Raw genomic sequence first — 56,155 nt, forward strand, 5'->3', positions numbered from 1 at the left:
ACCTGAATCTGCGGCCGCACTGAACGCATGCCCGGCCGTCAGTCCTCGGACTTCGCGGTGCCCAGGCCCGAGGCGATCAGGTCCATGACGGTTGAATCCGCCAGCGTGGTGACATCGCCGATGCTGCGGTGCTCGGCCACGTCCCGCAGCAGCCGTCGCATGATCTTGCCCGACCGGGTCTTGGGCAGTTCGGCGACGACCAGGATCTGACGTGGCTTGGCGATCGCGCCGATCTCCCTCGCGACGTGGTTGCGCAGCTGCGCGACGATCTCGTCGCCGCCGGACGGGTCATCGCCGGCAGGCGCCGCGTCGCCGCGCAGGATCACGAACGCGACGATGCCCTGTCCGGTGGTGGGATCCGTTGCGCCGACCACGGCCGCCTCGGCGACGGAAGGGTGCGATACCAGAGCTGATTCGACCTCGGTCGTCGAGATCCGATGGCCCGAGACGTTCATGACGTCGTCGACCCGGCCCAGCAACCACAGGTCGCCGTCGGAGTCCTTCTTCGCGCCGTCGCCTGCGAAGTAGTAGCCCTGGTCCGCGAAGCGGGACCAGTACGTCTCGGCGAACCGCTCGGGGTCGCCGTAGATGCCGCGCGTCATCGCCGGCCATGGCTCGGTCAGCACCAGCAGCCCGCCGCCGCCGTTCGGCACCGGGTTGCCGTCGTTGTCGACGACCTCGGCGCCGATGCCGGGCAGCGCCTTGGTGGCCGAGCCCGGCTTGGTCTCGGTGACGCCCGGCAGCGGGCTGATCATGATCGCCCCGGTCTCGGTCTGCCACCAGGTGTCGACGACCGGGGTGCGGTCGCCGCCGATGTTGCGGCGGTACCAGACCCAGGCCTCGGGGTTGATCGGCTCCCCGACCGAGCCGAGCAGTCGCAGCGAGCTCAGGTCGTGCGCCGCGGGGATGTCCTCGCCCCACTTCATGAACGTGCGGATCGTCGTCGGCGCGGTGTACAGGATCGTGATCTTGTACTTCTCGATCATCTCGAACCAGCGGTGCTCGTTCGGGGTGTTCGGCGTGCCCTCGTACATGAACGACGTGGCCCGATTGGCGAGCGGGCCGTAGACGATGTAGCTGTGCCCGGTGATCCAGCCGATGTCGGCCCCGCACCAGTAGAGGTCCTCGTCGGGCTTGAGGTCGAACACCGCGTGGTGCGTGTACGCCACCTGGGTCAGGTAGCCGCCCGACGTGTGCAGGATGCCCTTCGGCTTGCCCGTGGTGCCCGAGGTGTACATGACGAACAGCGGGTGCTCGGCGTCGAACATCTCCGGCGCGTGCTCCGGGGACGCCGTGGCCACCGCCTCGTGCCACCACACGTCGCGAGCGTCGTCCCACGCGATCTCGTGCCCGGTGCGCTTGACGACCAGCACCTTGCGGACATCGGGGCACTTCTGCAGCGCCTCGTCGACCACCGGCTTCAGGCCCGACGGCGCCCCGCGGCGGTAACCGCCATCGGCGGTGATCACCACGTGCGCGTCGCAGTCGATGATGCGATCCGACAACGCCGAGGCGGAGAAGCCGCCGAACACCACCGTGTGCGGGGCACCCAGCCGCGCGCAGGCCAGCATCGCGACCACCGTCTCCGGGATCATCGGCATGTAGATCGCGACCCGGTCGCCCGAGCGCACCCCGAGGTCGATCAGCGTGTTCGCGGCGCGGCACACCTCGTCCTTCAACTCGGCGTAGGTGATCCGGCGGGTCTCCCCCGGCTCACCCTCCCAGTGGATCGCCACCTGCTCGCCGTGCCCGTCCTCGACATGACGGTCGACGCAGTTCTGCGCGACGTTGAGCTTCCCGCCGACGAACCACTTCGCGAACGGCGCGCCCGACCAGTCCAGCACGTCGGACCACTTCTCGGCCCAGTGCAACCGCTCGGCCGCACTCGCCCAGAACGCCAACCGGTCGGAGTCGGCGTCGCCGTAGGCCTCGGCCCCGACGTTGGCCGAGGCGGTGAACTCGGGGGGCGGGGAGAAGCGGCGGTCTTCGTGGGACAGGTTCGAGAGAGTCTCGCTCATGCGACCAACCTATTTCCGTAGGGCCCGGACGGGAAGCAAAACCATCCGATCAGCGAGGCAGGACGGGGAAGACCGGCCGCTTGAACGTCGAGTTCGCCACACCCGCGAGCGATGCGTACCAGGCGAGCGCGGCGGTCGCCAGCCCGAGCCAGCCACCGACCTTGATGATGCCCTCCGAACCACCGAAGTTGCCGATGGTGAGGAACAGGAAGGTCGCCGACAGGACCACGAACACGCTCAGCACCGCGATCGAGGTGCGCAGCGCCGCGATCGTCATGTAGATGGTGAAGATCGTCCACACGAGCAGGAACGTACCGACGGCGTGGTTGATGTCGGTCGCCGTCGCCTTCGCGGCGATGAAGGCAGGGACGCCCTTCGTGATGAGGTACCAGAACGACAGCCAGAACGCGCCGTAGGAAGTGAAGGCGACCGCCCCGAAGGTGTTGCCCTTGGCGAACTCCCACATGCCGGCGAGCACCTGCGCGATGCCGCCGTAGAAGAAGGCCAGGCCGAGCACGCCGGCCTCGACGGTGGCCGGGAGCAGCCGGGCGTTGACCACGGACAGGAAGAACGTGGTGGCAGCGAACCCGGCCAGGCCGAGCGGGCCGGGATCGGCGATCGAGGCAAGTCCGCCCGCAGCGGCCGGGGTCGGGCGCGGTGTGCTCTGCATGTCCTGGGCCATCTCGGTTCCTTTCGGTCGGAGGGGGTCGACCGCCTCGCATCGGCGGGCGTGCCCAGAACCGTGCCAGTGACGCCGGTCACGGGTGAAGGGTGCGCGGTCCCGATGCGCCCGACACAACTGATCGTTCGACGTGTGGTCGCCGGCCGCCCGGCGAGCGGTCGGTTCAGCCGGTCGAGCGGTCGGCCGCGCGCAACTCGTCGGCGAGGAACTCCGGCCCGTGCAGGCGGACCATGACCCGGGCGGTGTCGGGCGGGATGCCGCGCCGGGTCGCGAGGGAGACCGCGATCATGACGCCGAACGAGATCGGCACGGCCCACGCGCCGGGTTGCGCGAGCAGGGCCGCCCACCACCCCCCGGCCGGATCGCCGATCACCGTCACGAGCACGGCCGCCGTGGCCAGGACGCCACCGGTCACCAGGCCGGCGACCGTGCCCGCCACGGTCAGGCGCGTCCACCAGATCCCGAGCACCAGGAGCGGGCAGAAGGTCGCGGCCGCGACGGCGAACGCCAACCCGACCATGGCGGCGAGGCCCACCTGGCCACCCGGCAGGCTCAACAGGTACGGCACCGCGATCGCCGCAACCGCCGCGACGCGGAAGGTACGGATGCGCCGGGCCCGTCCGTCGCCGAACGGCCGGGCGACCCGGCGACGCAGAACGTCCTGGGTGAGGACGCCGGCGACCGACACCGTCAGGCCGGACGCCGTGGACAGGAACGCGGCGAACGCCCCGGCGGTCACGAGCGCGCCGAGCCACACCCCGGGTGCGCCACCGAGCATGCGCTCGGGAAGGGCGAGCACCGTGGCGTCGGTGTTGCCGGTGACGAGCAGGTCGGGAACGTAGGCGCGCCCCAGCGCACCGAAGATCGTCGGCACGAGGTAGAACGCGGACAGCAGCACCAGCACGTTCAGCGTGGTGCGGCGGGCGTCCCGGCCGTCCGAGTTCGTGTAGAAGCGCACGAGGACGTGCGGCAGTCCCATCGTGCCGAGGCAGATCGCGAGGATCAGCGAGAGGCTGGCGTAGAGCGGGTGGGCGGTGCCGGAGCCGAGCGGGCGCAGCCACGAGTCGCTGCGCTGGCTGGGCAGCCCGGAACGCACCGGGACCGCATCTCCGGGCCGGAGCGTGAGCCGGGAGTGCGCGCCCAGGCGGTGCTCACCGCGGAGCAGCCGCACCGGGCCGTCGGCCGCGCGGCCGTCGACGCTCCCGCGCACGTCGAGCACCTCCTCGCGCGGAACCCGTACGGTGATCGCGGCACCGACGTCGACCGTGGTGGTGTGCCGGACGCTGGGCAGGCCGGCCCCGACGCCGTCGTGGCGGTGTTGCCAGACCCCGACGAGCACGAGCGCCGGCAGCAGCAGCGCGATGAACTTGAGCCAGAACTGCAACGCCTGGGCGAACGTGATCGAGCGCATGCCGCCCACGGCCACCGCCGCGATCACGACCAGCGCGACCAGCAGGCCACCTACCCATCCGGGTGCGCCGGTCTGGGTGCGCAGGGTGAGCGCGGCGCCCTGCAGTTGGGGCACCAGGTAGAGCCATCCGATCAGCACGACCAGGATGCTGGCGACGCGGCGCACCACGGGCGACCCCAGCCGGATCTGCGCGAAGTCGGGCAGCGTGTACGCGCCGCTGCGTCGCAGCGGTGCCGCGACGAGGGCGAGCAGGACGAGATAGCCGGCGGTGTAGCAGACGGGGTACCAGAGCATGTCGAACCCGTACGCGAGCACGAGCCCGGCCACGCCGAGGTAGGAGGCCGCGGAGAGGTACTCGCCGCCGATCGCCGCGGCGTTCCACCGCGGTGACACCGACCGGGCGGCGACGTAGAAGTCGCTCGTCGTCCGGGCCCGGCGCAGGCCGAGCGAGCCGGCCACCAGCGTCGCACCGACAACCAGCGTGACCGCGACGACGCTGGCCGGTCCGTGCGTCACCGGCGGCGCACGAGCGCGGCGAAGGCCCGCTCGTTGCGCTCGGCCGTGCGGACGGCGTACCAGCCCAGACCGATCAGGACCGGATACACCAGCGCGCCGAGCACGAGCCACGGCAACGGGATGCCGAGCAGGCGGATGCGGTCCAACCCGGGCGCGAGGGCGCCGGCGAGGGCCGTACCGACCAGGAGCGCCGCGACCACGACGCAGACCGTGAGCGCCAGGCGAGCCTGGCTGCGCACCAGCGAGGACATGTACACCGCACCCAGCTCGGTCTGCTCGTCGATCTCGCGCGTGGGTGCACGCAGTGGCGCTCGGCGCGGCGCGACGGTGCGCGGGTGCGTGACGCGCACCCGTTGCGGGGGCGACCCGTCCCCGCTCATGCGCGCACCAGCCGATCGCGCAGTTCGCGGGCGTGCCGGCGGCTGACCGCGAGCTCGACGGCGCCCACGCGCACCGAGTAGCGGCCGTCCGTCACGTGCACCTCGTCGATGTGGGCGAGGGCCACCAGCGTGGAGCGGTGGATACGCACGAAGCCGATGTCGGCCCAACGCTCCTCGAGTTCGGCGAGTGTGCTGCGCAGCAGGTGGCTCTCGCCCGCGGTGTGCAACCGGGCGTAGTCGCCGTGCGCCTCGACGAAGCGGATCTGCGACCGGCGCACGAAGCGGATGACACCAGCCAGCTCGACCGGGATCGTCTCGTCGTCGTCGGGAGGACCGTCGCCGCTGCCGGAGGTGATCACGCGCCGCACGGCCTCGGCGAGCCGGTCGGCCCGCACCGGCTTCATCACGTAGTCGACCGCCTGCAGTTCGAAGGCGTCGACCGCCCGATCGTCGTACGCCGTCACGAACACCACCTGCGGCCGCTCGGCGAAGCGGCTGAGCACCCGCGCCAGCTCGACCCCGTCCAGGCCGGGCATCTTGATGTCGCAGAAGACCACGTCGACGGCGGACTCCGCGAGCACCCGGAGCGCCTGGCCGGAACTGGCCGCAGTGTGTACCTCGGCCACCCGCGGGTCGTCGCGCAGGAGGAACGCGAGTTCCTCGCGCGCCGGGGTCTCGTCGTCGACGACGAGCACGCGCACCACGGTGCCCGGCTGGTCGACGCGGTCTCCGTTGACCCCCATGCCGGGCAACCTACCCCGCGTCGGATCGCGCAGCGATCATCCGGCGCCGCCCGGAGGTCAGCCGGACGTCGGACTGGCGTGCACGCCCGGCGCGAACTTCGGGACGCGGAAGCTCACCTTCGTTCCGGCGCGAGGAGCGGTGTCGACGACGAGGCCGAAGCTGTCGCCGTACACCTGGCGCAGGCGGGCGTCGACGTTGCCGAGGCCCACCGAGTCCCCCGCGCCGCCGCGCTCGAGCGCCGCGCGGACGACCTCGGGGTCGGCGCCGGCCCCGTCGTCCTCGATCGAGATGAGCGCGTCCGGGCCGTCGTCGACCGCGACGATGGACACCTGAACCGGGTCGGCGTGGCCCTCGAGCCCGTGCCGTACGGCGTTCTCGACGAGAGGCTGGACGACGAGGAAGGGCACCGCGATCGGCAGCACCTCGGGAGCTACCCGCAGCGACACCCGCAGCCGCTCGCCGAAGCGCGCCTGCTCGAGCACGAGGTACCGCTCGGTGTTGCGCAGTTCGTCGGAGAGCGTGGCGTACTCACCCCCGCGGCGCAGCGCGTAGCGGGTGAAGTCGGCGAACTCGAGCAGCAACTCCCGGGCCCGATCCGGGTCGGTCCGGGTGAAGGACGCGACCGCGGTCAGCGAGTTGTAGATGAAGTGCGGGCTTATCTGGGCCCGCAGCGCGCGGAGCTCGACCTCGATGAGCCGACTTCGCTGGGCGTCGGCGCTGGCGAGCTCGATCTGCCCGGACACCCAGCGTGCGACCTCCTCGACCGCGCGCACAAGCATGGCCGACGTGCCGCGGGCGTAGGCCACGAGCGCACCCACGACCGCGTCCCCGTCGACCACCGGGCTCGCCACCGCCACCCGCACCTCGCAGTCCGGCCGCCCGCACGACACCTCACGCGGAGGCAGAACCACCGTCAGGCCGGTGTCGAGCACGCCGCGCGCGTGCTCGATCGCGAGTTCGGCATGGTGATGGGCGTCGCCGTCGGTGGCCAGGGTGCGGGTGCGGTCGGTCAGCGCGACCCCGATCGTGCCGAGCAGCGCGCGCAGGTGGCGCACCGCCCGATCGGCGCCCTGTGTGCTCAGTCCCTCGCGCAGGCTCGGCGCGGCGAGACTCGCCGTGTGCAGGGCGTCGAAGGTCGCCTGGTCGGCGGAGGTGCCGAGATCGCGCCGGCGGGCGAAGGTGACGACGGCGAGCGGGACGCCGAGCGCCACCAGCAGGAGCACCAGGGCGGCCACGGCCGGCACGAGCGAACTAACCGACGACCGGATGGGTGGCCGCGAACAGTGCCCGCAGGCCGCGCATCGCCTCGACCGCCTTCTCGCGGTCCATGCGCTGCACGGCGTAGATCGCGAGGCTCTCCTCGGCCGGCAGCCGCAGCCGGGCGAAGCGCACCGACGACGGGAACTCGACGGCGACGACGGCCTCCCACGGGATCGTGCGCCAGTTGCCCACGTAGCCGCGCAGGTGGACCCCGGTGAGGTCGGCCCGCAGCCGGGGTCGGGCCGGCAGGCGCAGGCCGCCCGCGACGACCAGGCCGATGACGATGGTGAACAGCTGGTCCTTCTGACCGAAGTAGGCGCCGGCGTTCTCGCGCTTCATCAGCAGGGCCACGACGACGAAGACGCAGACGGCGACGATCGCGCTCGCGTTCGCGATGTACCCGGTGCGGATCGGCCGGGCCGTCACCGGCTGGGGGGACGTCACAGCCGGCACGCCGTGATCGCGGTGACCAGGATGCCGCGCGCGCCGAGCTGCCAGAGCTCGTCCATCACCGCGTTGGTGTCGCGACGCTTGACCATCGAGCGCACCGCGCACCAGCCCCGCTCGTGCAGCGGCGACACGGTCGGCGATTCGATGCCCGGCGTGACGGCCACGGCCTGCTCGACCAGGGCGTCGGGGATGTCGTAGTCCATGAGCACGTACTGCCGGGCGATGATCACGCCCTGCAGCCGGCGCACGAGCTGCTCGACGGCCGCCGACTGATCCATGCCCTGACGCTGGATGAGCACGGCCTGGCTGGTGAGCAGCGGGTCGCCGAAGATGGCCAGCCCGGCGTTGCGCAGCGTGGTGCCGGTCGAGACGACGTCGGCGATGGCGTCGGCGACGCCGAGCCGCACCGAGGTCTCGACCGCCCCGTCGAGGCGGATGACTTCGGCGCTGACACCGTGCTCGGACAGGTAGGACGTCACCACGCCGGGATACGCCGTCGCGATGCGCTTGCCGGCCAGGTCGGCGACCGATTCGGCCGTGCCGGGCATGGCGGCGAAGCGGAACGTCGAACCGGCGAAGCCGAGCGGCAGGATCGACTCGGCCTTGGCACCGGAGTCGAGCAACAGGTCCTCGCCGGTGATGCCGACGTCGAGCTGGCCCGAGCCCACGTACACCGCGATGTCGCGCGGGCGGAGGAAGAAGAACTCGGTGTCGTTGTCGGCGTCGAGCAGGACGAGTTCGCGGCTGTCACTGCGCTGCCGGTACCCGGCCTCGACGAGCATCTGGCTTGCCGGATCGGACAGGGAGCCCTTGTTGGGTACGGCGATACGGAGCATGACCACCCGTCGGGTGCGGAGTTCGGTACGGACGTCTGTTCACGGTAAACCAGCGCACCTGGCCGTTACTGGGCGGTGGTCCGCGAAGGGGCACCGCGCACACCCGGGCCGGGCGCGGGGCGCGGCGGCAAAGCGACATTCGTGGGGTACCGGTCCGAAACACCCGGCGGTGTGTGGTCCGTGCTAGACAAGGCCCCGTCGTCGTGACCACACTCGGCCATCATGACCTGGGTACTGCACGGTCTGCACGCCGGTGTGATCGTCGCGGGGTTCGTCGCCGTGCTCCTGCTCCTGCGCGGCTCGCTCACCGATTCGCACCGGGTCGCCGACCTGCGCGCGACCGCCGCGGCGGGCCGGCTCGTCGAGGAGGCCGAGCGGCGCGCGTCGCGGCTGCTGCACCCCCGCCCACCCCGCCCCGAGACCGCGCTCGTCGTCGTGTCCTTCGCCGGGCTGGCCGCTGCCACCGTGCACGCGATCGTCGGGCCCGGGCACTTCAGCGAGGGTCTGCGCTTCGGCCTGTTCTTCGCCGCACTCACCGTCGTGCAGGTCGCGTCCTCGGTGCAGGTGCTGCGCCGCCCGGGGCGCCCGCTCGTGGTCGCGATCGCGCTGCTCGACGCCGGGGTCGTGCTCGTGTGGCTCGCGACGCGGACGGTGGGCCTGCCGTTCGGGCTGGCCGAGGTCGAGGCGGTCGGGCCGCTCGACGTCATCGCCACCGCGGCCGAACTGGTGGCGCTGGCGGCGGCGGCCCGCTGGCTGCTCGCCCACCGCGAACCACACCCGATCCGGATCGTGCTGCGGTCCGCCGACCTCGGCCGCTGAGGAGCTCACAGTGTGGTGGCGGATCGGACTCAGCGCGAACGGGGTGCTGGCCGTCGCCTACCTGATGATCGCCTGGGCGATCGTCAAGCCGCTTGTCCAACATCGTCAGCTGCGGTCGAACCCGTTGGGGGCGGCGACGGCGGCGATCTTCCTCACCTGCGCCGTGCACCACGGCGGGCACGTCGTGCACATGTTGCTCCCGCTCGTCGGCATCGAGTCGCCCCAGGGATACGCGATGCGGGCGGCCTACGACTGGGAGGCGGCGATCTGGGACATCGTCGGCGCCCTGGTCGGCATCTACTACTGGACGCTGCGCCGCACCTACGGGCCGCTGATGCGCGGCGCGCAGCTGTTCGAGGACATGCGGCAGCGCGAGCAGGAGGCGCTCGAGCTCAACGACGGGGTGCTGCAGGGGCTCGTGGTGGCCAAGATGGCCCTCGACCTCGACCAGCCGGAGAAGGCCCGCTCCGCGCTCGAGGCATCCATCGAGGTCGCGAGCCGGATGATCAGCGACCTGCTCGGCCCGGCCTCGGCCCGGGAGTCCGGTGACCTCCTGCGCACCCGCGCCGCCGCCGTCAGCAAGGAACCTCCGACGTGACGGCCGCGCCCGAATCCGCACCGATCACCCTCGTGGTCGTCGACGACACCCCCGACGTGCGCCTGCTGCTGAAGCTCGCCTTCGGCCAGTACGACGACTTCGAGGTGGTCGGCGAGGCCGGTGACGGCCGCGCCGGTGTCGAGCTCGTGACCCGGCTCCAGCCGGACGCCGTGCTGCTCGACCTTGCGATGCCGGTGATGGACGGGCTCGAGGCGCTGCCGCTCATGCGGGCGGCGGCACCGCACGCTCGCATCGTCGTGCTGTCGGGGTTCGAGAGCAGCCAGATGGCGACGACCGCGCTCGGGGCCGGAGCGTCCGCCTACATCCAGAAAGGCGCGGCACCGGACGAGATCGTGGCCCAGGTCGCGCGCTCGGTCGGGGTCACGCCCAAGCCCCGCAGGCGGAAGCTCGCCTCGGTGCCGAGCGACCCGGGGGTCGCCCAGGTGCTCGACTACGCGATCGTCACCCTCACCCCCGAAGGAAACATCGCGTCGTGGAATGCCGGCGCAGAACGGCTGAAGGGATACACGTCCGACGAGGCGATCGGGCAGCACTTCGCCATGCTCTACACCGAGGCCGACCGCGCCAACGACGTGCCGGCGCACGTCCTGAGAGTGGCCGGCGCGGACGGGCGCTTCGAGCAGGACGGCTGGCGGATGCGCAAGGACGGCACGACGTTCTGGGCCAACGTCGTCGTCACGGCCTTGCACGACCCGGCCGGGCGGCTGACCGGGTACACGAAGGTCACCCGCGACCACACCGAAGAGCACCGGCTCCAGCAGGCCCAGGCGTCCTCGTTCGCGGCCGTCTCGCACGACCTGCGCGCGCCGATCGGGCTCATCAAGGCCTATGCCGCGCTGCTGCCCAACGTCAGCCCCGCGGAGCGGGTCGAGTTCGCCGACCGCATCGAGTCGATCGCCGATCGCGTGCGGCAGATGGTGGAGGGCCTGTTCGACTACGCCAAGCTCCGCGCGGGCGGCATGCCCATCAACCGCGAGCCGGTGCGCCTGTCGGAACTCGCGACCGAATGCGTGCGCGATCACGCGCTCCACTTCGGCGAGCACGAGATCCTGGTCGAGGACTCGCCGGCGGTCGCTCTCGCCGACCGGGCGGCGATGCAGACGGTGTTGGAGAACCTGATCAGCAACGCGGCGAAGTACTCCCCCGCCGACACCTGCATCACGATCACCTTCGCCATAGCCGGCGATCGCGTGCGCATGCGCGTGAGCGACCAGGGTCGCGGCATCGATCCGGCCGACCTGCCTACGATCTTCACCGAGTTCGTGCGCGGCCGGCTCGCGCAGAACGACGGCGGCACCGGGTTGGGACTCGCGAGCGTGCGCCAGTTGCTGACGCTGCAGAGCGGTCAGGTCTGGTTGGACAGCGAACTCGGCCGCGGCACGACCGTCACCGTGGAGCTGCCCCGCGCGCCGACCCCGACCGTGATCTAGAGGTAGCGGTACACGTCGTCGAGGTCGATGCCCTTGCCCAGCATGATGACCTGGACGCGGTAGAGCAGCTGGCTGATCTCCTCGGCGGTGCGATCGGCCGATTCGTGCTCGGCCGCCATCCACACCTCGGCCGCCTCCTCGACGACCTTCTTGCCCTGCTCGTGGACGCCGGCGTCGAGCGCGAGAACGGTGCCCGATCCGTCCGGGCGCTCGCGCTGCCGGTCGCTGAGCTCGGCGAAGAGCTGGTCGAAGGTCTTCATGGTGACCGCGAGCCTACCGACCGTCATGCACGGCGCAGCCGCCAGGACTTGAGATGGCTGTACCCGCGCACCGAGGCCGGTCGCAGCGTGCGCAACGAGTACCGCGCGTCGCCGTCGAGCCGCCCGGCCAGACCCTCGTCGATGAGCACCGACCCGGTGCGGGCGAGGGAGGTCAGCCGGCTCGCGATGTTCACCGTCTGCCCGAAGACGTCGCCGAGCCGGGTGACGACCGGACCGTAGGCGACCCCGGCCCGGAACGGCGGCAGGGAGGCGTCGGCCTCGGCCGCCTCGAGCAGGGCGAGCGCGATCTCGGCGGCCTCCCCGGGGCTGTGCGCGATGAACAGCACCTCGTCGCCGATCGTCTTCACGACCTGGCCCCGGTGGGCGCCGACCACCTCGGTGGCCACGGACTCGAAGCGGCCGAGCACGTCGCGCAGCTCGGCCTCGGAGGAGCGCCGGGTGAACGCGGTGAACTCGGCCATGTCGGCGAAGCCCACGGCCATGGCCGTTTGACTGCCCGGCTCGGTCGTGGCGTTGGCGACGATGCGGGCGAAGTAGGCCGCGAGCTGACGACTCCACACGTAGCTGTGCAGATCGGTCACGACCGGCTTGAGCCGATCCATGAGGTCCAGCGCCGGCTGCCCGTCCGGATCGGCGAGCAGCTCGGGCGACTTGGCGATGATCTCGGTGACGAGCTGGCCCTGCCACGACGCGAGGCGGGCGAAGGTCTGCCCGAGGATGCGCGTCATCGACTGCATCAGCTCGTCGTCGATGTCGCCGACGCGTCGCAGTTCCTCCACGTTGCGCAGCGCGACGACGTCGGCCTCGGTGAACACGCGCTGGCCGTCCTCGACGGTTGCGAAGCCGAGCGCCCGCCACAGGGCCCGGGCCTCGTCGAGCGAGATGCCGGCCTGCTCCGCGACCTCGGCGCTCGTGTAGACGGCGTCGCCGCCGAGCAGGTTGGCCCGGACGGCCTCGACGAGGCGGGGCAGGTCGGCGCCGGGCGCGTCGTCGGCCATCTAGCTGGTGTGCACGATCAGGACGTCGGTACCGGAGTGCCGCGCGATGTCGAGCGGCACCGAGCCGAGGATCCGGCCGGCGAGCGTGTTCAGCCCGACGTTGCCGACCACGAGCAGGTCGGCCTTCTTGTTCTTGGCGACGTTGCGCAGCACGTCCACGGGACGGCCCTGCACCGAGAGGGTCTCGATCGACGATGCCCCGGCCCGCACCGCGCGATCGCGGGCGCGGCTCACGGTGTCGTCGGCCGGCGCCGACCCGACGACCTGGTAGGCCTCGTCGCCGAGGGCGTCCTGGGCCGCGGTGTCGGCCTTGCCCGGCGCGTAGGCGCAGACGATCACGAGCGTCGCCCCGGCGTCGGCGGCGAGTGCCGCGGCGCGGTCCACGGCGCGGAACGATGTGTCGGAGCCGTCGGTACCTACGAGAACGGTCTGATAAGCAGCCATGCCTCGACCATAGCTGCGACCGGGGTGGCTCCGCGCCGGTGTCAGCGTGACCAGGCGGACAACGTGACGGCCGTCGCCACCGCGGCGGTGGCGGCCTCGTGCCCTTTGTCCTCGGACGATCCCGGCAACCCGCTGCGAGCGATCGCCTGCTCGTCGTTGTCGCAGGTGAGAACCCCGAATCCGACCGGGATGCCGGTGCGCTCGGAGACGAGGGTGAGGCCGGTGGTGGCCGCCTCGCAGACGTAGTCGAAGTGGGGGGTGCCGCCGCGGATCACGACGCCGAGGGTGACGATGGCGTCGAAGCCGGCGGTCGCGAGCCGCGCGGCCGCCACGGTCAGCTCGAAGACCCCCGGCACGCGCAGCTCGGTGACATCGGTGACGCCGGCGTCGGCCAGGCCGCGACGCGCGCCGTCGAGCAGACCATCCATCACGGTCTGGTGCCACTGGCTCGCGATGATCGCCACCTTGAGGCCCGCAGCGTCCACCTCGAGCTTCGGCGCCCCTTCGCCACTCATCGGCCTACGCTCGCTGCGGCCGCCGAAGGACTTCTGTGCCCATGGTTCGCTCCGCATGCGTCGCTCATGCTTTTTCCTGCCCGTCGCTGAAGTCGAGCTCGTGGCCCATCCGGTCGCGCTTGGTCTGCAGGTAGCGCAGGTTCTCGGGGTTGGCGTGGACGGGCAGCGGCTCGCGGCCGGTGACGCGCAGGCCGTAGCCCTCGAGGCCGGCCCGCTTGGCCGGGTTGTTGGTCAGCAGGCGCATCGAGTGGATGCCGAGGTCGACCAGGATCTGGGCGCCGGTGCCGTAGTCGCGGGCGTCGGCGGGCAGGCCGAGCTCGAGGTTGGCGTCGAGGGTGTCGGCGCCGGCGTCCTGCAGCTGGTAGGCCTGCAGCTTGTGCAGCAGGCCGATGCCGCGGCCCTCGTGACCGCGCACGTAGAGCACGACCCCGCGCCCCTCTCGGGCGATGGCGGCGAGGGCGGCGTCGAGCTGGGGTCCGCAGTCGCAGCGCAGCGAGCCGAAGACGTCGCCGGTCAGGCACTCGGAGTGCACCCGCACCAGCACGTCCTCGCCGTCGCCGATGTCGCCGAAGACGAACGCGACGTGCTCGCGCTGGTCGTAGCTCGACGAGTAGCCGACCGCGGTGTACTCGCCGTAGCGCAGCGGCACCCGGGCCGACGCCACCCGCTCGACGAGCTTCTCGAAGCGGCGGCGGTAGGCGATGAGGTCGGCGATCGAGATGAGCGCGAGATCGTGCTCGTCGGCGAAGACGCGCAGCTCGTCGGCGCGGGCCATGCCGGCCGGGTCCTTCTCGCTCACGACCTCGCACAGCACGCCGGCCGGGTGGAGCCCGGCGAGCACGGCGAGGTCGACGGCCGCCTCGGTGTGGCCCGGGCGGCGCAGCACCCCGCCGTCCTTGGCCCGCAGCGGCACGACGTGCCCGGGGCGGGCGAAGTCGGCGGCGTTGGAGTCGGGGTCGGCGAGCAGCCGGATGGTGTGCGCGCGGTCGCTGGCCGAGATGCCGGTCGACACACCCTCGCGGGCGTCGACGGTGACGGTGTACGCGGTGCCCCGGCGGTCCTGGTTGGTGTGGAACATCGGCGGCAGGTCGAGCCGGTCGGCGTCGTGCTCGGTGACCGGGACGCAGATGTAGCCCGAGGTGTAGCGCACCATGAAGGCCACCAGCTCGGGGGTCGCGAGCTCGGCGGCGAAGATGAGGTCGCCCTCGTTCTCGCGGTCCTCGTCGTCGATGACGACGACCGCCTTGCCCGACTTGACGTCGGCGATGGCGCGTTCGACGGAATCCAGCCGCAGGGTCACGGTGTCTCGCTCGTTTCCAGGAGTCGGGCCACGTACTTCGCGAGTACGTCCACCTCCAGATTGACAGGGTCGCCCGGCAACTTCTCGCCCAGGGTCGTGGCCCGGAGCGTCTCGGGGATCAGGCCGACCTCGAACCAGTCCGGTCCGACGTCGCTCACGGTCAGGGACACGCCGTCGACGGCGATGGAGCCCTTCTCGGCGACGAAGCGGGCGAGGTCGACGGGCACGGCGAAGCGCACCGTCTCCCACTCCCCCGTCGGCGTGCGGGAGACGACCACCCCGGTGCCGTCGACGTGACCCTGGACGACGTGCCCGTCGAGCCGGGAGTCGGCCCGGGTGGCGCGTTCGAGGTTCACCGCGTCACCGGCGGCGAGGTTGCCGATGACCGAGCGCTTGAGCGTCTCGCCCATGACGTCGAAGTCGATGACGAGCGTTCCGAACGAGGCGATCGCGACGGTCTCGCCGAGTGGCTCGGAACCCACGACCGTGAGGCAGACGCCGTTCACCGCGATGGACGCGCCGTGGCGCAGGTCGTCGACGATGCGCGAGGCGCGGATGCGCAGCACGGCCGAGTCGCCGCGGTGCTCGATGCCGACGACCTGGCCGACCTCTTCGATGATCCCGGTGAACACGGTTCTGCCTCTCGTCACTCGTCGTCGTCGGTCACGACGTGGATCGCCGCGACCATCGGCTGCACCGTCTCGGAGTCGGCCCACCGCGGGCGGGCCACCACCTTCACGTCGTCGCCGAGCCGCGTGACCGACTCGACGTCCAACGTCGCGGCGTCGGCCAGTGTTCCGATGCCGGCGTCGCCGAGGGCCACCGGCCCGGCACCGAGCAGCATCGGGGCGATGTAGGCGATGACCTCGTCGACGCAGCGGGATTCGACGAACGCCCCGGCCAGGGTCGGGCCGCCCTCGAGCAGCACGTGGCGCACGCCGCGGTCGAACAGCGCCTTCAGCGCGAACTGCGGGGCGGCGGTGTCGAGCACGACGGTCTCGGCCGCGCCGTCGAGCACCCGGGCGCCGGGCGGGACGCGGTGCCGCCGGTCGAGCACCACCCGCAGCGGCTGGTGCTCGGCCAGCATCTCGCCGGCCCGGACGGTGAGGTGCGGGTCGTCGGCCAGCACGGTGCCGCTGCCGACCACGATCGCGTCGACGTCACCGCGCAGGCCGTGGACGTCGGCCCGCGAGGCCACCGACGAGATCCAGCGTGAGGTGAAGTCGGCCGCGGCAACCCGGCCGTCGAGCGTCGCGGCGTACTTCCAGGTGACGAACGGGCGGCCCGAGCGGATGGCGTGCAGCCACGGTCGCAGCACCCCGCTGGCGGCCGCGTGCTCCTCGACGTTCGAGACCACCTCGATGCCGGCGTCGCGCAACTGGTCGGCCCCGCCGGCGGCGTCGGGGTTGGGGTCGTCGATCGCGTAGACGACGCGGGTGATGCCCGCGGCGATGAGCGCGTCGGTGCAGGGCCCGGTGCGGCCGGTGTGCGCGCACGGTTCGAGGGTGACCACCGCGACCCCACCGCGCGCGGCCTCGCCGGCCTGGGCGAGAGCGGTGATCTCGGCGTGCGGGCCGCCGGCCGGGGAGGTCGCGCCCTCGCCCACCAGCTGCTCGGTGGTGTCGAGGATGACGGCACCGACGGACGGGTTGGGGCTCGTGCGACCTCGGACCATCTCGGCCAGGGCCAGCGCGCGGTGCATCGCGGCGTGCTCGGCGTCGGACGCCGGGGCGACGGGCTGCTCGGCGTCAGACATTCATCGATCCGCGGGCCTGCGCGCGCAGGGCCTCGACGGCCTTCCCGGGATCGTCGGCGCCGAAGACAGCCGACCCGGCGACGAACACGTCGGCCCCGGCCTCGGCCGCGGCCTCGATGGTGTCGGAGGCGATGCCGCCGTCGACCTCGATGAACAGCCGCAGATGCCCGGCCCGGACGTGCTCGCGGGCGAGGCGCACCTTGGGCAGCACCTCGGCCATGAACTCCTGGCCGCCGAACCCGGGCTCGACGGTCATCACGAGCAGCGTGTCGAACTCGCGCAGCACCTCGAGGTAGGGCTCGAGCGGCGTGCCCGGCTTCACCGACAACCCGGCGAGCGCGCCTGCCTTGCGGATCGCCCGCGCCGTCTGCACCGCGTCGTTCGCGGCCTCGATGTGGAAGGTCACGTTGGCCGCACCGGCCTCGGCGTAGCCCGGCGCCCACCGGTCGGGGTCGTCGATCATGAGATGGCAGTCGAGCGGCAGGGCGGTGGCTGCGTGCAGGCTCTTCACGACCGGCAGGCCGAGGGTCAGGTTGGGCACGAAGTGGGCGTCCATGACGTCGACGTGCAGCCAGTCGGCGGTGTCCACGGAGTCGGCGGCCTCGGCCAGTCGCGCGAAGTCGGCGGACAGGATGCTGGGCGCGATCATGGGCTCGGGCGAGCCGGAGGACGTCACCCGGCGAGTCTACGGACGTGGGCGGGGGTCAGACCCGCCGGATCAGGGCGAGGAACATCGCATCGGTGCCGTGCCGGTGGGGCCACATCTGCACGGTCGGGCCGGGGCCCCAGAGGTCGGGCGCCGCATCGCCGGGCTGCGGCAGCACGGCCCGGGCGTCGAGCAGTTGGTGACCGGCGACGATCTCGGTGGTCTCGGCCGGGTGCGGCGAGCAGGTGACGTAGGCGACAACCCCGCCCGGGCGGGTGAGCCGCAGGGCCGCGGCGAGCAGCTCGCGCTGCAGGGCGGCGAGGTCGGCGACGTCGTCGGCCCGGCGGCGCCAGCGGGCCTCGGGCCGGCGACGGAGCGCGCCGAGCCCGGTGCAGGGCGCGTCGACGAGCACGCGGTCGAAGCCGCCCTCGGGCCGCGGGAACTCGCGGGCGTCGCCGACGCGGACGTCGACCCCCCACTGATCGGTGACGCGGCGCACGAGCTCGGCCCGATGCTCGCGCCGCTCGTTCGCGGTCAGCACGGCGCCGCGCTCGGCTGCGAGGGCGGCGAGCAGCGCGGCCTTGCCGCCGGGACCGGCACAGAGGTCGAGCCAGCGCTCGTCACGACCCTCGAGGGGTGCGGCGGCCAGGGCGAGCGCGCACACCTGGCTGCCCTCGTCCTGCACGCCGGCGTGGCGGTCGCGCACGGCGGGCAGGACCCCCGGGTCGCCGCCGGCCATGCGCACGGCGAACGGCGAGTACGGGCCGGGTCGACCGTCGGTCGTGCTGGCGAGCAGGTCCTCGCGGGTCACCTTGCCGGGCCAGGCCACGAGGTGGGTGAGGGGGCGCTCGTCATCGGCGAGCAGGGCGCGCCGGGTCTCGTCCAGCGGGCCGTCGAGGTCGTCGTGCAGCGCGGCCGCGAAGGCCTCGACGATCCACTCCGGGTGGGCGGTGCGCTGCGCCAGAGCGGACACCGGATCGAGGCCCTCGGTCAGCTCGTCCAGCCACTCGTCCCAGGAACGGACGACGATGCGGCGCAGGACGGCGTTGACGAATCCGCTCGCCCGCCCCAGCCCGGTCGCGTGGGCGAGGTCGACCGTGGTCGCCACGGCCGCGTGTTGCGGCACCCGCGTGCGCAGCGCCTGGTAGGTGCCGAGGCGGAGCAGGTCGAGGACCTCGGGCTGCACCTCGTCGAGGTCGCGGTCGACGCAGCGGGCGATGACGCTGTCGAGGGTGCCGCGGGCCCGCAGCGTCCCGTACGCGAGCTCGGTGGCCAGGCCGGCATCGCGCGGTCCGAGGCCGCGGTGCCGGATGAGTCCGGGCAGCACCAGGTTGGCGTAGGCGTCGTTCTCGTCGACCTCGCGCAGCAGGTCGAAGGCCACGGCCCGGGCCGGATCGGCCGGCGCCCGCTTGACCGGAGCCCGCTTCGCGCCCGGTCCCGCCGGACCGCTGGGACGCCGGCCCGGGCGACGGCCCCGCCCGGACGGCGGTCGCCGCTCAGCCAAGCCGCTCGCCCGCCTCGATGCGGGCCCCGCGGGCCCAGTCGACCGCGGCCATCGGCCGCTTGCCCGGCGGCTGCACGATGACGAGCTGCACGTCGATGCTGCCGGTGCCGACCGAGACGCCGGCCTTGGTGACCTCGAGCTCGCCGGGGGCGAGCGCGTTGGCGCCGCGCAGCCCGACCGGCGAGATCTTCAGCCGCTCGCCGCGGAACGTCGTCCACGCGCCCGGCGCCGGGGTGCAGGCGCGGACGAGCCGCTCGACGTGGCGTCCGGGGCTCTCCCACGGCACCCGCGCGTCGTCGACGGTGATCTTGGGCGCGAGCGAGACGCCGTCACCGCTCTGCGGCACGGCCACGAGCGCGCCGTCGGCGATGCCGTCCATCGTCGCGACCATGAGGCCGGCGCCGCTGTGCGCGAGCCGCTCGAGCAGGTCGCCGGAGGTGTCGGTCGGCCGGATCGCCTCGGTGACGACGCCGTAGACCGGGCCGGTGTCGAGCCCGGCCTCGATGAGGAAGGTCGAGGCCCCCGTCACCTCGTCGCCGTGCAGCACCGCGTGCTGCACCGGGGCGGCGCCGCGCCAGGCCGGCAGCAGCGAGAAGTGCAGGTTCACCCAGCCGTGCCGGGGCACGTCGAGCGCGGCCGGCGGCAGCAGCGCCCCGTAGGCGACGACCGGGCAGCACTCGACGTCGAGCGCGGCCAGTTCGGCCAGGAACTCCGGCTCGGACGGTCGCTGCGGGGTGAGTACCGGCAGCCCGGCCGCCTCGGCCAGCGCGGCGACGGGCGAGGCGGTGGCCTTGCGCCCGCGACCCGCGCGCGCCGCCGGGCGGGTGATGACCGCGACGACGTCGTGGCGATCCGAGTCGAGCAGCGCCTGCAGGGTCGGCACGGCCGCCTCGGGCGTGCCGGCGAAGGCCAGCCTCATGCGTCAGAGCGCCAATCCGCGGGTCGGGTGCGGGCTGACCTTGACCGTCGGCGCCGGCCCGCCGGCCCAGTCGGCCTCACGGATCGCCTTCATCGCGGCCTTGCGGGTCTCGGTGTCGAGGCGGTCGACGAAGAGCACGCCGTCGAGGTGGTCGGTCTCGTGCTGAACGCAGCGGGCCAGGGTGGCGGTGCCCTCGATCGTGACCGGGTCGCCGTACATGTTCTGCCCGTGGGCGACGACGTGTTCCTTGCGGCGGCAGTCGAAGACCAGCCCCGGGATGGACAGGCAGCCCTCGGGGCCGTCCTGCTCCTCGTCGTCGGGGAAGTGCAGCACCGGGTTCACGAGATGGCCGACGCCCTCGCCGACCACGTGATAGGTGAACACCCGCAGCCCGACGCCGATCTGCGGCGCGGCGAGCCCCTGGCCCGGCGCGTCGAGCATGGTCTCGGCGAGGTCGGCGACGAGGGTGCGCAGTTCCTTGTCGAAGTCGGTCACGACCTCGGCGGCGGAGCGCAGCACCGGGTCCCCGAAGAGGCGGATGGGCTGGACGGTCACGGGAGGCGAGTCTAGGCGACGGACCGCTGTGCCCCACGTCCCAATGGAGCCGTCTCCCACCGCGTCCGATTATTAGTTAGCATGGCTAACGAATGAAAGGATCATCCGTGCCCCATACCGAAGCCCATGACCGGCGCGTGGCGCTCTCCGTCACGACCGTCGGCATCCTGGCCGCCACGCTCAACTCCTCCATCCTGCTGATCTCCCTGCCCGCCATCTTCAAGGGCCTCGGGCTGCAGCCCCTCGCCCCCGAGAACATCTCCTACCTGCTCTGGATGCTGATGGGCTTCCTGCTCGTCACCGCGGTGCTGGTCGTGACGTTCGGCCGCCTGGGCGACCAGTACGGGCGGGCCAAGCTGTTCAACCTGGGCTTCCTGATCTTCACGCTCGCCTCCGTCGGCTGCGCGCTCGTGCCGAACAGCGGCGGCGCCGGCGCGCTCGAGATCATCGTGCTGCGCGTGATCCAGGGCGTCGGCGGCGCGATGGTCATGGCCAACTCGACGGCCCTGATCACCGACGCGTTCCCGCCCGACCGTCGCGGCTTCGCCCTCGGTGTGAACCAGGTGTCGGCCCTCGCCGGGTCTTTCCTCGGCCTCATCATCGGCGGCGTGCTGTCCGAATGGGATTGGCGCGCGGTGTTCTGGGTCAGCGTCCCGATCGGCGTCTGGGGCACCTGGATGGGGTACCGCACCCTGCACGACAAGCCGCGCGACCCCGGCCGGAGGATCAGCATCGATTGGTGGGGCAACCTGACCTTCGGCGTCGGCCTGGTCGCCGTGCTCGTCGGCATCGTCTACGGGTTGCAGCCCTACGGGGGCCACACGATGGGCTGGTCCTCCCCCACGGTGCTCACCTGCCTGGTCGGCGGTGTGGTCCTGCTGGTCGCCTTCGGGGTCATCGAGACCAGGGTCGCCGACCCGATGATCGACATGCGGTTGTTCCGCATCCGGGCCTTCTCGGCCGGGCAGGCGGTCAACCTGCTGGCCTCGATGTCGCGCGGCGGGCTGCAGTTCATGCTGATCATCTGGCTGCAGGGCATCTGGCTGCCGCTGCACGGCTACAGCTTCGCCGACACCCCGCTGTGGGCCGGCATCTACATGCTGCCGCTCACCGTCGGCTTCCTCATCGCGGGTCCGGCCTCGGGCGCGGTGTCCGACCGGTTCGGCGCCCGCGCCTTCGCCACCGGAGGTCTGCTGCTCACGGCCGTCACCTTCGTCGGGCTGATCCTGCTGCCGGCCGACTTCAACTACGTCGAGTTCGCGCTGCTGCTCGCGTTCAACGGCATCGGCATGGGCCTGATGGCCGCGCCCAACTCGGCCGCGATCATGAACGCCGTGCCGGCCACGTCCCGCGGCGCCGCGTCCGGCATCCGCGCGACCGGCATGAACGCCGGCATGGTGCTGTCGATGGGCGGGTTCTTCACCCTGATGGCCGTCGGGCTGGCCAGCCGCCTGCCCCAGGCGCTCGCGGGCGGCCTCACCTCGGCCGGCGTCGATCCGGCCCAGGCCGCGGCGGCGTCGCACGTCTCACCGGTCGGTTCGCTGTTCGCGGCGTTCCTCGGTGACAACCCGATCAAGGATCTCGTGCCGAACGCGAAGGGCGCGGTCGCCGATCGGATCTACGACGGCCACTTCTTCCCGAACCTGATCTCCGATCCGTTCCGCCACGGCCTGCTGATCGCGTTCACCGCGTCGATCATCATGCTGCTCCTGGCCGCGGGCGCCTCCCTCATGCGCGGCGAGCGTTACGTGCACGACGATGCTGCGGACGATCGAGCGGCCGCCGCCGGGGAGCACCACCGCATCGCCGAGGCCCTCGCGGCCGAGGGCGACGCGCTGTCCGTGCCGGCCGGGCTCGAGGCGTCCGATCGCGACGAGGACGCGCTGTCCGGCGGTCGCGCGCGCCGCTGACGCCGGAGCGGGACGGCAGCGGGCGGTGAATCCGAAGGGTTCGCCGCCCGAGTCCGGTTCGTCCCCGGTACTAATCCCGATGTTTGATTGCCGTAACGCGCTCCGGCGTAGACACTGGACGCGATGACGGCGGGGGAACCGGTCGCCATCCCGGTATTGCGACCGGAACTCGACGGCGAGGAACGCCACCCTCCTCCGACGTCGGCCCTGGCTGGTCGCAAGACGGCACGAGCTCGCCCGGTACCTCGTACCGGGCGAGCTTCGTGCTCGGGGGCGCGATCGGGGTCGACGCGATCGGGTTACAGGGCCTCGAGCGGGTCGAGCGCGATGCGCACCGGCTCGGCCGAGCGGCGGGCCGAGCGACCGGCCGCCGCGGTCTTGAGCGCGTGCGCGAGCTCGGCGCCCTTGCCCCGCGGCACCCGCACGAGCATGCGTTCGGAATCGGCGTCGACCGGCACCGGCCCGACCACCTGCGCCCCGTCGGGCAGCACGGCGGCGCCCAGCAGCTCACCGACCGCGGTCGGCGTACCCGTGAGCCCGGCCATCCGGGTGGCCGGCGGCAGCCCGAGCTCGGCCCGCTCGGCGAGCTCGCGCGCGGCCGCGCCGGCGGGGTCCCAGCGCACGAGCGCCTGCACGGTCGGCAGACCGGAGTCGGCGCCCACCACGACCGGGCCGCGGGGGCGGACGAGCGCGGCCGCGTTCATCCAGCGCCGCAGGGTCTCCTCCGCCGCGCGCAGATCGGGACGCGACAGCAGCGCCCACCCGTCGAGCAGCAGCGCAGCGCCGTAGCCGCCCGGGCAGAGCGGCTCGGCGCCCGGCGTCGCGACGACGAGCGCGGCCTCGTCGCCCACCTCGGCCAGCACCCGGTCTCCCCCGGAGGTGCGCACCGGATGGCCCGGGAAGGCCCGACCGAGCTCCTCGGCGGTGCGTCCTGCGCCGACGACCACCGCCCGCATCCGGCGCCCGCCGCAGGTGGGGCAGCGCCACTCGCCGGCCGGTCGCCCGCACCAGCGGCAGGCCGGCACGGCCCGTTCGGACGGCGCGGCGAGCGGACCGGCGCACACCGAGCAGCGGGCCGGGGTGCGGTCCTGCACGCAGGCGAGCGAGGGCACGTAACCCCGCCGCGGCACCTGGACGAGGACGGGGTTGCCCGCGGCGAGGGCCTCGCGCACGGTGCGCCAGGCCAGGCTGGGCAGCCGGGCCGCCGCGGCCGCGGGATCGCGGGCGATCTCGATGTCGTCGGCCACCGGGCGGACGGACGGCGCCGACGCCCGCAGGGCCGTGCGCTCGGTGACGATCTCGTGGGCCCAGCCCGACTCGACCAGCAGCTGCGCCTCGGCGGTGCGGGCGTACCCGCCGACGAGCAGGGCGGCGCCGGTGAGCGACGAGCGCAGCACGAGCACGTCGCGCGCATGCGGGTAGGGCGCCCGCGGCTCGGCGTGCAGGTCGTCGCCCTCGTCCCAGACGGCGAGCAGGCCGAGGTCGGCGACCGGGGCGTAGGCCGCCCCGCGGGTGCCGATGGCGACCCGGATCTGCCCGCGCCGCACGGCGAGCCAGCGACGGTATCGCTCGGCCGGGCCGAGGTCGGCGGCCAGTGCGACGTGCCGTCCGGTGCCGAGGCTGACCCTCATGGCGGCATCGAGACGTTCGAGGTCGCGGCCGTCCGGCACGACGACGACGGCGCCGCGCCCGGCGTCGTGCACCACCCGCACCGCCTCGGCCAGCCGGGCCGCCCAGTCGTCCCCCGGCCGCGCCGACCAGACCGCCCGGGCCGCCTTGCCGTCGCCGACGGCGGTGAGGAATGCCGCGCCGGCCCGGTAGCCGGCGAACCCGCCGGGCGGCGGGACGGGCAGCTCGCCCGGCGGCTTCGGGGCCGACGACTCGGCGGCGGCGTGGCGGGACGGCACGCCGAGGCGCACGACGTCGACGTAGTTGCCGGCCCAGCGGTCGGCCACGGCGCGGAACAGCGTGGAGGTCTCGGCCGTGACGACCGGCTCGGTGCCGACGGCGCGCTCGACGAAGGCGAGGGTGCCCTCGTGCTCGCTCGCGTCGACCCGCTCGAGCACGTAGGCGTCGACGAGGCGGCCGGCGAACCGGACCCGCACCCGGCTGCCGGCCTGCACCTGCTCGTCGAGCGTCGTGGGCACGGCGTAGTCGAACGGCCGGTCGAGGTGGGGCAGCGGGACGTCGACCATGAGCCGCGCGACCGGCGCCACCGCCGCCGGCTCCCGGCCGGTCCTCTTGGTCGCTGCGCTCACCCGTGCATCTCTACCAGCCGTCCCCGACCGTTCCGGCCTCGGACAGCAGTCGGCCCCCGTCCGCACAGCGAACGGGGGCCGACGTGCGCTGCCTCAATCCTTGGCTAGCTTCGCGAGGTCCTCGGCGCGATCGGTGCGCTCCCAGGTGAAGTCGGGGAGCTCGCGGCCGAAGTGGCCGTAGGCGGCGGTGGCGGCGTAGATCGGACGCTTGAGGTCGAGGTCGCGGATGATCGCGGCCGGGCGCAGGTCGAACACCTGGGTGATGGCCTCGGTGATCTTCTCGACCGACACGGTCTCGGTGCCGAAGGTCTCGACGAACAGGCCCACCGGCTCGGCCTTGCCGATCGCGTAGGCGACCTGGACCTCGCAGCGCTTGGCGAGCCCGGCGGCGACGACGTTCTTCGCCACCCAGCGCATCGCGTACGCGGCCGAGCGGTCGACCTTCGACGGGTCCTTGCCCGAGAACGCGCCGCCACCGTGGCGGGCCATGCCGCCGTAGGTGTCGACGATGATCTTGCGACCGGTCAGGCCGGCGTCGCCCATGGGGCCGCCGATGACGAAGCGACCGGTCGGGTTGACCAGCAGGCGGTAGCCCTCGGTCTCGATGTCGAGCAGCGCGAGCACCGGGCGCACCACGTGCTCCTCGATGTCGGGCTTGAGCAGCGTGTCGAGGTCGATGTCCTCGGCGTGCTGGCTGGACACGACGACGGTGTCGAGCCGGACGGCCTTGCCGTCGACGTACTCGATGGTGACCTGGGTCTTGCCGTCGGGACGCAGGTAAGGCACGGTGCCGTTCTTGCGCACCTCGGTCAGCTTCTCCGACAGGCGGTGGGCCAGCCAGATCGGCAGCGGCATGAGCTCGGGCGTCTCGTCGCTGGCGTAGCCGAACATGAGGCCCTGGTCGCCGGCGCCCTGGGCGGCGATCGCGTCCTCGCTGCCCTCGACCCGCGCCTCGTAGGCCTGGTCGACGCCCTGCGCGATGTCGGCCGACTGGCTGCCGATGGAGACGCTGACGCCGCAGGACTCCCCGTCGAAGCCCTTGCGTGACGAGTCGTAGCCGATCGCCAGGATGCGCTCGCGGACCAGGGCGGGGATGTCGGCGTAGGCCGACGTGGTGACCTCCCCGGCCACGTGCACCTGGCCGGTCATGATGAGGGTCTCGACGGCGACGCGGCTCTGCGGGTCCTCGGCGAGCAGCGCGTCGAGGATCGAGTCGCTGATCTGGTCGGCGATCTTGTCGGGGTGTCCCTCGGTGACGGACTCGGACGTGAACAGACGACGGGTCACAAATTTCTCCCGGGAAGTGGTCTTCGGCTGCCTGGAGTGTATCGGTCACACGCCGGGCGGGCGCGGCGAAGCGAGCAGTCGCTCAGCCGCCGCGTCCCACAGCGCCGCGGCCAGCGCGGATTTCGGACCGTGCTCGACCGCCCGCTCGGAACCGTCCGAACCGAGGATGATCCCGGCGTTGTCGGGCTGCCCGAACGCCTTGCCCGGGCTCACGTCGTTGACCACGAGCAGGTCGCAACCCTTGCGTTCGAGCTTGGCCCGGCCGTGATCGAGGACACTTGCTCCCGGGTCGCCGGTCTCGGCGGCGAAGCCGACGATCAGCGCGCCCGGCCGGCGGCTCGCCACCAGTTCGGCCAGGATGTCCGGATTCTGGGTGAGGCCGATGGGGGCCGGTGGCTCCCCCGACTTCTTGATCTTGTGGTCGACGGTGTCGCTCGGCCGGAAGTCGGCGACGGCGGCGGCCATCACGACCACATCGGCGTCCAGCGCGGCCTTGTGCACGGCGTCGCGCAGTTCGAGGGCACTGACGACCCGGACGACGTCGGTACCGGCCGGGTCGGGCAGTTCGACGTTGGCGGCCACCAGGGTGACGCTCGCCCCCCTCGCGGCAGCCACCGCGGCGACGGCGAAGCCCTGCTTGCCCGAGGAGGAGTTGCCGACGAAGCGCACCGGGTCGATGGCCTCGCGGGTGCCGCCCGCGCTGACGACCACGTGGCGACCCGCCAGGTCGAACGGCAGGGCGTCGGGGCGGTCGAGCAGCAGGGTCGCGAGCTGGGCGATCTCGATCGGCTCGGGCAGGCGCCCCTTGCCGGTGTCGCGGCCGGTGAGCCGTCCGCTCGCCGGCTCCATGACCACCGAACCGCGGCGACGCAGGGTGGCGACGTTGTCGGCGGTGGCCGGGTGTTCCCACATCTCGGTGTGCATCGCCGGAGCGAACAGCACCGGGCAGCGGGCGGTGAGCAGGGTGTTGGTGAGCAGGTCGTCGGCCAGGCCGTGTGCGGCCTTGGCCAACAGGTCGGCGGTGGCCGGGGCGACGACGACGAGGTCGGCCTCGCGGCCGAGCCGCACGTGCGAGACCTCGGCGGCGCCGGTCCAGACGTCGGCCGCGACGGGGTGGTGCGAGAGCGCCGACCACGTCGCGGCTCCGACGAACTGCAGGGCCGACGCGGTGGGCACGACGGTGACGTCGTGCCCGGCCTCGGTGAGCTTGCGCAGCAGGTCGGCCGCCTTGTAGGCGGCGATCCCGCCGGCGACGCCGAGGACGATCCGACTCATCGGGGGTCGATCAGGCCTCGGCCGGGACCTCGGCGGAGGGCTTGAACTCGATGAGGTCGGAGTTGATCTCGCGCAACGCGATCGACAGCGGCTTCTCCTGCGGCGCGGTCTCGACCAGCGGGCCGACGTACTCGAGCAGGCCCTCACCGAGCTGGCTGTAGTAGGCGTTGATCTGGCGCGCCCGCTTCGCAGCGATGATCACCAGCGCGTACTTCGACTGAGTGCGGTCGAGCAGCTCGTCGATGGGCGGGTTGGTGATGCCTTCGGCGGTGGACACGTTTTCGGACACGTTTCAACTCTCTGCATCGACGATCGGAAGCGGGGTTCCGGGCTGAACGGGGGCCGTGCTGGCACGTACGCAGACTCCCGCGAGACCTGAGTCTAACAAGTCGGGGCCCGCGAGGCCGCCGAACGCACGCCGGCCCGGCTGCAAAGAGCGGTGCAGGCCACTCCGTCGCGCTATTCCGTCCCGGGGTTGGCTAGATTCTCCGCAATCCGTTCTCCGCATTCCATCAGTGCGAACCACCGGTGCACATCCACGAGGTTCAACCAGGAGGTCAGTGCATGGCTGCTCAGCGAATCGGTGTGGTCCGGGAGAGTGCCGGGGGCGAGACCCGCGTGGCTGCCACACCGAAGACCGTCGAGCAGTTGATCGGGCTCGGCTACGAGGTGGCCGTGGAGTCCGGCGCCGGCGTCGCGTCCGCTTTCTCCGACGAGGCGTTCACCGCGGCGGGGGCGCAGGTCGTCGACGGCGACGCCGCCTGGGGAGCCGACATCGTCTTCAAGGTCAACGCGCCCGAGCCCGCCGAGCTCGACCGCATGACCGCCGGCGCCACCCTCGTCGCGCTGCTCAGCCCCGCGCTCAAGCCCGATCTCGTCGAGAACCTCGCCACGCGCCCGATCACCGCGATGGCGATGGACGCCGTCCCCCGCATCTCGCGGGCGCAGTCGCTCGACGTGTTGAGCTCGATGGCCAACATCGCCGGGTACCGCGCGGTCATCGAGGCCGCCCACACCTTCGGCCGCTTCTTCACCGGGCAGATCACCGCCGCCGGCAAGGTGCCCCCGGCCAAGGTGCTCGTCGCCGGCGCCGGCGTGGCCGGGCTCGCCGCCATCGGCGCGGCCAGCAGCCTGGGTGCGATCGTCCGCGCCACCGACGCCCGGCCCGAGGTCGGCGAGCAGGTGAACTCGATGGGGGCTGAGTTCCTCGCCGTCGAGATCGCCGAGCAGCAGGTCAGCAGCGACGGCTACGCCAAGGAGACCTCGGACGACTTCAACCGCCGGGCGGCCGAGATCTACGCCGAGCAGGCCGAGGACGTCGACATCATCATCACCACCGCACTGATCCCGGGGCGTCCCGCGCCGCGGCTGATCACGGCCGAGATGGTGGCGAGCATGAAGCCGGGTTCGGTGATCGTCGACATGGCGGCGGCCAACGGCGGCAACGTCGAGGGTTCGGTCGCGGGCGAGGTCGTGCTCACCGACAACAAGGTCTCGATCATCGGCTACACCGATCTCGCCGGCCGGCTGCCGGCCCAGGCCTCACAGCTCTACGGCACCAACCTCGTCAACCTGATGAAGCTGATGACGCCGGAGAAGGACGGCCACCTCGTCCTCGACTGGGACGACGTGGTGCAGCGCAACATGACCGTCGTCCGCAACGGCGAGAAGACGTGGCCACCTCCACCGGTGCAGGTGTCGGCAGCGCCGGCCGCCCCCAAGGCGGTCGACCGTCCGGTCAAGGTGGAGAAGAAGCCGCTCACCGACGCGCGCAAGTTCGCGATCGTCGGCGTGGGCGTCGGGCTGCTCTTCCTGCTCGCCGCCGCGGCGCCCCAGCAGCTGATCCTGAACCTCACCGTGTTCGTGCTCGCGGTGGTCATCGGCTACTACGTGATCGGCAAGGTGCACCACGCGCTGCACACGCCGCTGATGTCGATCACCAACGCGATCTCCGGCATCATCGTGGTCGGGGCGCTGCTGCAGATCGGCCATCACGACACGGTGATCACCGTGCTCTCGTTCGCAGCCATCCTGCTCGCGAGCATCAACATCTTCGGCGGTTTCGCCGTCACCCGACGCATGCTCAGCATGTTCTCGAAGGGCTGAGCCGCACATGTCTGCTGACACCGTCTCCAAAGCGGCCTACATCGTCGCCGCCCTGCTGTTCATCCTCGCCCTGGCCGGGCTGTCGCGGCACGAGACGTCACGCGGCGGCGTCGTGTTCGGCATCGCCGGCATGGCCATCGCCCTGGCCGGCACCATCGGGCTCGCCGTCGATGGCGGGGAGGGTCGCCACGGCCTGGCCGCCACCGGCGTCGCGCTGCTCGTCGTCGCGATGGTGATCGGCGCGGTCATCGGGCTGTGGCGCGCGCGCATCGTCGAGATGACCGGCATGCCCGAGCTCATCGCGCTGCTGCACAGCTTCGTCGGCCTCGCCGCGGTGCTCGTCGGCTGGGACGGCTACTACGGTGTCGAGGCCAAGCCGAACGGCGTCGAGGCCCAGCGGCTCGTCGTGGAGCAGACGTTGCGCATCCACCACGCCGAGGTGTTCATCGGCGTCTTCATCGGTGCCGTCACCTTCACCGGCTCGATCGTCGCGTTCCTCAAGCTGTCGGCCCGCATCAAGTCGAGCCCCCTCATGCTGCCGGGCAAGAACTTCCTCAACCTCGGCTCGCTGGTCGTGTTCGTCGGCCTGACCGTCGCCTTCGTCGTGCACCCCTCCCTCGGCCTGCTGATCGCGGTCACCGCGGTGGCGCTGGCCCTGGGCTGGCACCTCGTCGCGTCCATCGGCGGCGGCGACATGCCGGTCGTCGTGTCGATGCTGAACAGCTACTCCGGCTGGGCGGCCGCGGCGTCGGGCTTCCTGCTCGACAACAACCTGCTCATCGTCACCGGCGCGCTCGTCGGCTCGTCCGGTGCGTACCTCTCCTACATCATGTGCCAGGCCATGAACCGCTCGTTCATCTCGGTCATCGCCGGCGGCTTCGGAATTGAGCAGACGGCTGAAGATTCCACAGACTACGGCGAGCACCGCGAGATCAATGCCGAGGGCGCCGCGGAAATGCTCAAGGATGCGACGTCGGTCATCATCACGCCCGGCTACGGCATGGCGGTGGCGCAGGCGCAGTACCCGGTGGCCGATCTGACCAAGAAGCTGCGCGAGCGCGGCATCGAGGTGCGCTTCGGCATCCACCCGGTCGCCGGTCGGCTGCCCGGCCACATGAACGTGCTGCTGGCCGAGGCCAAGGTGCCCTACGACATCGTCCTCGAGATGGACGAGATCAACGACGACTTCCACGACACGTCGGTCGTGCTCGTCATCGGTGCGAACGACACGGTCAACCCGTCCGCGGCCGAGGACCCGTCCAGTCCGATCGCCGGCATGCCGGTGCTGCACGTGTGGGAGGCCCAGAACGTGATCGTGTTCAAGCGGTCGATGGCGGCGGGCTACGCCGGCGTGCAGAACCCGCTGTTCTTCCGCGACAACAGCCAGATGCTCTTCGGTGACGCGAAGCAGCGCGTCGAGGACATCATCAAGGCCCTGTAGCCCGACCCGGGTCGGTCGCCCCCTCCACCTCGTTGAGTGGCGAGTTCCGCGCTCAGTGGCGCCCAACTGCTCGCCACTGAAGGCCGCAACTCGCCACTCAACGAGGTGGGGGCGGGACGCGAGCGGCCAGTTCGGGTCAGTCGGCTTCTATCAGGGCCGCGACCTCGCGGGCGGCCTCGGCGACGTCGTGGTTGACCACGACGTGGTCGAACTCGCTCGCGGCGGCCAGCTCGATCTCGGCCCGGGCGAGCCGTGCGGCGACGGCCTCGGGCGACTCGGTACCGCGGCCGGCGAGGCGGGCCACCAGTTCCTCGGTCGAGGGCGGGGCCAGGAAGACGAAGCGGGCCTCCGGCATCGTGCGACGCACCTGGCGCGCGCCCTCCAGCTCGATCTCGAGCAGGGTGGGAGTCCCGGCGTCGAGGTGCTTGAGGACCGGCGAGCGCGGCGTGCCGTAGCAGTTGCCGGCGAACTCGGCGTGCTCGAGCAGCGCATCGTCGGCGATCATCTCGTCGAAGGTCGCGCGGTCGACGAAGCGGTACTCGACGCCGTCGCGCTCCCCCGGCCGCGGCGCGCGGGTCGTGCACGACACCGACACCCAGATGTGCGGATCGGTGCGGCGCAGCTCGGCGACGATCGTGCCCTTGCCGACCCCCGACGGTCCGGAGAGCACGGTCAGGCGGGCGGGCATGAGGGCGAAACTACCGTGACCCCTCCGCCGGGCCCCGCAACGCGTCGGCGGTGCAGGATGGGTCACATGGACTTCCGCCGCCTCGGCAACTCGGGCCTTGTCGTCTCCGTCGTCGGACTCGGCACCAACAACCTCGGCATGAAGCTCGACGCCGACCAGAGTCGCGAGGTCGTCCACGCCGCGCTGGACGAGGGCATCACGCTGTTCGACACCGCCGATTCCTACGGCGCCTCCGAGGCGCGCCTCGGCGAACTGCTCGAGGGCAAGCGCGACGACATCGTGCTCGCCACGAAGTTCGGCTCCGACGCGTCGTCCCGCGGCAACGGCAACGGGGCGGACTGGGGTGCGCGCGGTTCGCGGCGCTACATCCGCAAGGCGGTCGAGGCGTCGCTGCGCCGCCTTCGGACCGACTGGATCGACCTCTACCAGATGCACCGCCCCGACCCGTCCACCCCGATCGAGGAGACGCTGTCGGCGCTCGACGACCTCGTCCACGAGGGCAAGGTGCGTTACCTCGGCAGCTCGAACTTCACCGGTTGGCAGGTGGCCGAGGCCGAGTGGGTGTCGCGCACACGTCGGCTCGAGCGGTTCGTCAGCGCGCAGAACGAGTACAGCTGGCTCGAGCGCGACATCGAGGCCGACCTGGTTCCGGCGCTGGAGCACTACGGCGTCGGGCTGCTCCCCTACTTCCCGCTCGCGAGCGGGCTGCTCACCGGCAAGTACCGTCGCGGCCAGTCGGCCCCCGAGGGCAGCCGCCTGCGTGTCTGGAACCGCGAGGACGCGCTGACCGGGGAGACCTTCGACGTGCTCGAATCGCTCGAGGCGTTCGCCCGGGCGCGCGGGCTGGTGCTGCTCGACGTCGCGATGGGCGGCCTGGCCGCGCAGCCGGCCGTGTCGAGCGTCATCGCCGGCGCCACCTCGCGCGAGCAGGTGGCGAAGAACGTCGCGGCCGCCACCTGGCGGCCGAGCGCCGAGGATCTCACCGAACTGCGCGAGATCACCGGCTGACGGCGTCGGCGCGGATGTCGACCAGGATGGCCGCGACCCTCGAGCGCAGTGCAGCCGGCCGGCGGCGCGCCTCGCCAAGTCGGCTCACCACGACTCGTCTCCGTGGGCGTCACCAGAGGCGCGCTCGGACTGGGAGTCGAGATTGGCGACGGCTGGGTTCGCGGTCAGGCCGGCGCGGGAAGATCGTCGAACTCGACGACCTGACGCACCTCGACCTCGACCTCGTCGAACAGTTCGGCGTAGCTCGCCGCGAACGCCTTGGCGTCGGCGAGGTCCTTCGCGTTGATCAGCGCGAACCCGCCGATCACCTCCTTGGCCTCCGCGAACGGACCGTCGGTGACCTTCACCCGCGCGCCGCGCGACTTGCGCACGAGCGCACCCTTCTCCGACGGGTGTACGCCCTCCGCCGTGATGAGGTAGCCCTTCGCGGCGGCGTCCTGGATGAACGCGCCCATCTTCTCCATGAACTCGGGGCTGGGGTTCCACGCCTCGGGCGCCCGCTCGTCGAGGCGGTGCATCATCAGAAATCGCATCTCTGCTCCCTAGTCGTTCCGGCTGGGGCCCGGTGATCCGGACGCGGTGACAGCCTTCACCCCTGCGTCGAACGGTCCCGCGCGGCATTCGACAAAGCGTTGGAAGAATCTCCGCCGCCACGTCCTCGTGCCGTACGGCCGCTCCTCGCCCGGATCAGCGTCGGGGTGCGTCTGCCGGACTGCGCACCCAGCGGCACGAACGACGAAGCCCCGCGCCGCAGCGCGGCACGGGGCTTCGATGAAGCGGTAGGCGACTACAGCGCCTCGACCGGCGGGAGGCCGAACATCGAGGGCGCGTTCTGCACGTGCTCGCGGATGTCGGCGCGCTCGCCGTCGGCGGCGTCGATCCAGCCGAACAGCGGCTCGTCGATCTCCGGGTTGACGAAGTACATGATCGACTGACGGTCGTCGAGCAGGTGGTTGCGCACCTGGTGGTACAGCGGCTGGATCTTGCCGCCGGACAGCGCGGTCAGCACCGAGCCGGGCATGATCACGATCTCGTCCGACGCGGGCAGCATCGGCTTGACGTCCTCGCTGTCCTCGCCGTCGGCGTAGATCTCGAGGCCGGGCGCGGTCGCGTGCAGCACGGTGACCATGTGGCCGTCCTCGTGCTTGTCCTGAAGCAGGTCACGCTCGGCCGGGGTCGGCAGGCAGTAGTTGATCTGCAGGTACGAGGCCTTCTCGAACGCCGGGGCGGCGTCGGTGCCGAAGTTCTGCGCGACCTGGTCCAGGACGGCCTTCACGAGCGGCGCGAGGGAGTCGCGCCAATCGAGGAACGCGCCGGTGAGGTCGCCGATGTCGCCGGCGTTCGGGATGAGGTCGAGGCGGCTCGACCAGAGCGTGAAGCACTCGTTCATGTCCGGGCGCTCGGGGCTGATCGAGTACTCGATGCCGAACGGCCGGTAGCCGTAGTTGTGGTCGGTGCTGCCGTGGGCCATCTTGTCCTCCAGCGGGCGCTGGAAGAAGTCGACGGCGGTGCCGATGGCGTTGCGCAGGTTGCCGGCGTCGAGATCGCTGAGCTTGACGACCGCGTAACCGGTGTCGACGATGTCGCGCGCAGCCTTGGTCACTGCGTCGAGGGCGAGGGTGTTGGTCACTGGTGAGCCTTCCCTGTGGGGAACGAGGACATGGAATGGAGCGGAACAGTTGGGCCACAGCCCGCGTGAAGACTACCTAGCGAATCGGCTGCGCACCGCCACCAGCGGGGTCATTTGTCAGGTTTTCGTGAAGTCAGGACCATCGACCCCTGCCGGCTGGGCGCGTCCCGGACCTCTCCCCCGGACGGCTTGACGACCGGGTCCTGCCGGCCGGGCACCGCCAGGGCGGGGCGACGGAGGCCGAGCAGGCCCGCCCGTGCGACCGGTCGAGCCACCAGAGCAGGTCGAGGGCCGAGCCCCGTCACGAGTGGCACGGTCGGCGCGCCGTCGGCACCGCCCAGGACCTCGTAGCAGAGTTGTAGGGACCGACGTCGAGGACCTGTTCGCGCGCCTGGTCGATCGTGGGTGCCGAGAGGGGTGGACGCATGCGGGCCGAGATCGTGGCGCTGCTCGTGTCGCCGGTGCACCGCCTGGACGGCCGCCCGGCGCCGGTGGACCTGCCGGACGAGACGGTCGACTCGCTCGACATCCGGGCCGGCCTCGGCATCGTCGGCGACCGCTACTTCGGCCGGCGCGCTCACCGCGACGCGTCGGTGACGGTCATGGCCGCGGAGTCGCTCGACCCGTGGGGCGCGGGCCTGGCCCGGGCCCGGCGCAACGTCCTGTTCCGCGGGGTCGACGTGGACGGCGGGCGCGGACGCATCCTCGAACTGGACTCGGGCGAGGGCCTGGTGGCCCTGCGGCTGCACCGGCCGGCGTCGCCGTGCGCGTGGATGGAGCACACGGTCGGTCCGGGCGCGTGGCGCGGCCTGCGCCGGCGCGGCGGCATGCGGGCCGAGCCCCTCACCGACGGCGTGCTCCGCGTCGGACCGGTGCGGGTGACCTGGCGGGACTCAGCTACGTAGGAACGCGTACTCCGCGACAAGCCGCTCGACGGCACCGCGGAGGATCGCGACGTCGGGCCCGTGCCGCAGCACCTCGCGCGAGACGCTCGGGATCACGTCGCGCAGCGACGCCCCGAACACCCGGCGGACGTCGTCGGCCGTGCCGCCCTGGGCGCCCACACCCGGCGCGAGGATCGGCCCGTTGAGACCGTCGAAGCGCGGAGCGCCCGCGCCGATGGTCGCGCCGGCAACGACGCCGAGCGAGCCGAGCGGGTCGGCGCCGGCGTTCACTGCGGCGATCTCGTCGACGACGGTCTGAGCCACCGTCGCCCCGGTGGCGGTGACGGCGTGCTGGAACTGCGGCCCCTCCGGGTTGGACGTGGCGGCCAGCACGAACGCGCCCGCGCCGTGCTCGGCGACCAGGTCGAACACGGGCTGGAGCGATCCGACGCCGAGGTACGGGCTGACCGTGATGGCGTCGCTCGCGAGGGTCGAGGACGGGTCGAGGTAGGCCTGCGCGTACGCGGCCATGGTCGAGCCGATGTCGCCGCGCTTGACGTCCAGCAGCAGCATCGCGCCGGCGTCGCGGACGGCGGCGACGGTCCGCTCGAGCACGGCGATGCCGGCCGAGCCGTGCACCTCGAAGAACGCCGACTGCGGCTTCACGACGGCCGCGGTGTCGGCGAACGCCCGCACGCAGATGTCGGCGAAGCGGGCGAGCCCATCGGCGTCGCGGCCCAGTCCCCAGGCGTCGAGCAGGCCGGCGTGCGGGTCAATGCCGACGCAGAGCGAACCGCGCGTGTCGAGCGCCGTGGTGAGGCGCTTCCCGAACGTCATGACGCGGCGGCCTCCTCAGCGGCGGGGACGAGCCGGCCGCCGCGGGCCGGCCGGTCGAGATGGGCGAAGCCGACGGCGTCGCGCAGCGAGCCGAAGCCGCGCTCGTCGAGCGCCTGCTCGAGCTCGCCGAGCACCCGCACCGGCGCCGACGGGTCACCGAAGACCGCGGTGCCGACCGACACGGCGGAGGCGCCGGCGAGGACGAATTGCAGGGCGTCGAGACCGCTGCGGATGCCGCCCATGCCCAGTATCGGCAGGTGCGGCAACGCCTTGTGCACCTGCCACACGCAGCGCACGGCGACCGGGCGGATCGCCGGGCCGGACAGCCCACCGGTCACGCCGCCGAGGGCCGGGGCCATGGTGTCGGTGTCGATCACCATGCCCAGCAGCGTGTTGATCAGCGAGAACCCGTCGGCCCCGGCGTCGGCGCAGGCCCGCGCGATGTGGGTGATATCGGTGACGTCGGGCGAGAGCTTGGCGAAGATCGGCTGGCCCGGATCGGCCACCCGCCGCACCGCGCCGATGACCCGCGACGACGCGATCGCGTCGCAGGCGAACACCTGCCCGCGGCTCTCGACGTTCGGGCACGAGATGTTGACCTCGATCATCGACACGGCGGGGTTGCCGGCGAGCTTGCGGGCCAGCTCCACGTACTCGTCGGTGTGCCCGCCGGCGATGGAGACCACGGTGCGGGCACCGCGCTCGGCCAGCCAGGCCAGGTCGTTCTCGATGAACGAGTCGATGCCCGGACCCTGCAGGCCGATCGAGTTGAGCATGCCGCTCGGGGTCTCGGCCATCCGCGGCGTCGGACGGCCCGATCGCGGCCGGGTCATGATCGACTTGGTGACGACGGCGCCGAGCGAGGCGACGTCGAAGAACTGGTGCAGCTCGCGCCCGGCCGCGGCGCAGCCCGATGCGGTCAGGACCGGGTTCGGCAGGGTCAGCGGGCCTAGCCGCGCGGTCATGTCGGCCATGGTCAGTGACCCCCCATCGCGTCAGCACCGACGAGGTCGGCCGGCAGCTTTCCGACGTCGTCCCAACGGACCCGGCCGGCCTCGAACACCGGACCCTCGACGCACGAGCGGACGAAGCGGCTCCTGCCGTCCTCACCCCGCACCGGCAGCACGCAGGTCATGCACACCCCGATGCCGCAGGCCATGGACTCCTCGACCGCCACCTGGGCCCGGATCGCCTTTTTCTGGGCCACCTGCCCGACGGCCTTGAGCATCGCCATCGGCCCGCAGGCGTAGACGATCTCGGCGTTGATCCGCTCGATCGCCTCGGGCAAGGCATCGGTCACGAGCCCCTTCTGCCCGGCCGAACCGTCGTCGGTCGTGACGGTGACGCGACCGGCGAGCCGCTTGGCCGTCATCTCCCCCGACAGCCGCGACGCGGTGGCCGCACCGAGGACGAACTCGACCGGCGACCCCTGCGCGATGAGCGCCTGGGCCAGCGGGATGAGCGGCGCCGTGCCGTAGCCGCCGCCGACGAGCACGGCCGGCGACGGGCCGGACGGCAGCGGGAACGGCGTGCCGAGCGGGCCGACGAGGTCGAGGACGTCGCCCGGCCGGCGCTGCACCAGCCAGCGGGTGCCCGGGCCGTGCTCGGCGACGACGAACTGGATGGTGCCGGCGAACTGACCGGTGGGCGTGGCCCCGGCCAGCGCGAACGCGCGGCGCAGGATCATCGCGGTGTTCTCGCCCCCGACGGCGACGGCCACGAAGTGCCCGGGCTGGAAGCCGGCGGCGATGCGCGGCGCGACGACGGTGAACTGCAGGTAGGCGCCCTGCTTCTGCACCGAGAAGATCTCGCCCTGCTCCTGGACCGCGCTCATCGGCCTACCCTCGCATCGCCCGGTCCGGCCGCCGGAGGACTCCTGTGCCCATGACTCGCTCCGCCAGCGTCGCTCACGAAGAGGCACCCGAACGCCACGCCCTGAGCTGCTCGTGGAGGTCCTGCAACGACCGCACCCCGACCTCGCCCCGGGCGAGCTCCTCGATGCCCTGCACGGCGGCGGCCGCGGCCTGCACCGTGGTCAGGCACGGGATGCCGGCGGTGACCGACGCGGTGCGGATCTCGTAGCCGTCCAGGCGCGGGCCGCCCGAACCCCACGGCGTGTTGAGCACCAGGTCGACCTCGCCGGCCAGGATCTTCTCGACGATGTTGTCGGGGCCGTCGCTGAACTTGCCGACGACCTCGGCCGCGACACCGTTGCGGCGCAGCACCTGGGCCGTGCCGGCGGTGGCGAGCACCCGGAAGCCGAGGTCGCTCAACCGCTTCACCGGGAAGATCGCGGCCCGCTTGTCGCGGTTGGCGATGCTGACGAAGACCGTCCCCTTCAGCGGCAGGGAACCGTAGGCGGCGGCCTGCGACTTCGCGAACGCCATCCCGAACGTGGCGTCGAAGCCCATGACCTCGCCGGTGGACTTCATCTCCGGCCCGAGGATCGAGTCGACCTGATCACCGGCCTGGGTGCGGAACCGGTGGAACGGCAGCACCGCCTCCTTGACCGCGATCGGCGCGTCGGAGGGCAGGTCTCCCCCGTCGCCGCTCGCCGGCAGCATGCCCTCGGCCCGCAGCTCGGCGATCGAGGCGCCGAGCGCCACCCGGGCCGCGGCCTTGGCCAGCTGCACCGCCGTCGCCTTGGACACGAACGGCACGGTTCGGCTCGCCCGCGGGTTGGCCTCGAGCACGTAGAGGACGTCGCCGGCCAGCGCGTACTGGACGTTGAGCAGCCCGCGCACCCCGACCCCGCGCGCGATCGCAAGCGTCGACGCGCGGACGGTCGCGATCTCGCTCGCGCCCAGCGTGATCGGCGGCAGCGCGCAGGCCGAGTCGCCGGAGTGGATGCCGGCCTCCTCGATGTGCTCCATCACGCCGCCGAGGTACAGGTCGCTGCCGTCGTAGAGCGCGTCGACGTCGATCTCGACCGCGTCGTCGAGGAAGCGGTCGACGAGCACCGGGTGGTCGGGCGTGATCTCGGTGGCCCGGCTGATGTAGTCGGACAGGTGCGCCTCGTCGTAGACGATCTCCATGCCGCGCCCGCCGAGGACGTAGGACGGCCGCACGAGCACCGGGTAACCGATCGAGTCGGCGACGGCCTTCGCCTCGGCGAACGAGGTCGCGGTGCCGTGCTTCGGTGCCGGCAGCCCGGCCTCCGCCAGCACCCGGCCGAACGCGCCGCGGTGCTCGGCGAAGTCGATCGCCTCCGGCTGGGTGCCCAGCACCGTGACGCCCGCGTCCTTGAGCTTCTGGGCGAGCCCCAGCGGGGTCTGACCGCCGAGCGTGCAGATGACGCCCTTGACGTCACCGCTGGCCTGCTCGGCCGCCACGACCTCGAGGACGTCCTCGAACGTCAGCGGCTCGAAGTACAACCGGTCGGCGGTGTCGTAGTCGGTCGACACGGTCTCGGGGTTGCAGTTGATCATCACGGTCTCGTAGCCGGCGTCGCGCAGCGCCATCACCGCGTGCACGCACGAGTAGTCGAACTCGATGCCCTGCCCGATGCGGTTCGGCCCGCTGCCGAGGATGATCACCTTCTCCCGGCCGGTGTGGTCGACCTCGGTCTCCTCGTCGTACGTCGAGTAGAAGTACGGCGTCGTCGCGGCGAACTCGGCCGCGCAGGTGTCGACGGTCTTGAAGACGGGCCGGATGCCGAGGCGGTGCCGCAGCATCCGCACGCCGTCCTCACCGGCCAGCTCCGGACGCAGCACGGCGATCTGCCGGTCGGAGAGCCCGTGCCGCTTCGCCTTGCGCAGCAGGGCATCCGTGAGAGTCGGGGCCGAACGGACCTCGTGACCGACCTCGACGATCAGCAGCAGCTGGTCGAGGAACCACGGGTCGATGCCGGTGGCCGCGGCCAACTGCTCGACCGTCGCGCCGGCCCGCAACGCCCGCTCGACGTAGTAGATGCGACCGTCGGTCGGCACGGCGGCGAGGGCCAGCAGTTCCTCGACCGTCGAGTCGTCCTCGGCGCGGGTCCAGAAGCCGGCCGCCTTGGTCTCCATCGAGCGCAGGGCCTTGCCGAAGGCCTCGGTGAAGTTCCGTCCGATCGACATCGCCTCGCCGACGCTCTTCATGTGCGTCGTGAGCACCGGGTCGGCGCCGGGGAACTTCTCGAAGGCGAACCGCGGGATCTTCACCACGACGTAGTCGAGGGCCGGCTCGAACGCCGCCGGGGTCTTGCGGGTGATGTCGTTGGGGATCTCGTCGAGGGTGTAGCCGACGGCGAGCTTGGCCGCGATCTTGGCGATCGGGAAGCCGGTGGCCTTGGACGCGAGCGCGGACGAGCGCGAGACCCGCGGGTTCATCTCGATGACGATCATCCGGCCGTCGGCCGGGTCGATCGCGAACTGGATGTTGCAGCCGCCGGTGTCGACCCCGACCTCGCGCAGCACGGCGATGCCGATGTCGCGCATGTGCTGGTACTCGCGGTCGGTGAGCGTCATGACGGGCGCGACGGTGATCGAGTCGCCGGTGTGCACGCCCATCGGGTCGAGGTTCTCGATCGAGCAGACGACCACGACGTTGTCGTGCTTGTCGCGCATCAGTTCGAGCTCGAACTCCTTCCAGCCGAGCACCGACTGCTCGACCAGTACCTCGTGCACCGGGCTGGCCGCGAGACCGCGGGCGACCATCGTGCGCACCTCGGCGGCGTCGGTGGCCAGGCCGGAGCCGAGCCCGCCCATCGTGAACGACGGCCGCACCACGATCTTGTTGTCGACCGTCTCGGCGAAGGCGATGGCCTCCTCGAGCGTGTGGCAGACGAGCGAGTCGGGCACGTCGCCACCGACCGTGCGCACGATCTCCTTGAAGCGTTGGCGGTCCTCGCCGCGCTGGATCGCCTCGACGTCGGCGCCGATCAGCTCGACGCCGTACTTCTCGAGAACACCGGCGGCGTGGAGGTCCATGGCCAGGTTGAGCGCGGTCTGCCCGCCCAGGGTCGGCAGGATCGCGTCCGGTCGCTCCTTGGCGATGACCCGTTCGAGGAAGTCCGGCGTCAGCGGCTCGACGTAGGTGGCGTCGGCGAACTCGGGGTCGGTCATGATCGTCGCCGGGTTCGAGTTCACCAGGCTGACCCGGAAGCCCTCGGCCCGCAGCACGCGGCACGCCTGGGTGCCCGAGTAGTCGAACTCGCAGGCCTGCCCGATCACGATCGGCCCGGAGCCGATCACCATGATGTGCTGGATGTCGGTGCGCTTGGGCACTACTTCGTCCCTTCGAGGAGCTCGACGAACCGATCGAACAGGTACGCCGCATCGTGCGGGCCGGCCGCGGCTTCCGGGTGGTACTGGACGCTGAAGGCCCGCGCATCGAGCGCCCGCAGGCCCTCCACGACGTTGTCGTTCAGGCAGACGTGGCTGACCTCGACCGCGCCGAACTCGGTGTCGCTCGCCCGGTCGAGCGGGGCGTCGACGGCGAAGCCGTGGTTGTGCGCGGTGATCTCGACCTTGCCGGTGAGGCGGTCCTGCACCGGTTGGTTGATGCCGCGGTGGCCGTAGCCGAGCTTGTAGGTGCCGAAGCCGAACGCGCGACCGAGCACCTGGTTGCCGAAGCAGATGCCGAAGATCGGCAGGTCGCGCCGCAGCAGTTCGCGCACGGTCTCGACCGCGGTGTCGGCGGTCGACGGGTCACCCGGGCCGTTGGCCAGGAACACCGCGTCGGCGCCGGTGGCCACGATCTCCTCGACCGAGCTCGTGGAGGGCAGCACGTGCGAGGTGATGCCGCGCTCGGCCATGCGGTGCGGGGTCATCGTCTTGATGCCGAAGTCGAGCGAGGCGACGGTGAAGCGGCGCTCGCCGATCGCGTCGACCCGGTAGGCCTCGGGCGCGGTGACCTCGGCCGACAGGTCGGCGCCGGCCATGCGCGGCGAGGCCAGCACCTTGGCCAGCAGCGAGTCGCGGTCGGTGTCGACGCTCGAGACGCCGCAGCGCATGGCCCCGCGCTCGCGCAGGTGCCGGGTGAGCGCGCGGGTGTCGATGCCGCTGATGCCGACGATGCCCTGCGCGGCCAGCTCGTCGTCGAGCGTGCGTTGCGAGCGCCAGCTCGACGGGCGGCGCGCGGGGTCGCGGACCACGTAGCCGGCGACCCAGATACGGCGCGACTCCGGGTCTTCGTCGTTGACGCCGGTGTTGCCGATGTGCGGTGCGGTCTGCACCACGACCTGCCGGTGGTAGGACGGGTCGGTCAGCGTCTCCTGATAACCGGTCATGCCGGTCGAGAACACCGCCTCACCGAAGGTCTCACCCGCGGCGCCGTAGGACTCGCCGGTGAAGCTGCGGCCGTCCTCGAGGACCAGGATCGCTGACTGACTCACAGCCTCACTCCGTTCGGCTCGCCGAAGGCGCCATGCCCCCGGTTCGCTCCGCACGCGTCGCTCACAGCCTCACCCCGTTCGGCTCGCCGAAGGCGCCATGCCCCCGGTTCGCTCCGCACGCGTCGCTCACAGATCACTCCCGTTCCGTACTCCGGTCCCCACGAGCGGGCCGACCAGTTGGCCGCCGGACACGGTCGGGCGACCGCGCAGCAGCGTGGCCACCACTCGTCCGGGCAGCGCGCGCCCGGCGTAGGGGGTGTTGCGTGACTTCGAGGCCAGCGCCGACGGGTCGACCGTCCACGCCGCGGCCGGGTCGACCAGGGTCAGGTTCGCCGGGGCGCCGACCTCGATCGACGCGCCGTGGCCGGTCACCCGGCCGATGGCGGCCGGGCGCATCGACATGCGGTCGGCGACGCCGGCCCAGTCGAGCCGGCCCGTCTCGACCATGGTCGAGACGACGATGCCGAGCGCGGTCTGCAGGCCGAGCATCCCGAAGGCGGCATCGCCGAACGCGTGGTCCTTGTCGTGGGCCGCGTGCGGCGCGTGGTCGGTGGCGACCGCGTCGACGGTGCCGTCGGCCAGCGCCGCGCGCAGGGCCTCGACGTCGTCGGCCGGGCGCAGCGGCGGGTTGACCTTGAACACCGGGTCGTAGCCCTCGATCAGGTCGCAGGTCAGCAGCAGGTGGTGCGGCGTGACCTCGGCGGTGACGGCGATGCCGCGGGCCTTCGCCCAGCGGATCACCTCGACCGAGCCACCGGTCGACACATGGCAGACGTGCAGCCGCGAGTTGGTGTGCTCGGCGAGCATGACGTCCCGGGCGATGATCGACTCCTCGGCCACCGCAGGCCACCCGGCCAGGCCGAGCCGCCCGGACAGCTCGCCCTCGTGAGCGCAGGCGCCGTGGTCGGCCAGCCGCGGGTCCTGCGCGTGCTGGGCGATCACCCCGTCGAACGGCTTGACGTACTCCAGCGCGCGGCGCATCAGCCGGGCGTCGTGGACGCACTTGCCGTCGTCGCTGAACACCCGCACGGCGGCGGCCGAGCGGGCCATGTGGCCGATCTCGGCCAGCGTCTCGCCGGCGAGCCCCTTCGACACCGCCCCGACCGGACGGACGTCGACCAGCCCGGCTTCGACACCGCGGCGGGCGACCAGCTCGACGATCTCGGCGGTGTCGGCGACCGGGTCGGTGTTGGCCATGGCGTGCACGGCCGTGAAGCCGCCCAGCGCGGCCGCGGCCGAACCGGTGGCGATGGTCTCGGCGTCCTCGCGGCCGGGCTCGCGCAGGTGGGTGTGCAGGTCGACCAGGCCGGGCAGCAGCACCAGCCCGGAGCCGTCGATCACCTCGTCGGCGTCGTGCCGGCCACCGATCGCGGCGACCACGCCCTCGTCGATCAGGACGTCGGTGGGCGCTCCGCCCAGGATCGCGGCCCCGCGGATCAGGATGCTCATACGCCCACTTCCTCCGCGCCGGCCAGCAATCGGTAGAGCACGGCCATGCGCACCGACACCCCGGCCTGCACCTGGTCGAGCACGACCGACCGGCTGCTGTCGGCGGCCACCGAGGAGATCTCGAGGCCGCGGTTCATCGGTCCGGGGTGCAGCACCGGTGCGGTCGGCGCGAGCAGATCGAGTCGCTCCGGCGAGAGCCCGTAGCCGATCGCGTACTCGCGCTCGGTCGGGAAGTAGCCGCCGCTCATCCGCTCGCGCTGCACCCGCAGCATCATCACGGCGTCGACGTCGCCCGAGGCGTTGCCCGACAGCACCGAGTCGAGGTCCCAGCTGGTGTCGCACGCCCAGCTCGACACGCCGGACGGCATGAGCGTCGGCGGCGCCACGAGCGTGACCCGGGCCCCGAGCGTCGAGAGCAGCAGCACGTTCGACCGCGCGACCCGGCTGTGCGTGATGTCGCCGACGATCACGACGTGCCGGTCGGTGAGATCCCCCAGCCGGGCCCGCAGCGTGTAGGCGTCGAGCAGCGCCTGGGTCGGGTGCTCGTGGGTGCCGTCACCGGCGTTGACGACGTGGCAGCCGACCCAGCCGGCGATGCGCTGCACCGCGCCCGACGCGTTGTGCCGCACCACCAGCGCGTCGACGCCCATGGCGGCGACGGTGAGCACGGTGTCGCGCAGGCTCTCGCCCTTGCTCACGCTCGAGCCCTTGGCGCTGACGTTGATGACGTCGGCCGAGAGCCACTTGCCGGCGATCTCGAACGACGACCGGGTGCGGGTGGAGTCCTCGAAGAACAGGTTGACGACGGTGCGCCCGCGCAGCGGCGGCAGCTTCTTGACCGCGCGGGTCTGCACGGCGTGCATGCGCTGCGCGGTGTCGAGGATCGCGAGCGCCTCGTCCCGGGTCAGGTCTGCCGCGGACAGCAGGTTCTTCATGAGTCGAGCACCTGGACGCCGTCCTCTCCATCGATTTCGGACAGCAGCACCCGCACGTTCTGGGTCGCCGAGGTCGGCAGGTTCTTGCCCACGTAGTCGGCCCGGATCGGGAGCTGCCGGTGACCGCGGTCGACGAGCACGGCGAGTTGGACGACCCGCGGACGACCCAGTTCGGTCAGGGCGTCGAGCGCGGCTCGGGCGGAGCGGCCGGTCGAGAGCACGTCGTCGACCAGGATGACCGCCCGGCCGTCGATGCCGCCGTCGGGCTCAGCCGTCGCCCCAAGCGGGCGCACCCCGCGCAGGCGCAGGTCGTCGCGGTACAGCGTGATGTCGAGGGAGCCGACCGGGATCGCGACGCCGGCGAACTTCTCGATGCGGGCGGCGAGCCGGTGCGCGAGCGGCACCCCACGGGTCGGGATGCCGAGCAACACCGCATCGAAGTCGCTGCGGGCGATGGTCTCGATGATCTGGTGCGCGATCCGGTCGGTGATCCGACCGACGTCCGCGGCCGACAGCACGGTGACCGTGGGATCGGAGGCAGCGGGATCGGCAGTAGCGCCGCCGGACGGTGCCGGATCGGCGGGCGTGCGGGCATGCTCGGGCACAGCGCCTCCTTGTCCGCCTCACTGGACGGGCCCTTAAAGGAGTAATTGAGGCTAGGCTATCAGCACGAATCGGGGCCACGGCGGCGCGGGTCCGGCATCATGCACAACATCGAATTTCATTTTTGACAGGCCGTTGTGGACAAGATTACGGTCGAAATGCTCGAGATCAGGGCAACACTGGCTCCATGAGCACGGACGCGACGACATCGGGGTGGGGATGACCGGCAGACAGGCCGAGGAAGACGCGGTAGTGAGCGACGGCTACGCCAAGGCCCTCGGCACCCGGCTGCGGGCGGTCCGCATGCAGCAACACCTCTCCTTGCACGGCGTCGAGCGCAAGTCCGACGGGAAGTGGAAGGCCGTCGTCGTCGGCTCCTACGAGCGGGGCGACCGCGCCGTGTCGGTGCAGCGCCTCTCCGAACTCGCCGACTTCTACGGCGTGCCGGTCAGCGACCTGCTGCCGCCCGACGACAGCCCGTTCGCCGGCGCCTCCACCGGCACCCCGCTCTCGCGCATCGTGCTCAACCTCGACAAGGTCATGAACCTGACCGACAACACGGCCGACATCCTGCGCCGGTTCGTCACGTCGATCCAGCGCCAGCGCGGCGACGCCCATCTGCGCACCCTGCCGGTGCGGCACGAGGATCTCCGCACCCTCGCGCTCATGTACGACACCACGGTCGAGGCCCTCACCGAGCGGCTCGTCCGCTGGCAGGTGCTGGCCCCCGAATCCGTCATCGTCGACAGCGAGCCCTAGGTCGCGGGCTGGTCCCGCAGCACTCGTCCCAGGACGCCGTTGACGAATCTCGGCGACTCGTCGGTCGAGAGCGTCTTGGCCAGCTCGACGGCCTCGTCGATCGCGACGGCGTGCGGCACCTCGTCCCGCCACAGCAGCTCGTAGACGCCGAGGCGCAGCAGCGCTCGGTCGACGTCGGGCATGCGCGCAATCGTCCAGCCCTCGGCGTACTCGGCCAGGATCTCGTCGATGCGGGGGCGGTTGGCCTGCACGCCTTCGACGAGCTCGATCGTGTAGTCGTTGACCGGCGGGTCGGCGAGCGACACGCGCTCGGCCAGGGTGCCGAGCGCGTCCACGCCGCGGACGTCGGACTCGTAGAGGACGTCGAGAGCGCGTTTGCGGGCCTTGCTGCGAGCGGACACGAACTGCGGCGTCAGCTGTTGACGCGGCCGAGGTACCGGCCGTCGCGGGTGTCGACCTTGACCTTCTCGCCGGTCGACACGAACAGTGGCACCTGGATCTCGGCGCCGGTCTCGAGCGTCGCCGGCTTGGTGCCGCCGGTGCTGCGGTCGCCCTGCAGGCCCGGGTCGGTGTGGCTGATCACGAGCTCGACGCTGGTGGGCAGCTCGAGGTAGAGCGCCACGCCCTCGTGCATCGCGACCGCGACCTCGGCGTTGTCGAGCAGGTAGTTCGCGGCGTCGCCGACGGTGGCCGCCGGCACGTAGACCTGGTCGTAGGTATCGGTGTCCATGAAGACGAAATCGGTGCCCTCCTTGTAGAGGAAGGTCATGCCGCGCTTGTCGACGGTGGCCGTCTCGACCTTGGTGCCGGCGTTGAAGGTGCGGTCGACCACTTTGCCCGACAGCACGTTCTTCAGGGTCGTGCGGACGAAGGCGCCGCCCTTGCCCGGCTTGACGTGCTGGAATTCCACGACGGTCCACAGGGCGCCGTCGATGTTCAGCACCAGGCCGTTCTTGAGGTCGTTAGTCGTTGCCACGTCGGTGAAGTCTAGTCATCGCCGGCGGGCATCCCCGACCACGCCCGCCTAGGCTGGCGCCCATGGACCGTTCGTCGCTTCGCTCCGGCCGTCGAAGGCCACGCCGATTCGCCCTTCGCTCGCTGGCCCGCTCATGACGGGCCGAGTGCTGCTGGACGTCCGCGACGAACCGGCCGGGCGGGTCGCCCACGTGACTCTCAACCGGGCCGAGAAGTACAACGGCCTCGACCTCGAGATGCTGCACGACCTCGTCGCGGTGGCCGGACGCGTCGCCGCCGACCGCTCGATCCGCGCCGTCGTCCTCGCCGGTGACGGCAAGGCCTTCTGCGCCGGGCTCGATTTCGCCTCGGTGGCGCAGGCCGGCCCGCTCGCCACCGCCCGCGGCTTCGTCAAGCTGCCCGGGCAGCGCACCAACCTCTTCCAGCAGGCGTGCTGGGCCTGGCGCGAGCTGCCGGTGCCGGTGATCGCCGTGCTGCACGGGCACTGCTTCGGTGGCGGGCTGCAACTGGCGCTCGCCGCCGACTTCCGCTTCGCCACGCCCGGCTGCGAGCTGTCGGTCATGGAGGCCAAGTGGGGTCTCATCCCCGACATGACCGGCTCGGTCACGCTGCGCGAACTCGTCGGCATGGACGTCGCGAAGCGCCTCACCATGACCGGCGAGATCATCGACGGCCGCCAGGCGCTGACCTACGGCCTCGTCACCGGCGTGGCCGACGACCCGGCGAAGGAGGCCGAGGCCCTTGTCGGGCAACTGCTCACCCGCTCCCCCGACTCCGTGGCCTTGACCAAGCGGTTGTTCCACTCGACCTGGACGCAGTCGTCGCGGCGCGCGTTCTGGACCGAGACCTGGCTGCAGGCCCGGCTCATGCGCTCGGCGAACCACCGCATCGCCCGCACGGCCAACCTGGCCAAGGAGCTGCCGACCTACGTCAGCCGGCGACTGGGCTAGCGCTCACCGTCTCGGCCCGCTTCTTCTCGCTGGTGTGCAGCCGGATCGTGCCCTGGACGACGACGGTGCCGTCCTCGCGCGTCGCCCGCACGGCCACGCGCACCTCGCCGGGCCGCTCCCAGTCGGCCGGGTCGGTGTCGGCGGTGGCGAGCAGGGTCGAGTCGGACAGCGCCAGGTACTCCAGCTCCATACCCTTGGGTATCCAGCGCAGGTGGGTCGGGATGGTGGCCTCGGCCAGCACCCCCATCGCCATCTCGAGCCCGTTCGCGACGGCGATGGCGTGCACGGTACCGAGGTGGTTGTGCACGCCCCACCACTTGCGGATGCGCACGACGGCGCGGTTCGGCTCCAGTTCGACCAGCGACGGTGCGATGGTGAGGAAGTACGGCGCCCGCAGCGCGACGGCGAGCGAGAACGCGCCCTTGCCGAGCACCGGCACGCGGCTGGCCCGTTCGTACAGATCGAGCACCTTCACGGCTGGCTCCCCACTAAAGCTACTGACGAGTAACAACATAGCCCGAAGTGCCGGGATCCGCGCGCGCTAGACGGACGCCCGCTCGCGGGCCGGCCACGCGGGGAAGCCGTGCGCCCGGCGCAGCGCCATCCAGACCGGGCCGGCCAGGACCAGCAGCAGCGCGAGGACGACGCCGGTGGCGGTCGTGGAGGCACCGAGCAGCTTCAGCGCCGAGGCCAGCAGCACGAAGGCCAGGGCCCGCCGGATGAGCGCGCCCGGCAGTCGCGAGGACAGCTGCGCGCCGAGGAACGCGCCGGGGATGGAGCCGACCAGCAGGGCGTAGGTGACCGACAGCTTGAGGTCACCGAACAGGACGTGCCCGAGCGCGGCCGAGGCCACGAGCGGGACGGCCTGGACGAGGTCGGTGCCGACGAGCTCGCTCGCCCGCAGCGTCGGGTACAGCAGCATCAGCGCGATGATGATCAGCGAGCCGCTGCCCACCGAGGTCATGCCGACGACCACGCCGCCCACGGCCCCGATGGCGACGGTCGGCACCGCCCGGAGCACGACGTCGGGCGGTCCGGCCGGGTCGGCGTCGCGGGTCCCGTCGCGGTGCCGGGCCCGCTCGGCCAGGCGCAGGTAGGCCCGCGCGAACAGCCCGGCGGCCGCGATCACGAGCGCGATGCCGAGCGCGGTCTGGATGGTGTCGTCGACGTTCGAGCCGTGCCCGAGCGCGCGGGCCAGCAGCACGCCGAGGAACGCGGCCGGCACCGACCCGACGCAGAGCCAGCGCACGAGGTCCATCCGCACGGTGCCGTGGCGCAGGTGCACGATCGAGCCGACCGGCTTCATCACCGCGCTGGCGACGAGGTCGCTCGACACGGCCGCGAGCGGCGGCACGTTGAAGAACAGCACGAGCACCGGCGTCATCAGCGCCCCGCCGCCCATGCCGGTCAGGCCGACGACGATGCCGATGCCGAACGCGGCGACGGCGAGAGTCCAGTCCATGCCCGGGCCTCAGCGTCCCGCGACGAAGGCGCGGACGAGCGGGAGGGTCCAGGCGACCCGCTGGAGCGTCTCCGACCGGTGCACGGTGAGCCCGGCGTCGGTGAGCTGCTGGACGATCCGGCGGGCCGGCCGGGCGCCCTCCGCCGTGCGGCGCAGCGGCCCGGCGCAGAGGTCGACGAGCACCACCTTGCCCCGCGGCGCGATCACCCGGTGCAGCTCGGCCAGGCCCCGCTCCGGGTCGGACCAGCGGTGGAACGACGTGGTGCTGACGACGAGATCGAACGCGCCGTCGGCGAAGGGCAGCGCCTCGGCGCGGCCGCGGACGAAGTCGATCCGCCGGTCCGACTGCTCCTCGGCCGTGGCGAGTGCCCCGGGGTCGGGGTCGAGCCCGACGAACGCGTCGCTGTAGGGCGCGCGGACGACCAGCTCGCGCAGCAGGGCCCCGGAGCCGCAGCCCACGTCGAGCACGCGCAGCGGCACCGGCATCGCGGCGACGGCGGTGTCGGCCGCACGCTCGACGACGCGGTCGTGCCAGCGGGCCTCAGCCGGCATCGGCCGGCTGCTGCGACGAGAGCCAGGACAGCGCGAGGACGTAACCCTCGACACCGAGCCCGACGATGACGCCGGCGGCGTGGGCCGACACGTAGCTCGTGTGCCGGAACGGCTCGCGCTGGTGGATGTTGCTGATGTGCACCTCGACGAGCGGCGCGGTGAGCATCGCGCAGGCGTCGCCGACCGCGACCGACGTGTGCGTCAGCGCGGCCGCGTTGAGCACCACCGGCACTCCCCGCTCGGCCGCCTCGTGCAGCCAGGTCAGCAGCTCGCCCTCGTGCTCGCTCTGCCGCACCTCGACGTCGAGCCCGAGCTCGGCACCGCCGCGGGTGCAGAGCGCAACGAGCTCGGCGTAGGTCGTGGAACCGTAGATGTCGGGCTCGCGGGTGCCGAGGCGCGACAGGTTGGGCCCGTTCAGCACCAGGACCTTGGGATTGCTCACTGGCCTACCCTCGCTTCGCTCGGTCCGGCCACCCACGGGCCACTGTCTGCAGGATTCGCTCCGCCAGCGTCGCTCATGGTGACACCTCGGCGTAGGCGGCGGTCAGGATCTCGGCGGCGGGTTCGTCCACCGAGACGGGGCGGGCCAGGCCGTCGAGCACGACGAAGCGCAGCCGGTTGCCGCGAGCCTTCTTGTCGATGCGCATCGTGTCGAGCAGCGTCGGGAACGCGTCGGCGGCGTAGGACACCGGCAGGCCGACCTCGGCCAGGACGGCGCGGTGCCGGTCGGCGGTCGCGTCGTCGAGGCGGCCCAGGTGCCGGCCGAGGGCGGCGGCGTAGACGAGCCCGACCGACACCGCGTCACCGTGCCGCCAGCGGTAGCGCTCGGCCCGCTCGATGGCGTGGCCCAGCGTGTGCCCGTAGTTGAGAATCTCGCGCAGGCCCTGCTCGGTGAGGTCCTCGCCGACGACGTGCGCCTTGACCCGCACCGACCGCTCGACGAGTTCGCGCTCGGCCGGGTTGCCCGGCGTCGCGGCGGCGCCCGGGTCGGCCTCGATGAGCTCGAGGATCGCCGGATCGGCGATGAAGCCGCACTTCACGATCTCGGCCAGGCCGGCGCGGTAGTCGTCGGCCGGCAGCGTCCGCAGCGCGTCGAGGTCGCACAGCACCGCGGCCGGCGGGTGGAACGCGCCGACGAGGTTCTTGCCCCGTTCGGTGTTGATGCCGGTCTTGCCGCCGACGGCGGCGTCGACCATGCCGGCGAGGGTCGTGGCGACGTGGACGACCTTCACGCCGCGCAGCCAGGCGGCGGCGACCCAGCCGGCGAGATCGGTGGTCGCTCCCCCGCCGAGCCCGACGAGAGCGTCGGAGCGGGTGAACCCGAGCTCGCCCAGGACGCTCCAGCAGCGCCCGGCGACCTCGAGGGTCTTGGCGGCCTCGCCGTCGGGCACCTCGACGAGGTGGGCGGCGACGCCGGCGTCCCTCAGCCCGGCCTGTGCGGCCTCGGCACGGGCGCGCAGCGTCGGCGGATGAATGATCGCGACCCGGGCGGCGCCGGCGAGCACCGGCGCCAGCTCGGCGTCGAGCCCGGCCCCGATGAGCACGGGGTAGGGGGTCGCCCCCTCAACCTCGATGCGTGTGACCACCTACAACCTCCCGCTGTTGTGCAGCCGGGCCGCGACGGTGGCCGCGATCTGGCCCGGGGTGCGGCCGTCGGTGTCGACGGTGAGGTCGGCGAGCTCGGCGTAGACCGGGGCGCGCTCGAGCTCCAGCTCGGCGAGGCGGGCGGCCGCGTCGCCGGCCAGCAGCGGGCGCGACTGCGCGTCCCCCACGCGCACGCCCAGCGTCGCGAGCGCCGCGCGCAGCAGCACCACCGGCACGCCCGACGCGGCCACGGCCGACCGCGTGCCGTCGTGGGTCAGCGCGCCGCCGCCGAGGGCGAGGACGCCGTCGAACCCGGTGAGCGCGTCGGAGATCGCGGCGCACTCGGCCGCGCGGAACGCGGCCTCGCCCGACTCGGCGAAGATCTCGCGCACGGTGCGCCCGTCGGCGGCCTCGACGAGGTCGTCGGAGTCGGCGAACGGGACGGCCAGGATCTTCGCCAGCCGACGCCCCGTGGTGCTCTTGCCCGCGCCGGGCAGCCCGACGAGCACGACCCGAGGGGTCACCGCGGCGGGTCCGAGGCCGGGGTGAGGCCCCGCTCGACGAGGCGGGTGACGTAGGAGTCGAGGTTGCGGCGCGTCTCGCGCACGGAGTCGCCGCCGAACTTCTCGAGTACCGCCTCGGCGAGGACGAGCGCGACCATCGCCTCGGCGACCACGCCGGCGGCCGGCACCGCGCAGACGTCGGAGCGTTGGTTGATCGCGACGGCCGCCTCCCCGGTCCCGGTGTCGACGGTGCGCAGCGCGCGCGGCACGGTGCTGATCGGCTTCATGGCCGCGCGCACGCGCAGCACCTCGCCGGTGGTCATGCCGCCCTCGGTGCCGCCGGAGCGGCCGGAGACGCGGCGGATCACGCCGTCGTCGTTGACGATCTCGTCGTGAGCGAGCGAGCCGCGGATGCGGGCGAGCTCGAAGCCGTCGCCGATCTCGACGCCCTTGATGGCCTGGATGCCCATGAGCGCCGCGGCCAGCCTGCCGTCGAGGCGGCGATCGCCGTGGGTGAAGCTGCCCAGGCCGGGCGGCAGGCCGTAGGCGAGCACCTCGACGACACCGCCGAGGGTGTCGCCGTCCTTGCGGGTGCGGTCGATCTCCTCGACCATCGCCGTGCTCGTGGCGGCGTCGAAGCAGCGCACCTCGGACTCGTCGACGGCGTCGGCGTCGGCGGGCCGCGGCACGACCCCGGCCGGGGCGGTGACCGACCCGATGCCGACCACATGGCTGACGATCTCGACGCCGGCGGCCTGGCGCAGGAAGGCGCGGGCGACGGCGCCGAGCGCGACGCGGGCGGCGGTCTCCCGGGCGCTGGCCCGCTCGAGGATCGGCCGGGCGTCGTCGAGGTCGTACTTCTGCATGCCGGCGAGGTCGGCGTGACCGGGTCGCGGCCGGGTGAGCGGGGCGTTGCGGGCCAGGGCGGCCAGGATCTCCTCGTCGACCGGGTCGGCCGACATCACCTGCTCCCACTTCGGCCACTCGGTGTTGCCGACGCGCACGGCGATCGGGCCGCCCATCGTGACGCCGTGCCGCACGCCGCCGGTGAGCTCGACCTCGTCCTGCTCGAACTTCATCCGGGCCCCGCGGCCGTGGCCGAGGCGGCGCCGGGCGAGGTCGCGGGTGAGGTCGGTCGTGGTGACCCCGACCCCGCACGGCAGGCCGTCGAGGACGGCCACCAGGGCAGGGCCGTGGGATTCCCCGGCGGTGATCCAGCGCAGCACGCCCGAAAGTCTCTCAGAAGGGGCCGGGCGGCTTACTGCCCGAGCAGCCAGCCGTCCGGTTCGGCCAGCTTGTCCGCCGCCTCCGGGCCCCAGGAGCCGGGCGCGTAGGGCTGCGGCTTCGGCGGCGAGTCGAGCAGCGGACCGGCCGCCTCCCACACCGCGGCGAGGCCGTCCGGCCGGGTGAACAGCGAGCGGTCGCCCATCAGGACGTCGTTGATGAGGCGGACGTAGGGCGGCAGCGGGTCGCCGTCGGGCAGGGCGGCGAGCTGCAGGTCGAGATCGGCGACGTCGAGGTCGAGGGCCGGTCCGGGTCGCTTGGCGACCAGGCGCATCTCGATCGCGCCGCTGCCGCTGAGGTCGAGGCGGATCACGTTGCCGTGCTTCGGGACGTCGGCGAGCGTGCCCTCGGGCTCGCGCAGGATCAGGCTGACCGTCTGTCGGCTGAACGCCATCCGCTTGCCGGTGCGCAGCAGGAACGGCACGCCCTTCCAGCGCTCGTTGTCGATGAACAGCTTGGCGGCGACGTAGGTGTCGGTGGTCGAGCGGTCGTCGATGCCGTCGATGTCGCGGTAGCCGTCGAACTGGCCCAGCACGACGTCCTTCGGATCGATCGGCCGGAAGCAGCCGATGACCTCCTCGCGGGCGGCCTGCAGGTGCTCGGCCTTGAGGCTCGTCGGCGGCTCCATCGCGATCTCGGCGACGACCTGGAAGAGGTGGGTGACGAGCATGTCGAGCACGGCGCCGGTCGCGTCGTAGAACCCGGCCCGATCGGTGACGCCGATCTTCTCGGGGACGTCGATCTGGACGGCCCGGATGTGCTTGTTGCTCCACATGGCGTCGAACAGGCCGTTGGCGAAACGCAGCACGTGCAGGTTCTGCGTCGCCTCCTTGCCGAGGAAGTGGTCGATGCGGAAGACCTGATCCTCCTCGAGCACCTTGTGCACCGCGTCGTCGAGCTCCTTGAAGCCCTCGGCCGAGGTGCCGAACGGCTTCTCGAAGACGACCCGGCTGCCCTTGGCCAGGTCGTGCGCGCCGAGCCCCTTGGTCAGACCGATGAACGCGACCGGCGGCACGGCGAGGTAATGCACGATCTGCGCGTCGTGACCGACCTCCTCGCGGGCCTCGGCGATGACGTCGAGCAGGCTGCCCGGGTCCTGGTGGTCGAAGCCGCCGCCGGCGAAGCGCAGCCGGCGGCTGAACTCGCCCCACGAGCCGTCGGTCAGCGACTCCCCGTTCTCGGTGAGCACGCCGCGCACGTGCGCCCGGAAGTCCTCGTGGGCGACGTCGCCGCGGCCGTTGCCGACGAGCATCCAGTCCTTCGGCAGCAGCCCCTCCTTGGCCAGCCGGTAGAACGCCGGGAGCACCATGCGCTTGGCGAGGTCACCCGTCGCCCCGAACAGGACGAAGACGGTCGGATCGGGACGCGAGGACGCGGAGGGGGCCATACCTTCGAGAGTAGGCAGCGCTCCCTAAGAGCTGAACGAGGGCACCAGGTCGAACGCGATCACCAGGAGCGGGCCGAGGATCAGCATCGGCCCGAACGGGATCAGGGTCTTTCGCGTGCCGCGCCCGGCGGCCATGACCGCGACCGCGACGACCGAGCCGAGCAGGAACCCGGCGAAGATGCCGAAGTAGACGTCGAGCCAGCCGAACCAGCCGAGGTAGCCGCCGAGCACCCCGCCGATCTTGACGTCGCCGTAGCCGAAGCCCTTGGGTGAGATGAGCGCGAGGGCGAGCAGCACGGCGTAGACGGCGGCCGCACCCTCGGCCGCGCGGAGCCAGGCGTGCCAGTGGTCGTCGACCGCGGCGGCGAGGGTGAGGAACGCGGCCGCGGCGCCGGCGAAGAGGAGGACGAGCCGGTTGGGCAGGCGGTGGCACTCGAGGTCGATGATCGCGAGCGGGGTACACAGCAGGGCGTAGGCGAGGAACGCCGGCCACAGCGCGCCCCATGTGGCGGCCGCGCCGCCGAGGCCGCCGAACAGCAGCGCGACGGCGGCGGTGACGACCATCCGGGCCCGCGTGGCCGGCTCGCCCCGCCACCAGTCCCGTCGCTCGCGGTCGGGCACCGAGAGGGTCAGCCGCGCGAGATACGGCGAGGCCACGAGGCACGCCGCGCCCCCGGCCAGCGCGCCGGTCAGTTCGGGAGACACGGGGCAGCAGCCTAGTTGGCGCCGACCCGGCTAGCGTCGGGAGCATGTATGACCCGATCGTGGTGGCCGGGGGTCCCGATAGCGTCGGGAGCATGTATGACGCGATCGTGGTGGCCGGGGGGGCAGCCCGGCGACTGGACGGCGCCGACAAGCCGGGCCTGCTCGTGGGCGACTCGTCCCTGCTCGAGCGGGTCGTGGCGGCCGTCGGCGGTGCCGAGGCGCTCGTCGTGGTCGGGCCGCCGCGACCGCTCGCCCGCGACGTCGTCTGGTGCCGGGAGGATCCGCCCGGCGGCGGTCCGGTCGCGGCGATCGCCGCCGGGTTCGCGCACACGTCCAGCGACGCCGTGGTCGTGCTGGCCGCCGACCTGCCGGCGATCGCGCCGGCCGTGCCGGTGCTCCTGGCGACCCTGGACGACGGCGCCGCCGCGGCCCTGCTCGTCGACAGCGGTGGCCGGGTGAACAACCTCGCCGGGGCCTGGCGGCGCGAGGCGCTGGCCGCGGCCCTGGAGGCGCTCGGCGACCCGCACGGCGCGGCGGTGCGCGCGCTCGTCGCCGCGGTCGGGCCGGTGCTGGTCGCCGACCCGTCCGGCTGGGGTCAGGACTGCGACACCTGGGACGATCTGGACCGGGCGCGCGACCGGGAGGGGCACGGATGAGTGACGACGCACTGACGCAGTGGGTGGCCGAACTGGCAGCGGCTCTGGAGATCGACGCCGACGTCCTCGACCGGGACCTGCTGCTCGACGTCGCCCGCGACGCCGCGCACGGCGTGGCCCGCCCGGCCGCGCCGCTGACGACGTTCCTGGTCGGCTACGCGGCGGCGTTGCACGGCGGCGGCGCGGACGCCGTGGCGGCGGCGGCCGCGACGGCGCAGCGCCTCGCCACCTCCCGCGAGGCCTGACCCTCGTCCCCGCCAACCCGGGTTGAGTGGCGAGTTGCCGGTTCAGTGGCGCGAATCTACGCGCCACTCAACGCCCGGACTCGCCACTCAACGGTTTGGGGGGCGGCGTTCAGGACGCGACGAGGTCGGCGCCGGCGTAGACGTTGACGCGGCCGTTGCGGACCATGCCGGCGAGCAACAGGTCGTGCTCGCGGGCGAGGTCGACGGCGAGGCTCGACGGCGCGGAGACGGCGACGATGCCGGCGACGCGGGCGGCCACTGCCTTCTGCACGATCTCGAACGACACCCGGCCGCTGACGACCAGCAACCGGTCGCGGGCCGGCAGCGCGCCCTCGAGCAACGCGTGGCCGATCACCTTGTCGACGGCGTTGTGCCGCCCGACG

General features: G+C 72.2%; 58 protein-coding genes (1 of these 58 cut by a window edge). 12 read left to right on the top strand and 46 right to left on the bottom strand.

Annotated elements, in window-relative coordinates; translation table 11 throughout:
• Nucleotides 1-38: 38 nt before the first annotated feature.
• The 8 genes from acs to hisG form a co-directional block, all read right to left on the bottom strand.
• Nucleotides 39-2,018 (bottom strand): acetate--CoA ligase, encoded by a 1,980-nt coding sequence (gene acs, locus VGN18_RS16430; protein ID WP_327540791.1) that lies wholly within the window; start codon nt 2,016-2,018, stop codon nt 39-41.
• Nucleotides 2,019-2,067: 49 nt separating this feature from the next.
• Complete coding sequence (locus tag VGN18_RS16435) at nt 2,068-2,700, bottom strand: acetate uptake transporter (RefSeq protein ID WP_327540792.1); 633 nt, start codon at nt 2,698-2,700, stop codon at nt 2,068-2,070.
• A 163-nt stretch (nt 2,701-2,863) separates the two neighbouring features.
• Entirely contained in the window at nt 2,864-4,627 is a 1,764-nt protein-coding gene (locus VGN18_RS16440; RefSeq protein ID WP_327540793.1) for a cation acetate symporter, read from the bottom strand.
• Nucleotides 4,624-5,007, bottom strand: a complete 384-nt coding sequence (locus VGN18_RS16445) for a hypothetical protein (protein ID WP_327540794.1) — start codon at nt 5,005-5,007, stop codon at nt 4,624-4,626. Before VGN18_RS16445 ends, VGN18_RS16440 begins: the two co-directional genes overlap by 4 nt.
• Nucleotides 5,004-5,750, bottom strand: coding sequence for a LytTR family DNA-binding domain-containing protein (locus tag VGN18_RS16450; RefSeq protein WP_327540795.1), 747 nt, complete (start codon nt 5,748-5,750; stop codon nt 5,004-5,006). Before VGN18_RS16450 ends, VGN18_RS16445 begins: the two co-directional genes overlap by 4 nt.
• A gap of 57 nt (nt 5,751-5,807) precedes the next feature.
• The gene (locus VGN18_RS16455) at nt 5,808-6,986 is read right to left on the bottom strand and encodes a sensor histidine kinase (protein ID WP_414655064.1); all 1,179 of its coding nucleotides are present in this window, start codon (nt 6,984-6,986) and stop codon (nt 5,808-5,810) included.
• Between the two features lie 16 nt (nt 6,987-7,002).
• A complete protein-coding gene (locus VGN18_RS16460; protein ID WP_327540797.1) occupies nt 7,003-7,464 on the bottom strand; it encodes a PH domain-containing protein in 462 nt (153 codons plus the stop codon).
• The gene (gene hisG, locus VGN18_RS16465; RefSeq protein WP_327540798.1) at nt 7,452-8,297 is read right to left on the bottom strand and encodes an ATP phosphoribosyltransferase; all 846 of its coding nucleotides are present in this window, start codon (nt 8,295-8,297) and stop codon (nt 7,452-7,454) included. The genes VGN18_RS16460 and hisG overlap by 13 nt, the downstream gene beginning before the upstream one ends.
• A 222-nt stretch (nt 8,298-8,519) precedes the next feature.
• Between hisG and VGN18_RS16470 the strand changes: the two genes are divergently transcribed.
• From VGN18_RS16470 to VGN18_RS16480, 3 genes are read left to right on the top strand one after another with little or no spacing between them, the layout of a single operon-like run.
• Entirely contained in the window at nt 8,520-9,116 is a 597-nt protein-coding gene (locus VGN18_RS16470) for a hypothetical protein (protein ID WP_327540799.1), read from the top strand.
• 10 nt (nt 9,117-9,126) lie between these two features.
• Entirely contained in the window at nt 9,127-9,714 is a 588-nt protein-coding gene (locus VGN18_RS16475) for a hypothetical protein (protein ID WP_327540800.1), read from the top strand.
• A complete protein-coding gene (locus VGN18_RS16480; RefSeq protein WP_327540801.1) occupies nt 9,711-11,165 on the top strand; it encodes a sensor histidine kinase in 1,455 nt (484 codons plus the stop codon). The genes VGN18_RS16475 and VGN18_RS16480 overlap by 4 nt, the downstream gene beginning before the upstream one ends.
• Here the strand turns inward: VGN18_RS16480 and VGN18_RS16485 are convergent.
• From VGN18_RS16485 to def, 11 genes are all read right to left on the bottom strand, one after another.
• Nucleotides 11,162-11,425 carry a phosphoribosyl-ATP diphosphatase gene (locus tag VGN18_RS16485; RefSeq protein ID WP_349259948.1) on the bottom strand — a complete coding sequence of 88 codons (264 nt, stop codon included), beginning with the start codon at nt 11,423-11,425 and terminating at the stop codon, nt 11,162-11,164. The genes VGN18_RS16480 and VGN18_RS16485 overlap by 4 nt on opposite strands.
• 23 nt (nt 11,426-11,448) lie before the next feature.
• Nucleotides 11,449-12,444, bottom strand: a complete 996-nt coding sequence (locus tag VGN18_RS16490; RefSeq protein ID WP_327540803.1) for an adenylate/guanylate cyclase domain-containing protein — start codon at nt 12,442-12,444, stop codon at nt 11,449-11,451.
• Nucleotides 12,445-12,888, bottom strand: a complete 444-nt coding sequence (locus tag VGN18_RS16495; RefSeq protein WP_327540804.1) for a universal stress protein — start codon at nt 12,886-12,888, stop codon at nt 12,445-12,447.
• Nucleotides 12,889-12,929: 41 nt separating this feature from the next.
• Entirely contained in the window at nt 12,930-13,403 is a 474-nt protein-coding gene (gene ribH / locus VGN18_RS16500; RefSeq protein WP_327540805.1) for a 6,7-dimethyl-8-ribityllumazine synthase, read from the bottom strand.
• Nucleotides 13,404-13,467: 64 nt separating this feature from the next.
• The gene (locus VGN18_RS16505) at nt 13,468-14,703 is read right to left on the bottom strand and encodes a bifunctional 3,4-dihydroxy-2-butanone-4-phosphate synthase/GTP cyclohydrolase II (protein WP_327540806.1); all 1,236 of its coding nucleotides are present in this window, start codon (nt 14,701-14,703) and stop codon (nt 13,468-13,470) included.
• Nucleotides 14,700-15,335, bottom strand: a complete 636-nt coding sequence (locus VGN18_RS16510; protein ID WP_349259951.1) for a riboflavin synthase — start codon at nt 15,333-15,335, stop codon at nt 14,700-14,702. The genes VGN18_RS16505 and VGN18_RS16510 overlap by 4 nt, the downstream gene beginning before the upstream one ends.
• Before the next feature lie 14 nt (nt 15,336-15,349).
• The gene (gene ribD / locus VGN18_RS16515; RefSeq protein ID WP_327540808.1) at nt 15,350-16,459 is read right to left on the bottom strand and encodes a bifunctional diaminohydroxyphosphoribosylaminopyrimidine deaminase/5-amino-6-(5-phosphoribosylamino)uracil reductase RibD; all 1,110 of its coding nucleotides are present in this window, start codon (nt 16,457-16,459) and stop codon (nt 15,350-15,352) included.
• Nucleotides 16,452-17,108, bottom strand: coding sequence for a ribulose-phosphate 3-epimerase (gene rpe, locus VGN18_RS16520; RefSeq protein WP_349259952.1), 657 nt, complete (start codon nt 17,106-17,108; stop codon nt 16,452-16,454). The genes ribD and rpe overlap by 8 nt, the downstream gene beginning before the upstream one ends.
• Nucleotides 17,109-17,163: 55 nt before the next feature.
• Nucleotides 17,164-18,609, bottom strand: coding sequence for an RsmB/NOP family class I SAM-dependent RNA methyltransferase (locus tag VGN18_RS16525; protein WP_327540810.1), 1,446 nt, complete (start codon nt 18,607-18,609; stop codon nt 17,164-17,166).
• Nucleotides 18,602-19,528 carry a methionyl-tRNA formyltransferase gene (gene fmt, locus VGN18_RS16530; protein WP_327540811.1) on the bottom strand — a complete coding sequence of 309 codons (927 nt, stop codon included), beginning with the start codon at nt 19,526-19,528 and terminating at the stop codon, nt 18,602-18,604. Before fmt ends, VGN18_RS16525 begins: the two co-directional genes overlap by 8 nt.
• A gap of 3 nt (nt 19,529-19,531) precedes the next feature.
• Entirely contained in the window at nt 19,532-20,083 is a 552-nt protein-coding gene (def, locus tag VGN18_RS16535; protein ID WP_327540812.1) for a peptide deformylase, read from the bottom strand.
• A gap of 92 nt (nt 20,084-20,175) precedes the next feature.
• On the opposite strand from def, the gene VGN18_RS16540 reads away from it, so the two are divergent.
• Nucleotides 20,176-21,993: an MFS transporter gene (locus VGN18_RS16540; protein ID WP_414655063.1), complete on the top strand. Its 1,818-nt coding sequence runs from the start codon at nt 20,176-20,178 to the stop codon at nt 21,991-21,993.
• Between the two features lie 299 nt (nt 21,994-22,292).
• Here the strand turns inward: VGN18_RS16540 and VGN18_RS16545 are convergent, their stop codons facing one another.
• From VGN18_RS16545 to rpoZ, 4 genes are all read right to left on the bottom strand, one after another.
• Nucleotides 22,293-24,188 (bottom strand): primosomal protein N', encoded by a 1,896-nt coding sequence (locus VGN18_RS16545; RefSeq protein WP_349259953.1) that lies wholly within the window; start codon nt 24,186-24,188, stop codon nt 22,293-22,295.
• Between the two features lie 156 nt (nt 24,189-24,344).
• Complete coding sequence (metK, locus tag VGN18_RS16550) at nt 24,345-25,538, bottom strand: methionine adenosyltransferase (RefSeq protein WP_327540815.1); 1,194 nt, start codon at nt 25,536-25,538, stop codon at nt 24,345-24,347.
• A gap of 45 nt (nt 25,539-25,583) precedes the next feature.
• Nucleotides 25,584-26,813, bottom strand: coding sequence for a bifunctional phosphopantothenoylcysteine decarboxylase/phosphopantothenate--cysteine ligase CoaBC (gene coaBC, locus VGN18_RS16555; protein WP_327540816.1), 1,230 nt, complete (start codon nt 26,811-26,813; stop codon nt 25,584-25,586).
• A gap of 10 nt (nt 26,814-26,823) precedes the next feature.
• Entirely contained in the window at nt 26,824-27,102 is a 279-nt protein-coding gene (gene rpoZ, locus VGN18_RS16560; protein ID WP_327540817.1) for a DNA-directed RNA polymerase subunit omega, read from the bottom strand.
• A 275-nt stretch (nt 27,103-27,377) separates the two neighbouring features.
• On the opposite strand from rpoZ, the gene VGN18_RS16565 reads away from it, so the two are divergent.
• Nucleotides 27,378-28,919 carry a Re/Si-specific NAD(P)(+) transhydrogenase subunit alpha gene (locus tag VGN18_RS16565; RefSeq protein ID WP_327540818.1) on the top strand — a complete coding sequence of 514 codons (1,542 nt, stop codon included), beginning with the start codon at nt 27,378-27,380 and terminating at the stop codon, nt 28,917-28,919.
• Nucleotides 28,920-28,926: 7 nt separating this feature from the next.
• The gene (gene pntB, locus VGN18_RS16570; protein ID WP_327540819.1) at nt 28,927-30,360 is read left to right on the top strand and encodes a Re/Si-specific NAD(P)(+) transhydrogenase subunit beta; all 1,434 of its coding nucleotides are present in this window, start codon (nt 28,927-28,929) and stop codon (nt 30,358-30,360) included.
• Nucleotides 30,361-30,496: 136 nt separating this feature from the next.
• Here the strand turns inward: pntB and gmk are convergent, their stop codons facing one another.
• Nucleotides 30,497-31,048 carry a guanylate kinase gene (gmk, locus tag VGN18_RS16575; RefSeq protein WP_327540820.1) on the bottom strand — a complete coding sequence of 184 codons (552 nt, stop codon included), beginning with the start codon at nt 31,046-31,048 and terminating at the stop codon, nt 30,497-30,499.
• A gap of 66 nt (nt 31,049-31,114) precedes the next feature.
• Here gmk and VGN18_RS16580 point away from each other — a divergent pair, with 66 nt between their 5' ends.
• Nucleotides 31,115-32,056, top strand: coding sequence for an aldo/keto reductase (locus VGN18_RS16580; protein ID WP_327540821.1), 942 nt, complete (start codon nt 31,115-31,117; stop codon nt 32,054-32,056).
• Between the two features lie 164 nt (nt 32,057-32,220).
• Here VGN18_RS16580 and VGN18_RS16585 read toward each other — a convergent pair whose 3' ends face one another.
• Complete coding sequence (locus VGN18_RS16585) at nt 32,221-32,589, bottom strand: YciI family protein (RefSeq protein WP_327540822.1); 369 nt, start codon at nt 32,587-32,589, stop codon at nt 32,221-32,223.
• 254 nt (nt 32,590-32,843) lie between these two features.
• Nucleotides 32,844-33,686, bottom strand: a complete 843-nt coding sequence (locus tag VGN18_RS16590; RefSeq protein ID WP_327540823.1) for a 2OG-Fe(II) oxygenase family protein — start codon at nt 33,684-33,686, stop codon at nt 32,844-32,846.
• Nucleotides 33,687-34,111: 425 nt separating this feature from the next.
• Here VGN18_RS16590 and VGN18_RS16595 point away from each other — a divergent pair, with 425 nt between their 5' ends.
• Nucleotides 34,112-34,591 (top strand): hypothetical protein, encoded by a 480-nt coding sequence (locus VGN18_RS16595; RefSeq protein ID WP_327540824.1) that lies wholly within the window; start codon nt 34,112-34,114, stop codon nt 34,589-34,591.
• Here VGN18_RS16595 and pyrF read toward each other — a convergent pair.
• The 8 genes from pyrF to pyrR form a co-directional block, all read right to left on the bottom strand.
• Nucleotides 34,580-35,407: an orotidine-5'-phosphate decarboxylase gene (gene pyrF / locus VGN18_RS16600; RefSeq protein ID WP_327540825.1), complete on the bottom strand. Its 828-nt coding sequence runs from the start codon at nt 35,405-35,407 to the stop codon at nt 34,580-34,582. The genes VGN18_RS16595 and pyrF overlap by 12 nt on opposite strands.
• On the bottom strand, nt 35,404-36,381 hold the full coding sequence (locus VGN18_RS16605) for a dihydroorotate dehydrogenase (protein WP_349259949.1): 978 nt from the start codon (nt 36,379-36,381) through the stop codon (nt 35,404-35,406). The genes pyrF and VGN18_RS16605 overlap by 4 nt, the downstream gene beginning before the upstream one ends.
• A 2-nt stretch (nt 36,382-36,383) precedes the next feature.
• Complete coding sequence (locus VGN18_RS16610) at nt 36,384-37,241, bottom strand: dihydroorotate dehydrogenase electron transfer subunit (RefSeq protein WP_327540827.1); 858 nt, start codon at nt 37,239-37,241, stop codon at nt 36,384-36,386.
• Between the two features lie 73 nt (nt 37,242-37,314).
• Complete coding sequence (gene carB, locus VGN18_RS16615) at nt 37,315-40,614, bottom strand: carbamoyl-phosphate synthase large subunit (protein WP_327540828.1); 3,300 nt, start codon at nt 40,612-40,614, stop codon at nt 37,315-37,317.
• Complete coding sequence (carA, locus tag VGN18_RS16620; protein WP_327540829.1) at nt 40,614-41,723, bottom strand: glutamine-hydrolyzing carbamoyl-phosphate synthase small subunit; 1,110 nt, start codon at nt 41,721-41,723, stop codon at nt 40,614-40,616. Before carA ends, carB begins: the two co-directional genes overlap by 1 nt.
• A gap of 126 nt (nt 41,724-41,849) precedes the next feature.
• The gene (locus tag VGN18_RS16625) at nt 41,850-43,172 is read right to left on the bottom strand and encodes a dihydroorotase (protein ID WP_327540830.1); all 1,323 of its coding nucleotides are present in this window, start codon (nt 43,170-43,172) and stop codon (nt 41,850-41,852) included.
• A complete protein-coding gene (locus VGN18_RS16630; protein ID WP_327540831.1) occupies nt 43,169-44,107 on the bottom strand; it encodes an aspartate carbamoyltransferase catalytic subunit in 939 nt (312 codons plus the stop codon). The genes VGN18_RS16625 and VGN18_RS16630 overlap by 4 nt, the downstream gene beginning before the upstream one ends.
• Nucleotides 44,104-44,712 (bottom strand): bifunctional pyr operon transcriptional regulator/uracil phosphoribosyltransferase PyrR, encoded by a 609-nt coding sequence (pyrR, locus tag VGN18_RS16635; protein ID WP_327540832.1) that lies wholly within the window; start codon nt 44,710-44,712, stop codon nt 44,104-44,106. Before pyrR ends, VGN18_RS16630 begins: the two co-directional genes overlap by 4 nt.
• Before the next feature lie 217 nt (nt 44,713-44,929).
• Between pyrR and VGN18_RS16640 the strand changes: the two genes are divergently transcribed.
• Nucleotides 44,930-45,469 carry a transcriptional regulator gene (locus VGN18_RS16640; protein WP_327540833.1) on the top strand — a complete coding sequence of 180 codons (540 nt, stop codon included), beginning with the start codon at nt 44,930-44,932 and terminating at the stop codon, nt 45,467-45,469.
• Here the strand turns inward: VGN18_RS16640 and nusB are convergent.
• Together nusB and efp are read right to left on the bottom strand one after the other, a co-directional pair.
• Nucleotides 45,466-45,870 (bottom strand): transcription antitermination factor NusB, encoded by a 405-nt coding sequence (gene nusB, locus VGN18_RS16645; RefSeq protein ID WP_327540834.1) that lies wholly within the window; start codon nt 45,868-45,870, stop codon nt 45,466-45,468. The genes VGN18_RS16640 and nusB overlap by 4 nt on opposite strands.
• Before the next feature lie 11 nt (nt 45,871-45,881).
• Nucleotides 45,882-46,445, bottom strand: a complete 564-nt coding sequence (efp, locus tag VGN18_RS16650) for an elongation factor P (RefSeq protein ID WP_327540835.1) — start codon at nt 46,443-46,445, stop codon at nt 45,882-45,884.
• Between the two features lie 133 nt (nt 46,446-46,578).
• On the opposite strand from efp, the gene VGN18_RS16655 reads away from it, so the two are divergent.
• The gene (locus tag VGN18_RS16655; protein WP_327540836.1) at nt 46,579-47,394 is read left to right on the top strand and encodes a crotonase/enoyl-CoA hydratase family protein; all 816 of its coding nucleotides are present in this window, start codon (nt 46,579-46,581) and stop codon (nt 47,392-47,394) included.
• Here the strand turns inward: VGN18_RS16655 and VGN18_RS16660 are convergent.
• The 9 genes from VGN18_RS16660 to VGN18_RS16700 all read right to left on the bottom strand — a co-directional run bounded on the left by VGN18_RS16660 (nt 47,375) and on the right by VGN18_RS16700 (nt 54,871).
• Nucleotides 47,375-47,869 (bottom strand): hotdog fold domain-containing protein, encoded by a 495-nt coding sequence (locus VGN18_RS16660; protein ID WP_327540837.1) that lies wholly within the window; start codon nt 47,867-47,869, stop codon nt 47,375-47,377. The two genes, VGN18_RS16655 and VGN18_RS16660, sit on opposite strands and share 20 nt — an antisense overlap.
• 66 nt (nt 47,870-47,935) lie before the next feature.
• Entirely contained in the window at nt 47,936-48,856 is a 921-nt protein-coding gene (locus VGN18_RS16665; RefSeq protein ID WP_327540838.1) for a sulfite exporter TauE/SafE family protein, read from the bottom strand.
• A gap of 9 nt (nt 48,857-48,865) precedes the next feature.
• Nucleotides 48,866-49,408, bottom strand: coding sequence for a class I SAM-dependent methyltransferase (locus VGN18_RS16670; protein WP_327540839.1), 543 nt, complete (start codon nt 49,406-49,408; stop codon nt 48,866-48,868).
• Nucleotides 49,398-49,850, bottom strand: a complete 453-nt coding sequence (gene aroQ, locus VGN18_RS16675) for a type II 3-dehydroquinate dehydratase (protein ID WP_327540840.1) — start codon at nt 49,848-49,850, stop codon at nt 49,398-49,400. The genes VGN18_RS16670 and aroQ overlap by 11 nt, the downstream gene beginning before the upstream one ends.
• A 73-nt stretch (nt 49,851-49,923) precedes the next feature.
• Nucleotides 49,924-50,994, bottom strand: coding sequence for a 3-dehydroquinate synthase (gene aroB / locus VGN18_RS16680; RefSeq protein ID WP_327540841.1), 1,071 nt, complete (start codon nt 50,992-50,994; stop codon nt 49,924-49,926).
• Complete coding sequence (locus VGN18_RS16685; protein ID WP_327540842.1) at nt 50,995-51,516, bottom strand: shikimate kinase; 522 nt, start codon at nt 51,514-51,516, stop codon at nt 50,995-50,997. It abuts the gene before it with no gap.
• A complete protein-coding gene (gene aroC / locus VGN18_RS16690) occupies nt 51,513-52,721 on the bottom strand; it encodes a chorismate synthase (RefSeq protein WP_327540843.1) in 1,209 nt (402 codons plus the stop codon). The genes VGN18_RS16685 and aroC overlap by 4 nt, the downstream gene beginning before the upstream one ends.
• A gap of 32 nt (nt 52,722-52,753) precedes the next feature.
• The gene (zwf, locus tag VGN18_RS16695; protein ID WP_327540844.1) at nt 52,754-54,166 is read right to left on the bottom strand and encodes a glucose-6-phosphate dehydrogenase; all 1,413 of its coding nucleotides are present in this window, start codon (nt 54,164-54,166) and stop codon (nt 52,754-52,756) included.
• A 24-nt stretch (nt 54,167-54,190) separates the two neighbouring features.
• Nucleotides 54,191-54,871: a prepilin peptidase gene (locus VGN18_RS16700; RefSeq protein ID WP_327540845.1), complete on the bottom strand. Its 681-nt coding sequence runs from the start codon at nt 54,869-54,871 to the stop codon at nt 54,191-54,193.
• A 92-nt stretch (nt 54,872-54,963) separates the two neighbouring features.
• On the opposite strand from VGN18_RS16700, the gene mobA reads away from it, so the two are divergent.
• Both mobA and VGN18_RS16710 read left to right on the top strand, forming a co-directional pair.
• Nucleotides 54,964-55,527 carry a molybdenum cofactor guanylyltransferase gene (mobA, locus tag VGN18_RS16705; RefSeq protein ID WP_327540846.1) on the top strand — a complete coding sequence of 188 codons (564 nt, stop codon included), beginning with the start codon at nt 54,964-54,966 and terminating at the stop codon, nt 55,525-55,527.
• Nucleotides 55,524-55,772 carry a DUF6457 domain-containing protein gene (locus VGN18_RS16710; protein ID WP_327540847.1) on the top strand — a complete coding sequence of 83 codons (249 nt, stop codon included), beginning with the start codon at nt 55,524-55,526 and terminating at the stop codon, nt 55,770-55,772. Before mobA ends, VGN18_RS16710 begins: the two co-directional genes overlap by 4 nt.
• Nucleotides 55,773-55,881: 109 nt before the next feature.
• Here the strand turns inward: VGN18_RS16710 and fdhD are convergent, their stop codons facing one another.
• Nucleotides 55,882-56,155 carry the 3' portion of a formate dehydrogenase accessory sulfurtransferase FdhD gene (fdhD, locus tag VGN18_RS16715; protein ID WP_327540848.1) on the bottom strand. 524 nt of this gene lie beyond the right edge of the window, so the window shows 274 of its 798 coding nt (coding positions 525-798); the start codon falls outside the window, past its right edge — the gene reads right to left on this strand; the stop codon is at nt 55,882-55,884.

The organism is Jatrophihabitans sp., from assembly GCF_036000465.1.
Lineage (GTDB): Bacteria > Actinomycetota > Actinomycetes > Mycobacteriales > Jatrophihabitantaceae > Jatrophihabitans.

Coding starts and splice junctions, on each gene's coding strand:
- VGN18_RS16605 (WP_349259949.1), bottom strand. CDS start 36,381: ATGGCCGACATGACCGCGCGGCTAGGCCCGCTGACCCTGCCGAACCCG.
- ribH (WP_327540805.1), bottom strand. CDS start 13,403: ATGAGTGGCGAAGGGGCGCCGAAGCTCGAGGTGGACGCTGCGGGCCTC.
- VGN18_RS16640 (WP_327540833.1), top strand. CDS start 44,930: ATGACCGGCAGACAGGCCGAGGAAGACGCGGTAGTGAGCGACGGCTAC.
- VGN18_RS16490 (WP_327540803.1), bottom strand. CDS start 12,444: ATGGCCGACGACGCGCCCGGCGCCGACCTGCCCCGCCTCGTCGAGGCC.
- VGN18_RS16470 (WP_327540799.1), top strand. CDS start 8,520: ATGACCTGGGTACTGCACGGTCTGCACGCCGGTGTGATCGTCGCGGGG.
- coaBC (WP_327540816.1), bottom strand. CDS start 26,813: ATGAGTCGGATCGTCCTCGGCGTCGCCGGCGGGATCGCCGCCTACAAG.
- VGN18_RS16445 (WP_327540794.1), bottom strand. CDS start 5,007: ATGAGCGGGGACGGGTCGCCCCCGCAACGGGTGCGCGTCACGCACCCG.
- fmt (WP_327540811.1), bottom strand. CDS start 19,528: ATGAGGCTGGCCTTCGCCGGCACGCCCGAGGCGGCCGTGCCGACCCTG.
- rpe (WP_349259952.1), bottom strand. CDS start 17,108: ATGATCGCGCCCAGCATCCTGTCCGCCGACTTCGCGCGACTGGCCGAG.
- mobA (WP_327540846.1), top strand. CDS start 54,964: ATGTATGACGCGATCGTGGTGGCCGGGGGGGCAGCCCGGCGACTGGAC.
- VGN18_RS16710 (WP_327540847.1), top strand. CDS start 55,524: ATGAGTGACGACGCACTGACGCAGTGGGTGGCCGAACTGGCAGCGGCT.
- pntB (WP_327540819.1), top strand. CDS start 28,927: ATGTCTGCTGACACCGTCTCCAAAGCGGCCTACATCGTCGCCGCCCTG.
- VGN18_RS16625 (WP_327540830.1), bottom strand. CDS start 43,172: ATGAGCATCCTGATCCGCGGGGCCGCGATCCTGGGCGGAGCGCCCACC.
- pyrF (WP_327540825.1), bottom strand. CDS start 35,407: ATGACGTTCGGGAAGCGCCTCACCACGGCGCTCGACACGCGCGGTTCG.
- VGN18_RS16495 (WP_327540804.1), bottom strand. CDS start 12,888: ATGGCTGCTTATCAGACCGTTCTCGTAGGTACCGACGGCTCCGACACA.
- hisG (WP_327540798.1), bottom strand. CDS start 8,297: ATGCTCCGTATCGCCGTACCCAACAAGGGCTCCCTGTCCGATCCGGCA.
- ribD (WP_327540808.1), bottom strand. CDS start 16,459: ATGTCTGACGCCGAGCAGCCCGTCGCCCCGGCGTCCGACGCCGAGCAC.
- gmk (WP_327540820.1), bottom strand. CDS start 31,048: ATGCCCGCCCGCCTGACCGTGCTCTCCGGACCGTCGGGGGTCGGCAAG.
- VGN18_RS16595 (WP_327540824.1), top strand. CDS start 34,112: ATGCGGGCCGAGATCGTGGCGCTGCTCGTGTCGCCGGTGCACCGCCTG.
- zwf (WP_327540844.1), bottom strand. CDS start 54,166: ATGGCCCCCTCCGCGTCCTCGCGTCCCGATCCGACCGTCTTCGTCCTG.
- VGN18_RS16435 (WP_327540792.1), bottom strand. CDS start 2,700: ATGGCCCAGGACATGCAGAGCACACCGCGCCCGACCCCGGCCGCTGCG.
- VGN18_RS16610 (WP_327540827.1), bottom strand. CDS start 37,241: ATGAGCGCGGTCCAGGAGCAGGGCGAGATCTTCTCGGTGCAGAAGCAG.
- VGN18_RS16450 (WP_327540795.1), bottom strand. CDS start 5,750: ATGGGGGTCAACGGAGACCGCGTCGACCAGCCGGGCACCGTGGTGCGC.
- VGN18_RS16585 (WP_327540822.1), bottom strand. CDS start 32,589: ATGCGATTTCTGATGATGCACCGCCTCGACGAGCGGGCGCCCGAGGCG.
- acs (WP_327540791.1), bottom strand. CDS start 2,018: ATGAGCGAGACTCTCTCGAACCTGTCCCACGAAGACCGCCGCTTCTCC.
- VGN18_RS16655 (WP_327540836.1), top strand. CDS start 46,579: ATGACGGGCCGAGTGCTGCTGGACGTCCGCGACGAACCGGCCGGGCGG.
- VGN18_RS16540 (WP_414655063.1), top strand. CDS start 20,176: ATGAAAGGATCATCCGTGCCCCATACCGAAGCCCATGACCGGCGCGTG.
- VGN18_RS16665 (WP_327540838.1), bottom strand. CDS start 48,856: ATGGACTGGACTCTCGCCGTCGCCGCGTTCGGCATCGGCATCGTCGTC.
- VGN18_RS16630 (WP_327540831.1), bottom strand. CDS start 44,107: ATGAAGAACCTGCTGTCCGCGGCAGACCTGACCCGGGACGAGGCGCTC.
- VGN18_RS16565 (WP_327540818.1), top strand. CDS start 27,378: ATGGCTGCTCAGCGAATCGGTGTGGTCCGGGAGAGTGCCGGGGGCGAG.
- VGN18_RS16545 (WP_349259953.1), bottom strand. CDS start 24,188: ATGGTCGACGTCCCGCTGCCCCACCTCGACCGGCCGTTCGACTACGCC.
- VGN18_RS16580 (WP_327540821.1), top strand. CDS start 31,115: ATGGACTTCCGCCGCCTCGGCAACTCGGGCCTTGTCGTCTCCGTCGTC.
- VGN18_RS16670 (WP_327540839.1), bottom strand. CDS start 49,408: ATGCCGGCTGAGGCCCGCTGGCACGACCGCGTCGTCGAGCGTGCGGCC.
- VGN18_RS16485 (WP_349259948.1), bottom strand. CDS start 11,425: ATGAAGACCTTCGACCAGCTCTTCGCCGAGCTCAGCGACCGGCAGCGC.